Here is a 56,996-nt window from a genome sequence, read left to right as displayed (position 1 = left end):
GGCGGTGTTGTAGCGGATGTCCTCCGGGGAGATGCTCGCGGCCTTGGACAATGCGAAGGCGGCGGCGACGTCGTCGTCGCGGGCGAGATAGGCGCAGGCGAGGTCGATGTGATATTCGCTGCGGCAGCCGACCGGATACTGCTCGGGTATGTCGAGAGCGGCGGCCAATCGGATCGCTCTTTCCGGATCGTGTTGTGTGAGTGCGATGCGCACTCGCGCGATGCCGAGTTCGATCGGGCCGAAGGCGATCCCGAACTTCTGATGATCGATACCGTTGTCCACCAGATGTTGTGCGATGGCGAGCAATCGCAAGGCCTCGGAGATATCTCGCGCCGAGGCCGCCGAGCGGGCGCCGAGCAGATGAAGCGCACCCCATAGCGTGGCGCGCTCGATATCGGCGGGGGGTTTCTCGCCGATCCGATGGGCCGCCGCGAGCGCGTAGTCGTGGCTCTCGCGCGTATAACACAGTGCGGCCAGCGATTGAGCGACATGCCATGCGCTGGCGGACATTCGGAGCGAGTCGCGCAGGGCGGCGGAGACGGCCATCGAACGGTCGGCGACCGTGGCGGCCAGATTGTGCTCTCCTCGTGCGGTCAGCAGTCGGCGAGCGAGATGATTGGCGTAGACGAGCAATTCACCGGATCGGCGATCCTGCAGATGGCCGTGGGCGGCGCGACACGCGGACAAGATGGGCGGAAGTTCGCGCGCCACGATCGAGAATCGGCGCCGGGACCTCGACCAGGCCTGATCGCAGCGCTTCAATGTCCAGTCCGCCTGTGTGACACCGTAATCCGCGGACGTCCACGGGTGTTCCATGATCGCGCGACGCATATCGTCCAGATCGTCGCCGCGCGTGTCGAGCCGCGAGTCGCCTGCGATCTGCCAGTCGATCAGATCGGTCGGATCCGCGATGGCGAGAACGTCGGCCAGCCGGGTGAGCACTTCGATACTGTCGAGCTTGCGGCGCCCCGATTCCACCAATCGCAACCATTCCGCGCTGCGGCCGACCAGATCGGCGACCACCTTACGCGACAGCCCACGCCTTCTCCGTCTCATCTCCAGCTGTTCGCCGACGGTGAGCCGGCCTGATCCCAACACATCCATGGTTGTATCCGTAAAGTCTGACTGCCCGGGCATACGCGCGCCGACGAACTGGGTTACCACAGAGTTGCTTTGAGCACCAAGCATGGCAGCCGCCGCGCACGGGCAGCGACGATTCGACATCTCGATTCGGTATCGGAGACCCGGTGCCCGGTGACGCCGCCAACCACAGTTGGCACCGTCGCCACTCGGAAACGTTGCATCACAACGGTTTGGCCGCGCCCGGATGCCCGCGCCCTACCGTATGCAACTGCGTAACACCACAGTTCGTGGAGGGAGCCCCGCTATGGCGTCGGCGACGACCGTTACGTCGAGCGACCAGCGTGGCTCCGCCGACACCCTGCTGGCCGATGCGCACCGGCTGGTCGAGCCGGTCCTGCGGGAGGCGGTCCAATCACTGTTGGAACCATCGGGTGCGCGTGCGCGCTGGGCGCACTGTCGACAGGAGCGGATATGGTGACGGTCGCGCGAATGGACACCATCGGGCGTGAATTGGGTCTCGCCTTTCGGGTCGTCAGTGGTAAACCGTTCGGCAGTGATCCGGCGCGCCTGATTGCGACCCGAATCCGATGAGCCCGGATTCCCTGGGCGCCCCGCGATTTCGCGGTGACGGCTCGGCGCATGCGAAGATCGTCCTGGCCGGTGAACATACCGTCGTGCACGGCACATCGGCCGTGGCCGCACCGATTCCGGGGCTGCGTGTCCATGCCCGGGCGCGATCGCTCGCATCCCCCGCCGCCTCGCCACCCGATCCGCCCGACACCGAGCCTACGGTCCTCACGACGCGGCTGCTGCTCGACGATCGGGCCCCGGGCCGCTGCGCGATGCCGAATATCGTTGCCGCGGTGCGCGCCACAGCGCTGTCGCAACACCCTCTCGATGCGCCGATCGAGGTCGAGGTGCGCAGCGCGATACCACCCGCGCGCGGATTGGGATTCAGCGCGGCGTGCGCCGCCGCGGTGGTCACCGCGGTCGCGAATCTGCGGTCCCGGGTGATGGATCCGGACGAGCTGTACGCGGCGGTGCAGACCGGGGAACAGATCGCACACGGTCGCGCCAGCGGAATCGACGCGCGGACCGTCTTGTCCGCCACGCCGATCCGATTCACCCGGGGAGCCGTGGAGCCGCTCCGCCTCGGTGCGGCGTTGCCCTTGGTGATCGCCGACTCGGGGACCCCGGCCGGAACGCGGGAGGCGGTGGACCGTGTACAGGCTGTGCTGTCCGCCGACGCGCGCCGCGCATGCCGACTGCTCGCCCAGGCGAACGAACTGATCGCGACGATCATCGACGACCTGGCCGACGGGCGGGTCGCCGGAGTCGGCGCGGCCTTCCTGCGCTGTCACCGGCTGTTGGCCGATCTCGGTGTCAGCACCCCGGCCCTGGATCGGCTCGTCGACGCGGCCATGGGTGCGGGAGCCCTGGGTGCGAAGCTGACCGGGGGAGGTCTGGGCGGATGCGTCATCGTGGTCGCGGACCCGGATCCCGAGGGGGTCAGGCGAATACGCGATCGGCTCCATGCCGCCGGAGCCGTATGGACCGTGGCCACCGTCGTCGGGAGCGAATCGTGACAGAACCCCACGCGGCGGTGCCCATGGCATGGATCGGGCCCATCCGCCTCAGCGGTAATACCGTCGACGAGGATGTCGAGGCGCCGCTGGCGACCTACGAGACACCCCTGTGGCCGTCGGTGCGACGCGGCGCGCGGATCACCATGGCCACCGAGCGCGGCATCGTCGCCACGCTCATCGACGATCGGATGACCCGATCGGTTCTGTTCGAGGCCGATGACGCGGCCACCGCCTATGCGGTGGCCGCACGCCTGAAACATCAACTCGCCCAACTACAATCGATCGTCTCGCGGTCCAGCGGATACGCCCGGCTACTCGATCTGCACTATCAGATCGCGGGAAATCTGCTGTTCCTCCGTTTCGAATTCACCACCGGCGACGCCGCGGGACACAATATGGCCACCCTCGCGGCGCAATCGCTCACCGACCATCTCCTCGCCACCGAGCCCGGCCTGCGCTACGAGTCGATCTCCGCGAACTACTGCACCGACAAGAAGGCCACCGCGGTCAACGGCATCCTGGGCCGCGGCAAGAATGTCATCACCGAACTGGTCGTGCCCCGGCTCCTGGTCGAGGAGCGCTTGCACACCACCGCCGCGCGGATCACCCGGCTCAACATTCGCAAGAACCTCATCGGAACCCTGCTCGCCGGTGGAATCCGTTCCGCCAACGCCCATTACGCCAACATGCTGCTCGCCTTCTATCTCGCCACCGGACAGGACGCCGCCAATATCGTCGAAGGTTCCCAGGGCATCACCCATACCGAGGATCGCGACGGCGATCTCTACTTCTCCTGCACGCTGCCCAATCTCATCGTCGGCACCATCGGAAACGGTAAGCATCACCCTTTCGTCGAGGACAACCTCACCCGCCTCGGCTGCCGCGAGCACCGCGCCCCCGGGGACAACGCCCGCCGCCTCGCGGTGATCGCCGCCGCGACCGTCGCCTGCGGTGAACTGTCACTGCTGGCGGCGCAGACCAATCCCGGTGAGCTCATGCGGGCGCACACCCGCATCGAACGATCCGGCACCAGCAGAGGAGTTGCGCCATGAGCGGCATCCCATCGGTCGGCATCCACGACATCGCCTTCGCCACCGCGCATTACGTGCTGGACCTCGACGACCTCGCCCGCCACCGCGGCGTCGATCCCGCCAAATACCATGTCGGACTGGGTCAGGACGCCATGAGCGTCCCGGCCGCGGATGAGGACATCGTCACCATGGCCGCCGCGGCGGCGGCGCCGATCCTGCGACGGCACGGTACCGACAACCTGCGCACCGTCCTGCTCGCCACGGAGACCGCCGTCGATCAGTCCAAGGCCGCCGCCCTGTATCTGCATCCGCTGCTCGACCTGCCCTCGACCACTCGTCTCGTCGAGCTCAAGCAGGCATGCTATTCCGGCACCGCCGCACTGCAATTCGCCGCCGGTCTGATCGCCCGCGATCCCGCCGAGCGGGTACTGATCATCACCAGCGATATCGCCCGATACGATCTCGACTCGCCCGGCGAACCCACGCAGGGCGCCGCGGCCGTGGCCATGCTCGTCACCGCGGATCCCGCGATCCTGCAACTGGATTCGGCGTCGGGCCTGTACTGCGAGGATGTCATGGACTTCTGGCGGCCCAACCATCGCAGCACGGCCATCGTCGACGGCGAGCTGTCGGTCCGCACCTATCTCACCGCTACCGGTCGCGCCTGGGCCGACTACCGGATGCGGGGCGGCCGGACCCTCGAGGAGTTCGCGGCATTCTGCTACCACCTGCCGTTCACCACGATGGCCCGCAAGGCCCACCGCAATCTGCTCGGCACCCTCGGCGCGGAATGGGAGCCCGAGCGAATCGAGCGGCTGCTGCGCGACAGCACCCGCTACAACAGGCTCATCGGCAACAGCTATACCGCCTCTTTGTATCTGGGTCTGCTCTCGCTGCTCGATCACGCGCCCGACCTCACCGACCGGGCCGTCGCCCTGTTCAGCTACGGATCCGGTTGTGTCAGCGAGTGTTTCAGCGGCATCGTCCGTCCCGGCTATCGCCAGCACCTGCGGACCGCCGAGAATCGGGACCGGATCGCCGCGCGCACGGCCATGACCTACGGCCGGTACCGCGCCCTGCACGCCGGGCACGACGCCCGATACGGCATCGACCACGTCCTCGACCCGGACACCGGCAGCCCCTACCGTCTGACGGAGATCACCGGCGACAAACGGATCTATCAGAAGGCCTGAACCGCTCCCGGATCTGACGGCCACGGTATGCGGCATCCGATACATTGGCGTATTGAATGTCCGCATACGCAGAGGAGTCCCGGGTGCATCCCTCGTACGGTACGTATCAGAACGAGATCTACCTCGATGGATTGCGCGGGGAGATCCCGAAGTATCCGATCACCTTCGCCGGCCTCGAGGCCGCCGCGGAGCGAGCCCTGCCGCCGTCGGTGTGGTCCTATGTCGCGGGCGGGGCGGGCGATGAGTTCACCCAGCGTGCCAACGTCGACGCCTTCGCCGGGTGGGGGTTGTTCCCGCGCATGCTCGTCGGCGCTGCCGAACGGGATCTGTCGGTGGAACTGTTCGGCACCCGGTGGCCCGCGCCGGTATTCCTCGCGCCGATCGGGGTGATCGGACTGTGCGCGCAGGACGGTCACGGCGATCTGGCCACCGCGCGGGCGGCCGGGCGGCTCGGTGTGCCGATGGTGGCCTCGACGCTGTCGGTCGATCCGCTCGAACAGGTCGGTACGGAACTGGGCGAAGGACTCGGATTCTTCCAGCTCTACACGCCCACCGACCGTGAGCTCGCCGAAAGCCTCGTTCATCGGGCGCAGGCCGCGGGCTATCGGGGCATCGTCGTCACCCTGGACACCTGGATCACCGGTTGGCGACCCCGCGATCTGGCGACCGGTAACTTCCCGCAGCTGCGCGGGCACGCCCTGGCCAACTACTTCAGCGATCCGGTGTTCCGGTCGAGATTGGCGCGCAGTCCGCAGGAGGATCCCGCGACCGCGGTACTCACCTGGGCGAGCCTGTTCGGTAACCCGTTGACCTGGGACGACCTCACCTGGCTGCGGTCGCTGACGACACTGCCGCTGATCCTCAAGGGCATCTGCCATTCCGAGGACGCGCGCCGCGCCCGCGACCATGGCGTCGACGGCCTGTACTGCTCCAATCACGGTGGCCGGCAAGCCAATGGCGGCCTGGCCGCCCTCGACGCACTGCCGGGCGTCGTCGAGGCCGCCGACGGATTGCCGGTGTTGTTCGATTCCGGTGTGCGCTCGGGCGCCGACGTGATCAAGGCCCTGGCGCTGGGCGCCAGTGCCGTCGGCGTCGGGCGGCCCTACGCGTACGGTCTCGCGGTCGGCGGCGAGGACGGGATCGTGCACGTGCTGCGCTCGATCCTGGCCGAGGCCGACCTCATCATGGCCGTCGACGGCTATCCGAGTCTCGCCGACCTGACCCCGAAGGCGTTGCACCGCAACGAGCGCCGGTGATCGGCTCGCCGATTACGGTGTGCTGGAACGGGTTTCGGTCCAGTCGACCATGAGGCGGCGCTCGGCGAACAACCATTCGCCGTTGCGTTTGACGAACTGGTCGAGGTAGCGGATGGCGGCGATCATCAGCGTGCGCCCTCCGGCATCGTCGAGGGACAGATGATGGGCCAGGCAATAGCTTTCGCCGGTCGCGCGATCGCCGTCGAGGGCGATGGTGGACTGCCCGTTGAAGTGGGTGGTGGCGGCGTAGGTGTTCAGATTGTCGAAGACCGGGACGAGCGCGTCGCGGCCGTGCAGATCCTGGGTCGGTTCCGCGGTGGTGGCGTCCATGTACACCAGGAAATGGGTGTCGGGGGTGAACAGCGAGAGCTGCCCCTTGGCGTCGCGGCGGTCGGCGCAGTGCGCGTAGGCGTCGACCAGTGCGCGGATGGCGACGCGGTCGGCGGCTTCCTGGGGCGAGATCGTCGTATGGGAGTTCATGGGTTGCCTTTCGTGCCTGGTGGAGCACTTCATGACAGATCTATCAAAGCACTCGGCAACCCCCGCCGCCGGAATACGCCGCCGGGCAAAACGAATCACGGGCGGCCCGGCGCGGTTTAAGCTGAACGCTGGGCCTGCAGGAGGGCGCGATGGCCGGTAACTCCGGATCTGGTCGGCCCGGCTTGATCGATCGTCGGGCGCTCGTCTCCACGCTGGATCGTGCCGCGGGGCGGAAGGTCACGATGATTTCGGCGCCCGCGGGCAGCGGCAAGACCTCGCTGCTGCGCGCGTGGTCGGCGGGTCCGGGCCGCACCCGCCGCATCGCATCGCTCACCGTGCCTCCCCGCCACCACGACACCCAGCTGTTCTGGCTCGGGCTGCTCGGCGCCGTCCGCGCCGCCGCGGGAACCGTCGATGAGACCGATACTCCCACCGCCACACCGAATTTCGACGGGCGGGCGATGGTGGACAGGATGCTCGCCGAACTCGCCGGGATCGACGGCCCCGTGGTATTCGTCATCGACGATCTGCACGAGCTCGAGGCGCCCGACGCCTTCGAACAGCTCACCGCGCTGCTGACGAACCTGCCGCCCCACGCCCATGCCGTGCTCGCCGCCCGCCGCGATCCGCCGCTACGCCTGCAGCAGCTGCGTCTGGCGGGGGAGTTGGCCGAGATACGCAGTGCCCATATGCGTTTCACCGAATCGGAGACCCGCGAATTCCTCGCCGCATCCGGCCTCTCGCTGCCCGCGGACGCGGCGGCGCTCCTGCACGAACGCACCGAGGGCTGGGCGGCCGGACTGCGGCTGGCCGCGCTGTCGCTGGCCGAACATCCCGATCCGGGGCGGTTCGTGGCCGAATTCTCCGGCACCGACCGGACCGTCGCGGAATATCTGATCGCCGAGATGCTCGAACGGCAGCCCGCCGACGTGCAGCGCCTACTGCTGCGCACCTCGGTGCTGGACCGGGTCAACGGTGAACTGGCGGATCTGCTGACCGAATCGCCCGGGTCGGAACGGATTCTGCTGGAACTCGAGGATGCGAACGCCTTCGTCGTCGCACTCGATCCGCAGCGCACCTGGTTCCGATACCACCACCTGTTCAGCGGACTGCTCCGCCTGGAGCTGCGCCGCACCCTGCCCGGACAGATTCCGATCCTGCACACCCGGGCCGCGCACTGGTTCGCGCGGCACGGACATATCGCCGAGGCCATCGGGCATCTGCAGGCCGCCGGTGCGTGGACCGAGGCGGCGCGGCTGCTGACCGATCACGCGCTGAGCCTGACCCTCGACGGTCAGGCGGGGACCATTCGCGCACTGCTGCGGTCGTTTCCGAACGGATGTGGCTCCGATGCCCCGGAGTTGGCGCTCGTCTACGCGATCGCCGACCTCGACCAGCTGCGGCTGGACCAGGCGGCCGCGCATCTGCGGATCGTGCGGGCCCATGCGGCGACGACGCCGCCGCAGCGCCGCCATCGGCTGGAGCTGGCGGTGACCGCGCTGGAGTTGCTGCTGGCCCGGCTGCACGGACATTTCGACGGCGTCTTCGAACAGGTGGGTTCGCTGCTCTCGGCGATCACCGGTCCGTCCACCGCCGATGTCGCGCTGGGCAACGATCTGCGGGCGGTCGCCCTGCTGAATCTCGGTGTGACCGAAGCCTGGTCGCTGCGCCTGCGCGACAGTGAACGGCATCTGCTGGAGGGTGCGGCGCTGGCCCAGGAGATCGGCCGCCCCTATCTGGAAGTCGCCTGCCGCGCTCAGCTCGGCTTCTCCTCGACCGGGGCGTCGTTCACGCTGGCCCGCGAACGATGCCGGGCCGCACTGGCTTCGGCCGCCCGGCACGGCTGGGACGACCAACCGGTCATCGCCCCGGCACTGGCGACGCTGGCGGGCGTGCAGGTCTGGACCGGCGAATTCGACGAGGGCCAGCGCTGGCTCGACCGCGCGCGGCGGGCCACCCAGGCCGGAAGCGAACCGGGAATCCGGCTGCTGCTGCATCTGACGGCCGGGATGCTCTCGGCCGCGCGTGGGCAGCAGCGCCGCGCGCTCGCGGAATTCCAAGCCGCCGGACAGGTGGAGGCGGGCATGTTCGGCGAACACGCGCTGGGTGCGCGGGTCGCGGGCTGCGTCGTGGCCACCCAGGCCCGGCTCGGCATGCCCGCCGCGGCGCGCTCGACGCTGGCCACGATCACCGAAAAGCGTTCGGCGACAGGCGAAATCCGCACCGCCGTCGCCGCGATCCACCTGGCCGACGACGATCCGGCCGCCGCGCGACGGGCGCTGCGCGACGTCCTCGACGGCACCGCCGAGGTCAACCACGACTTCACCCGTATCGAGGCCCACCTGCTCGACGCGCTCGCAGGCCGGGCACTCGGGGATGACCGCGCCGCCGTCGCCGCCCTCGAACGGGCGCTCGAACTCGCCGAACCGGAGCGACTGATCCTGCCGTTCGCCTTGACCGGCGCCGGGGAACTGCTGAAATCGCTGCCGCGCCAAGACACCGCACATGCCGCACTCATCGCCGATATCCTCGACGCCGTCCGCGGCGACACACCGTCCCGCGCCGCCGCCCGCCCCGCCGAAAGCCTCAGCCCCACCGAACTGCGACTGCTGCGCTACCTACCGACGAATCTCACCCGACCGGAGATCGCCCAGGAACTCTCGGTCTCGGTCAACACCGTCAACACCCACATCCGCAACATCTACGCCAAGCTGGGCGCCACCGATCGCTCCACGGCCGTGCAGCGCGGCCGCGAACTGCGTCTGCTCGGTGGTACCGGCATCACCACCCGCGGCCCTTCCGAACTGCGGATTCGTGGGTAGCGCCCGGCTGTTTCACGGATACAGCACGACGACGTCGGCGACGCAGGCCGGGCGCACGCCGCCGTCGATCTCGTAGGTGAGACCGAAGACCGCCTCTACCCCGGATGTCTTCTGCTGGGCGGCATTCAGGGTCACCACGGCCCGGATCTTCGATCCCACCGGCACCGGGGCGGGAAAGCGAACCTTGTTCAGGCCGTAGTTCAATGCCGCGGTGGCCTCGCGGATCTCGAGCACGTCCGCGATGATCACCGGGGCCAACGACAGCGTGAGATAGCCGTGCGCGATGGTGCCGCGGAACGGTCCGGCCGCGGCGCGGCGCGGATCGGTATGTATCCACTGATGATCGCCGGTGGCCTCGGCGAACAGGTCCACCTGCGGCTGGGTGATCTCGATCCAGGCGGTCGTGCCGAGCCGGCGCCCGGCCAGACCGATGAGATCGGCGGGAGTGTCGAGTGTGGTTGTCATGACGGGCCTTTCGATGCTCCGCTACTCCTGGAATTCGGGGAAATCCGGTCGCCGCACCGTGCGCCGCAGGATCTTGCCGGTCGGGCCCTTGGGCAGGTGATCGGCGAGCCAGATCCGGCGTGGGTACTTGTAGGCGGCGATGCGGTCCTTGACGAAGCGGCGCAGCTCGTCGAGATCGGCTGTGGCGCCGGGCTTCAGCACCACGGCTGCGCCGATCTCCTCGCCGAGCTGCGCGTGCGGCAGCCCGACGACGGCGGCCTCGGCGACCGAGGGATGTTGGTACAGCACCTCTTCGACCTCGCGCGGATAGACGTTGTAGCCGCCGCGGATGATCAGTTCCTTCTTGCGGTCGATGATGAAGTAGTAGCCGTCGGCGTCGCGGCGGGCGATATCGCCGGTGGCGAACCAGCCGTCGCGGATCGCGGCCTCGGTGGCCTCGGACTGATTCCAGTAGCCCTTCATGACATTCGGGCCCCGCACCTGGAACTCGCCGGGTTCGCCGTCGGGCGTCTGGTGCCCGTTCTCGTCCACCAGCCGCATCCGCACACCCTCGACCGGTGTGCCGATCGAACCCGGTTTACGGTGTGCCCCGGGGTGATTGAACGATACGACCGGTGAGGTCTCCGACAGGCCGTACCCTTCGAGGATCTCGGCGTCGAAGGCCTTCTCGAAATCGTGCAGCACCTGCACCGGCAGCGCCGATCCGCCGGAGACGCAGGTGCGCAGGGTGGCGGTGGCCTGCGGCGGGAACCGGTCGGCCACGCCCAGCAGTGCCGAATACATCGTCGGCACACCCTCGAACACGGTGACGCCGTCGCGGCGGATGATCTCGAGCGCGGCGGCGGGGTCGAAGCGGGGGAGCAGGGTCAGCGTCGCCCCCACGGCCACCGCGGCATTCATACCGCAGGTCATGCCGAACACGTGGAACAGCGGCAGGCAGCCGAGCACGACATCGGCGGGCGTCAGACGCAGCAGGGTGCGCGCGGTGATCTCCTGATTGCCGTTCAGGGAGCCGTGGGTCAGTTCCGCGCCCTTGGGCCGGCCGGTGGTGCCGGAGGTGTGCAGGATGACCGCGGTATCGGAGTCGGCGCGTTCGACCGGCGGCCCGAACGGCTCCGAATCCGCTGTCAGCGTGGCCAATTCGGCGTCGTCGACGATCCAGCACCGGGCCCCGGCCGTCGCGGCGGCCTGGGTGGCCGCCTCGGCGAAGGCGGGGGTGCCGAGCAGGGCGCGGGCGTCGGTATTGGTGAGATAGAACGCGGCCTCGCGGGCATGCATGAGCGGGTTCATCGGCACCACGATCGCGCCCAGTCGCAGTATCCCGTAGTAGGCGACCGGGACCGCGCTCGTATTCGGCAGCATCAACCCCACCCGATCGCCGGGCCCGATGCCCGCGGCGGCGAGGAAGGTGGCGAATCGTGCCGCGGCGGAATCCAATTCGGCATAGGTGAGGGTGCTGCGGTCGACGCGGGTGGCGATCCGGTCCGGCCGCCGCTGGGCGCTGATCGCGAGGTTGAGGGCGAGATTCGGCACTGGAGGCCCCTTTCGACAGTGCGTCACCGATCTGTCCATCCTTCGCCGGTCCAAGATCGGAGTCGATGTCGCGGTGGACAATCCGGCCGCCGCGACGGTGTCGCGGCGAACAGTCACAGCAGGCGCCGGTGTACCTCGAAGGCGAAGCAGAGTTCGGCGAGATCGCGTGGTCGTGACAGCGATCGGCCGGTGCGTTCCTCGATCCGGTGCAGCCGGTAGCGCACCGTATTGGGATGGCAGAACAGCAGTTCGCCCGCGGCGCGCAGCGACCCGTCGGTCTCGACCCAGATCCGGAACGTCTCGAACAGCAGCTCCCGTTCCTCATCGGCGAGTTCGGTGAACGAGTCGAGCAGCGGCGCAACGAGTTTGGTGGTGACTTCCGGGTCGCAGACCGCGGCGCTGCCGAGGATCGAGCCGTCGAACACCGTGACGCGGGCATCCGGATCCGCGTGCCCGCGCAGGGCGATGCGGGCGTAGCGCAGCGCGCGGGCGGTGTCGCCCAGATCGTCGAAGCGCGGGCTCACCCCGATCCGGGTGGTCGCGGTCCGCGACAGCAGGGCCAGCAGGGCGTCCCACTGCGCCCCGCCGCGGACGCTCGCCAGGCCGATGCTCAGCTCGGGTAGCTGCCACCAGACCGAGAAGATGTCCAGGCTGCGCAGTTTGGGCCCGATCCGTGGCAGCGCCTGCGCACCGAGGGCGGGCGCCTGCGCGGCGATCGCGGCATAGGGGCCGGTGGCGGGCAGGCCCAGGCAGTCGGCGGCCTCCCGCACACTCCACCGATCGAACAGCTTCCCGTGCAACAGGGCGTCGAGCAGTTCGATACGCGCGCCCGTCCGATCCGAGGACAGGTCCGCCGGAACGAGTGTGCGCATCTCGAGCAGATCCAGGCCGAGGGTCTCGATCTCGGCGAGCGCGCCGAACAGCGCCGACCGGTCCGGCAGCAGACCGGTGAGTACCGTATCGGGACCCTGCGGGCCCGCGACCATGCCCGGAAACGCCGCCAGGGCGAGGGGGCCCAGGTGGCCGCTCACCCGGAACATGATCAGGTGCGGGTCGTCGCCCATCGGGTCAGTGTGGTGGGCGATCCGGTGAGGTGGCATCACCGGAATCCGGTGAGCGTCCGGATTCTGTTGTGCGGCAACGGGACTTGACCACCGCGGTATCGCGTATTCACCGGAATCAGGTGACGACGTCTCACCTGACCCGCCGCGACCCTGACTGGAGTGCGACGGGGAGGGCACCGGAAAATCACCAGCGGCAGGGAGATGTGGGATATGGACAACGAGCAGATCATCCGCAACGCCTATCGGATCGCGGAGGTGAAGGATCTCGACGGCTGGCTCGCCGGATTCACCGAGGACGGCACCTTCACCGACGAATCCATCGGCGTCACCTATCGCGGTGCGGACCGGGCGTGGCCCGTCGAGAACTTCGGGCGCGCGTTTCCGGATATGCATCGCGAGCTGTACCGGGTCTATGTCCGCGGCGATATCGTGGTCGTCCAATTGGCGCTGCAGGGCACCCATCGCGGGCCGCTGAGCATGCCGACGGGCACCATCGAACCGACCGGCCGACGGATGGACGCGCCGTGCTGCGATGTTTTCGAACTGGAGAACGGTAAGATCAAGCGGTTCGACTGCTATCCGTCGGGCACGGTGATGCTCACCCAGCTCGGGCTGCTGGGCGATGTCGACGCCGCGACGGGCAGGTGAGCGATGGATATCGTGCTCACCGGCTCGACCGGATATGTCGGATCGCATGTGCTGGCGGCGCTGACCGGGGCGGGACACACCGTGACGGCGGTTGTCCGTAGCGAGGAGGCCGCCGCGAAGGTCAAGTCCGACAAGGTGAATGCCGTCATCGGCGCGGTCACCGACGAACCGTTTCTCGTCGAGCTGCTGCGCCGGGCCGACGGCGCGATCCACGCGGCCACGACCGGCGACCAGACGGCGGCCGCCTTCGACGCGGCCGTTGTGCGGGCCGCGGACCGGGCCTACCGTGATAGCGGAAAGCTCTATGTGCACACCGCCGGTCTGTGGGAGTGGGGTTCGAATCCGGTTGTCGTCGAGGACGATCCGTTCGACCCACCCGCGCTCGTCGCCTGGCGTCCCGCGGTCACCGAGGAGGCGCTGGCCATACCCGGCGCGCGGGTCTCGGTCATCTGCTCGGCGGTCGTCTACGGAGACGGTGGCGGACTCGCGAATCTGGTGGCGGGCGCCGCGCGCGACAGCGCGGGGCGGCTGACCACGATCGGCTCCGGTCGCCAGCACTGGGGCACGATCCACGCCGCGGATCTGGCCGCGCTGTATCTTCGTGTGCTCGAAACACCCACCGCGCATGGGCGTTTCATCGCCGCCAGCGGTGCCAGCCCGACGGTCCGCGAGATGTCCGAGGCCGCCGCGCGCGCGGCGGGCGCGCCCGGCGTGATCACCGAAACCGACGACGCGGTCCGCGACCGGCTCGGCCCGTACCTGGCCGAGGCCCTGCTGCTCGACCAGCAGGCGACCGCGGCGAAGGCCCGCACCGAACTCGGCTGGGCTCCCTCCGGACCCGGTCTGCTCGAAGAACTGGAATACGGCAGCTACACCCACCACCGGGAGTAAGCAATGAGCGAGGCATCCACCGTTCGGACAGTGACCTACGATCTGCTGCGCGACCTCGGGCTCACCACGGTCTTCGGAAATCCGGGGTCGACCGAGGAGCCCTTCCTGCAGGAGTTCCCCGACGATTTCACCTATATCCTTGCGCTGCAAGAGGCTTCGGTGATCGCGATGGCCGACGCCTTCGCTCAGGTCACCCGGCGCCCCGCACTGGTCAATGTGCATTCCTCGGCCGGTCTGGGCAATGCCCTGGGGAATCTGGTGGCGGCCTATCACGGGCATACGCCCCTGATCGTCACCTCCGGTCAGCAGCATCGGGAGCTGGTGATCGGCGAGCCCTACCTCAGTAACCGTGAGGCCACGACGTTTCCGCGGCCGTGGGTGAAATGGTCCTATGAGCCCGCCCGCGCCGAGGACGTCCCCGAGGCGTTCATGAAGGCCTATGCGATGGCGCTGCAGCCGCCGGCCGGACCGGTGTACCTGTCGGTTCCGCTCGACGATTGGCAGCGCCCGCTGACCGGTCCCGCCCGGATCCGAACGGTGAGCGATCATGTCGCGCCCGATCCGAAGCGGCTGCGGGAGTTCGCCGATCGTCTCTCCGCCAGCCGGCGCCCCGCGCTGATCTTCGGCCCGGAGGTGGACCGCAGCGGCGGATGGGACGGCGCGGTCGCGCTCGCCGAGAAGCTGCGCGCGGCCGTCTACGGGGCGCCGCTGGGGGACCGCGTCTCCTTCCCCGAGGACCACCCGTTGTTCGGAGGGCCGCTGGGCATGTCGATGAAGACCATCTCCGATCGGCTGACCGGACACGATCTGGTCGCCGTGATCGGCGCGGAGGTGTTCCGGTACTACCCCTACGTCGCGGGTCCGATCCTGCCCGAGGGGACCGAACTGATCCAGATCACCTCCGATCCCGACATCGCCGCGGGAGCGCGCGTCGGCGACAGCGTCCTGGGCGACCCCGCGGCGGCGATCGAGCTGCTGCTGGAGACGGTCGCGCAGGGTTCCGCCCGCACCGCCCCGCAGCCGATGGCACGCACCGAGACACTGCCCGAGGTGCCGAACAGCCCGCTCACTCCGCCGGAGGTCTACGCCACCCTGAGCAGGCTCCGGCCCGCCGACGCCGTCATCGTCAACGAATCGACCTCCACCATGGCGCAGCAGCTCGAATGGCTGCCCACCGTGCGGACCGGATCGTTCTTCGCCACGGCCAGCGGTGGTATCGGCTGGGGCACTCCGGCCGCGGTCGGGGTCGCCCTGGGTGACCGGCATCGGGGTGTGACCCGGTCGGTCGTCGGATTGATCGGCGACGGTTCCTTCCAGTATTCCGTGCAGGCCATTTGGACTGCGGCACAGCACAATCTGCCGATCACCTATGTGGTCATGCGCAACGAGGAGTACTCCATCCTCAAATCCTTCGCGCAGCTGGAGCGCACGCCGGGTGTGCCCGGCCTGGACCTGCCGGGGCTCGATATCGCCGCGGTGGCACGCGGATTCGGTTGCCGCGCCGTCGATGTGAAGACGACCGAGGATCTGGAGCGGGAGTTCCGCTCGGCGCTGACCGCCGGTGTACCCACCGTCATCGTCGTTCCCACGCAGCCACAGAAGGCCATGTTGTGAGCGCGAACGCGGTGCGGCGGATGCGGTGATCCCGCGGCGGTAGGTTGGAGGGATGATGGCGGCGCCGTGCGCCGCCATCATCGTCATCATCGAGAGGGAGGCAGCGCCGTGCGCGTGGTGATCTTGGGGCCCAACGGTTCCGGTAAGGGTACTCAGGCGAAACTGCTCACCGACGAACTCCGGGTACCGCACATCTCCACGGGCGAGCTGTTCCGTGCGGTCGTGCGGGCCGCCACCCCCGTGGGATTGGCGGCCAAGGCCAAGGTCCAGGCCGGTGAGCTGGTGCCCGATGAGCTCGTCCTGACGATCCTCGGCGACCGCCTCGACGAACCCGACGCGGCCCGGGGCTACATCCTCGACGGCTACCCGCGCACCCTCGACCAGGCCGTCGCCCTGGACCGGTTGCTCGCCGACTCCGGCCGCACACTGGACCGCGCGATCGAGCTGACCGTGCCCGACGAGGTGATCCTCGAACGCTGCCGGATCCGTTACGCCGAACAGCATCGCGCCGATGACGATCCCGAGGTGGTTCGCGGCCGATTGGCGCTGTACCGCAAGCATATTCCCGCGATCGTCGACCGCTACGCCAGCCGCGACGTACTGACCACGATCGACGGAACGGGTGAACCCGCCGCCGTATTCGACCGCGTCCTCGGCGCGCTGCCGAACTGATCCGGCGCGGTGCCGGACACGGTCGGCCGTTCGGGGGACGGCGGGCGGCGTGCGAGTGCACGCTTGGCACATGACACTGCACACCGCCCCGGTTCGACTGGGAGTCAACGTATTCACAGCGCCCGAGAAGGCGCTGGTCGGTGAACGTCCGAAACCCTTCGGCCCACCCCTGAGCTTCGACGCGGCAACCTCGACATTGATCTACGGCGAGTACGACGCGGTGCTCGTCGATGCGCTGCATACGGTGGCCGAGGCGACCGCGCTGGCCGATTGGGTGGCCCTGCATCACCGGAACCTGACCACCATCTACATCACCCACGCCCATCAGGATCACTTCTACGGCCTGCCCGTTCTGCTCGACCGGTTCCCGGACGCGCACGCGATCGCCACGCCCCGGACCGTCGAGCTGATCGAGCGGACCGATCCCGCGCTGACGCGGTTCATGGCGGGCTTGCTGCCCGGTCAGTCGGCCGCGAAAATCACCGTGCCCGAGCCGTATTCGAAGGACGCCTTCACCCTCGAGGGGTATGAGCTGCGGATCATCGAACAGGGCCGGACCGATGTCGAGCACAGCAGCTCACTGCACGTCCCCGCCATCGACCTCGTGGTCGCGGGCGATGTGCTCTACAACAAGTGCCACATGTACGTCGGCGACACCACCCCCGAGAGCCGCGAGAACTGGATCGCCGCCTTGGATCGGCTGGCGGCGCTGCGGCCGAAACTCGCCATCGCGGGTCATAAGAAGACCGGCGCGCCCGATACGCCGGAGACCATCGAGGAGTCGCAGCGGTATCTGCGCGACTTCGGCCGGCTGCGCGAGACCTCGCTGTCGGAGGAGGAACTGTTCGACGAGATGGGCAGGCTGTACCCGGACTGGGTCAGCCACCAATCCTGGCTGATGTTCGGTTTCTCCTGATCACACCGACGACTCGGTGCCACCCGCACCGCCGACGGCCTCTACACTTTCCGTCACGGCCCCACCGGCCTGACACTGATGTTCCACCACCTGTTCGGGCCGAATGCTCAAGGGCCCAAGCCGCTTGGCAGCAGTGGCCCACCGAGCTGCTCGGCTGACGGTCCCGAGAACTCCGTACCGGATATCCGAGGAGACCCGCATGCGCACCCTGATCAGCACCGCCTTCATCTCCCTCGACGGCGTCGTGGAGGGCCCGGGCGGCGAACCCGGCTACCACAATTCCGGATGGACGTTCAAGAACATCGAATTCCTGCCCGAGGCATTCGATATCAAGGGGCGCGAGCAGGAGGAATCCACCGCGATCCTGATGGGCCGGCTCAGCTATGCGGCCTTCAGTCCGGTGTGGCCGGATATGGCGGAGTTCGCGGGATACAAGACGATGCCGAAGTACGTCGTCTCCACCACCCTCACCGACGGCGATCTGGTCTCCAACTGGGGTGCGACCACGATTCTGCGCTCGCTCGACGACGTCGCCGCCCTGAAGCAGACCGACGGCGGCCCGATCATCATCCACGGCAGCGCCACACTGAATCGGAGCCTGTCCGACGCGGGCCTGATCGACCGCTACCACCTGCTCGTATTCCCGCTGCTGCTCGGCGCGGGCAAGCGCCTGTTCAGCACCACCGACAAGGACACCCAGCAGCTGAGGCTCGTCGAATCCGAGGCATACGCCAACGGCTTGCAGAAGAACGTCTTCGACGTCGTTCACTGACGGTTCAGTCACCGAGTCCTCGGGCGTGTTCCCAGGTGAGGGTGGTCGGGTCCGCGATCGGGTTGGTGGCGATGGTGAACGTTCCCCGTTGCGGTGCGACATCCGGGTCGTCGGGATTGGTCAGCTGCTGGAGGAACGTCCCGGCGGGGCGGTCGAATCGCAGCTCGTGGTGTACCGCTTTGCCGTTCCAGTCGGTCGAGGGCAAGGAGATGAAGTCGATCCCGTAGTGGTCGGCGTCGAAGTCGCCGCGGGTGATCACGTAGGCGCCGTAATGGTTTTCGCCGGGAGACAGGATCGCGTACAGCCCGTTGTCGTAGTACAGCAGCGTCGCGTCCGGGAACGGCTTGCGATCGTAGAGATCCTGATACCGCAGCCGCATCAGTGTCGTCGGCGCGCCGAAGCGGACGGTGACGGAGGGAGCCTGGGGTTCTAGGGGACTCATGGCGTCCATTGTGCCGCCCCGTCAGGGTTGCGTAATGAGCGGCCGGGTCGCGGTATAGGTTCCGTCAAACTGCGGATCGTGCTCTGGCCGAACGCATTCCGTTCATGTGATCGTCGTCGGGCGGTGATGTGAGGAGGGTGCGGGTGGTACAGCGTGTCGAGGTGCGGTCCGATGAGCTGCGTCGGGCCGCCGAGCTGATGGCGCAGATCGGTGCTGCGTTGGATTCCGCGCACACCGGCCTGGGCCGAATCCTGACCGCGGCCGGAACACCGTGGTCGGACGACGGTTACGGCAGCACGTTCTACGGCGGTGACGGCAAGAATCCCGGCTACGGCGCCGGCCGCGACAGTGTGCTGAAGGGGCTCGGTGATCTGGTCACCACCGTGAGCGGGTATTCGACCAATATGCGTACGGCCGCGGACGATCTCGACGGCGCCGATGACTACTCGGCCGCCACGCTGACGCGGCGATAAGCCGCGCGGTGTCGATCTACCTGCCGCCCGAACTGCAATGGCTCGGCTGGATCGCGGGCTCGGCCTGGCCGCAGGGCGACGAGGATCAGATGTGGGCGCTGGCCCAGGACTGGTTCACGACCGCCGCGACCGTGAAGGAACAGTTGCGGCCCTTGGACGCGGTGATCACCACGGCGAACGAGGCTTATACGCAGGGGTCCGGGAGCGCGGCGATCGATGCGGCACTGCGCAAGCTGGTCGAGGGCGACGGCTCGATCGCCCAGATGGCCGCGATGCTCGGCGATATGGGCGATGCCGCGCAATCCATGGGCACCGAGATCCAGTACATGAAGATCATGATCATCTGCACGCTGGCCGAGCTGGCGTTCGAGATCCTCCTCGCCTGGATCTTCCCGCCGACCGCGCCCGCGGCGGAGGCGGCCGCCGTGGCGACCGCGCGCGCGATTCTGCAAGCGGCGTACAAGTATTCGCTGGGCGCCATCGAGAAGGGCCTGGCGAAACTGATCGGCACGCGGCTGGCCAACTTCCTGGTGCGGCACATGATGGTGAGCACCGTGCTGGGCACCGGACAGGACCTGTTGATCCAGGGCATCCAGGTGGGCCAGGGTCATCGCAAGGGGATAGACGGGACCCAGCTCGCGGTGACGGCGGCCGGCGCCGCCGCGGCCGGGGCACTGGGCGCGAGCCCGCTCGGCAATGCCATGGAAACGGGATTGACCAAGCTGTTCACCAAGATCCACGTGCCCGAAACCGGCTGGAAGGGCTTCGCCGCGGAGTCCGGTAAAGGCCTGCTGTCGGGCGCGTGGTCGGGGATGGTCGGCGGCACCGCGGGCTGGCTCGCGGGCGCGGCGGCCTACTCCGCGGCCACCGGCACCAATCTGGCGTCGAATCTGCAGGGCAGCTGGGGTTTTCAGACCATGACCTCCGGGGTGGTCGGCGGTGGCGCGGCCGGATTCTCGAAGGGCGCGGCGAACTTCCACAGCGCCGGCGGTTTTCGGGGCGGATCCGACGCCTTCAGCAGAACCAGCACCACACACACCGATGGCAGCGCCGAGGTACCGTCCGACACCCGGCCGCGCAGCGAGGTCACCTCGGATAACGCGAGTGTGCACGATGTTCCGGCGAACGATCATGTGCAGGACCAGATTTCGACGCACGGCGACCCGCCCCCGCATCACCCCTTGTTCGACGAGCCGAACCCCTGGGCATCCCCGGTGGAGCCGATCCGGCCGAGGCCGGTGGTGGATGTGCCGGTCGAACCGAATCCGTGGGTGTCGCACGCGGAGCCGCCGGGGCAGAGTCGCCCGCAGGTGGACCTGCCGGTCGAGCCGAACCCGTGGGCAGCGCCGATCGAAGCGAGTGGGCCGCCCGTCCTGGTGAACAGGCCGGTGGTGGAGATTCCGGAAGAGCCGAATCCCTGGGCGTCGTCGGCCGATTTGAGAAGTCCGACGAACAGGCCGGTGGCGGACTTGCCGGTCGAGCCGAACCCCTGGGTATCCGAATGGGAACACGATGTGACGCCCTCGAATTCGAACGAGCCGCCTATCGACGACACGGCGACAACCGGTTCCGGCGAGACGCACGACTCGGGTTCGCACCACGCACCGGAACCGACGCCCTGGGGGACCGGCTGGGAACTGCCCGGCACCTCCCGCTTCTTCCCGGCCCCGGACGTCGACGACCAGTACACCGAGCCGGATGTGCCCGACATTCCGTTCTGGATAGCACCAGACGGCGGCAGCGGCCGGACCACCGAGTAGCGGGCCGCTCAGTCGTCGGTGTCGAGCAGGGCCAGTAGCCCGCGCAGGGTCTCGCGCTGATCGGGGGACAGGGCCGAGAACAGTTCCTCGGCCGCGGCGCGGCGGGCCTGTGCCATCTGGGTGAGCACCGCGCGGCCCGCCTCGGTCGGAATCACCAGCAGCGCACGGCGATTGGCCGGATCGGTGGTGCGGGTCACCAGTCCCGCGGCGGTCAGGGCGTCGACGACCGTGGTGGCCGAGCGGGGCACGATGCCGAGCCGCTCGGCCAGGGCCGACATATGCGGCGGCTCGGATTCGCGGCCGATGATCCGCAGGGCGCGCGCCTGGGCGGGGGTCAGGCCCAGCGGTGCCAGGCGAGTCACCTGATTGCGGCGGATCCGCTTGGCCGTGCGCAGGAACAGGTCGGGGAGATCGGTGTCGAGTGCGGCCGCCATGATCCTGAGCATAGCTCATTGTCACGGGAACAATTATGAGTCAAGCTCAGTTACAGCGGGTAGCTCACACCTCAGGAGGCGCCTGTGACCGAAAGTCCACAACCGCGCCGGATCCTCCGGCTCTTCCGGCCCTATCGCGGGCGACTGTCCCTGGTCGCCGCGCTGGTCGGCCTGTCCTCGATCGCCGCGCTGGCCTCGCCGTTCATGGTGCGTGCCATCTTCGACGACGCCCTGCCGCACGGCCGCACCGGACTGTTGACGCTGCTGGCCGCGGGCATGATCGCCGTGGTCGCGTTGAACAGCGTCTTCGGCGTGCTGCAGACCTATATCTCCACCGCCGTCGGCCAGGACGTCATGCACGATCTGCGGTCGGCGGTGTACGCGCGGCTGCAATCCATGCCGCTGTCCTTCTTCACCACTACTCGCACCGGCGAGGTGCAATCACGCATCGCCAACGATATCGGCGGCATGCAGTCCACCGTCACCTCGACCGCCACCTCGCTGGTCTCGAACCTCACCTCCGTCGTCGCGGCCGTCATCGCGATGTTCGCGCTGGATTGGCGGCTGACCCTGGTGTCGCTGATCATGCTGCCGCTGTTCGTCTGGATCAGCCGCCGCGTCGGCGACGAGCGCCGCCGGATCACCGTGCAGCGGCAACACAAGCTCGCGGGCATGTCGGCCATCGTCGAGGAATCGCTGTCGGTCAGCGGAATTCTGCTGGGCCGCACCATGGGTCGCGCACCGGCGCTGATCGACGAATTCGCCCGGGAGTCGCGCGGGCTGGTGGATCTGGAGATCCGCTCGAATATGGCCGGGCGCTGGCGTCAGTCCACGATCCAGATCGTCATGGCGGCCATGCCCGCGGTGATCTACTGGGTGGCGGGATTGACTGTCGCCGTGGGACATCCGCTGGTGACGATCGGCACGCTGGTGGCCTTCACCACCCTGCAGACGAGCCTGCTGCGTCCGGCGGTCATGCTGTTGTCCACCGGCGTGGATATGCAGAGTTCGATGGCGCTGTTCGGCCGGATCTTCGAATATCTGGATCTGCGACCGGATATCGAGGAACCCGACCACCCCGTGCCGCTGCCGGTCGCCGCGGTCGACGGTGCGGTGCGTTTCGATCACGTCGGATTCGCCTACGCACCGGGCGAGCGAGATGTCCTGCGCGACATCGATATCACCGTTCCCGCCGGGACCAGCCTGGCGATCGTCGGCGAAACCGGTTCGGGCAAGACGACACTCGGATACCTCGTGGCGCGGCTGTACGACACCACCTCGGGGCGGGTGACCATCGACGGAATCGACGTGCGTGACGTGTCGTTCGCCGATCTGTCCGCCGCCGTCGGCGTCGTTTCGCAGGAGACCTATCTGTTCCACTCCTCGGTCGCCGACAATCTGCGGTTCGCCAAACCCGATGCCACGGAAGAGGAATTGCATGCGGCCGCGCGGGCCGCGCGCATCCACGACCACATCATGAGCCTGCCCGCCGGTTACGACACCCTCGTCGGCGAGCGCGGCTACCGATTCTCCGGCGGCGAGAAGCAGCGCCTGGCGGTGGCGCGCGCCATTCTGCGCAATCCGCCGATCATGGTGCTGGACGAGGCGACCAGCGCCCTGGACACCCGCACCGAGCGTGAGGTACAGGACGCCCTGGACGCCCTCTCGGCCGGGCGCACCACCATCACCATCGCCCACCGGTTGTCCACGATCCGCGCCGCCGACCAGATCGTCGTCCTGGACTCCGGTCGCATCGTCGAGCGCGGCACCCATCGCGAACTGCTGGCGGCGGACGGCTACTACGCCGGACTGATCGCCCGCGACGAGGCCCCCGCCGAGATGGCCTCGTAACGGCTGTGCGGCAACCTAGCTCGGCACGCGGGTGAATCCGCCGAGATGTTCGGGGAAGACGGTGACCGGCACGCCCGCACCCGCCGCCTCCGCGAGCATCGCGAGGATCGCCTCGGTGGGCCGACCGTAGATCCGGATTCTCGTCGTCGCCTCCAGGGTCTCCCGGTAGGACAGGTCGGAGCGCTCGGCGAGCACCCGCATGTGATGTTCGAAGGAGTCGGTATCCGGGTGGATCTGGACGAACTCCACCTCGGTGCCGTCCTCGCTGCGGTATTCGTGGAAGCCGATCGTGCGCGGTTCGTTCTCGTCGACGAACCGCGCCCAGCCCGGGGCGCGATGCCGTTCGTCGGCGAGTTTGCCCGGGCGGACCTTGTTGGCGGCGATGAAGATGAACGGTTCGGACATACCCCGGACTATAACGGTCCACTGGACTCCTAACAAGAGTCCAGTGGACCGTTATAGTTGCATCGTGGAGTCCGAACCAGCGGCGACCTTCCAGCGCGCCCGCAGACCCGAGCAGCGCGAGCTGCGTCGACAGGCCATTCTCGATGCGGCACAACAACTTCTGAGCGAGCTTCCGGCGGCCGATATCAGCCTGCGGGAGATCGCGCGCAGGCTGGGCGGCTCGAAATCGGGGATCGTGCGGTACTACGAGACGCGCGAGGCGCTGTTCCTCGAAGTGTTGCAGCGCGCGATGCGGGAATGGCTGGACGACCTCGAGCACCGCCTGTCCGCGGCGGCCGATCCGCTCACCGCTCGCGCGGTCGCCGGGGTCTGGGCCACCTCACTGGCCGAGCGTCCGCTGCTGGCCGAGCTGTGGAGCATGCTCCCGGGGGTGCTCGAGCGCAACGTCTCGGCGGAGTCGATCCGTGAGTTCAAGCTCGCCAACCGCCGCACCCTGCTCCGGCTGGCCGAGATGATCGCGGCGCGTCTACCCGGGCTGAGTGCCTCGGCCGCCGAGGAGCTCGTCAACGCCTCGGTCCCGCTCCTCGTCGGACTCTGGCCCTTCGCCAATCCCACCCCCACGGTCCGCGCGGCCATCGCCGATCCCCGCCTGACGGCCTCACGGATCGACTTCGCCCAAACGTTCGGTCGCACACTGGAAATGCTCATCGCGGGTCTGCTCGAGCTCACCCGCGACTGATGCGGTCGGGTCCGGTGTGGACGATCGGCAGTGAGCGACAACGAACGGCACGTGGTGCGAGGTCGCACCACGTGCCGAATTGTGTTGGGGGACCGCGGGTCTCAGGCCACCGAGGAGGTCGCTCGGATGATGAGGTGTTCGACCAGGGTCATGAGGACCGTTTTGCAGGAGGCGCGGTCGCGGGCGTCGCAGAGGACGACCGGGGTGTGCGGGTCCAGGTCGAGGGCGTCGCGGACCTCGTCGGTGGTGTAGACCGGCGCGTTGTCGAAGCAGTTGACCGCGACCGCGAAGGACAGGCCGCGGCGTTCGAAGAAGTCGATGGCGGCGAAGGAGTTCTCGAGACGACGAGTGTCGGCGATCACCACCGCGCCGAGGGCGCCGCGGGCCAATTCGTCCCACAGGAACCAGAATCGGTCCTGTCCGGGGGTGCCGAACAGGTAGAGCACCAAGTTCTCATCGATGGTGATGCGGCCGAAATCCAGGGCCACCGTGGTGGTCGTCTTGCCCTCCACGCCGGACAGATCGTCGACGCCGGTGGACAGTTCGGTGATCAGCTCCTCGGTGCGCAACGGCGCGATCTCACTGATGGAGGAGACCATCGTGGTCTTGCCGACACCGAATCCGCCGGCAATGAGAATCTTCACCGAGGCGGCCAGGGTTGCCGCAGAAGTCGTTTCAGACACGGTTGTTCTACAGCTTTCGGATTCCGTCGAGCACAGCTCGCAACAGGGTCAGGTCGCCGGGGCCGTCGGTGCGCAACGGTGCCCGGAAGATCAGATGCCCCTCGCTGATCAGATCACCGACGAGGATCTTCGTCACGGCGAGGGGCAGTTTCAGGGTGGCGGACACCTCGGCCACCGATTGCGGGACCCGGCACAGGTGCACGATCTCCGCGTACTCCGGTTCCACGCGCCGCAATGTGGGGGCCGGATGCGAGGTCACCACGAGGGTGAGCATGTCCAGGTCGTGTCCCGCACCCATCGTGCGGCCACCCGTCACGGCGTACGGGCGAACCAGCGGGCCCGCCTGATCGTCGAACCAGGGTTGACCGAAACGAGTCATGACAATCGGTGCTCCACCTGTGTAGCCAGACCGTGCCGGGGATCGGTCGACAGGTAGCTGCCGACTCGCTGCACGGTCAGATTCATTTCATACGCAACCATACCGAGGTTCGCGTTTTCGTTCGCCTGCAACGCGATACACGCGTTGTCCCCGGCCGCGGTGACGAACAGGACCGCACGATCCAGCTCGATCACCGCCTGTCGCACGCCGCCGCCGTCGAAACGGCTACCGGCGCTGCGCGCCAACCCGTACAGCGTCGCCGACATGGCGCCGAAATGCTCGGCGTCCTCACGGCTCATCGTGGTGGATCGCCCCAGCAGCAGCCCGTCGGTCGAGTGCACCACGGCGTAGCGCACACCCGCCAGGCGGTCGACCAGATCGTCGAGCAGCCAGTTGAGATCACCTGCGTTGGAAGAGGTCACCTTCGCCTTCCTGTTCATCCGGTGTGGTGGCGTTATGGGACTCCGGTTGGGACCGGCGCCCTTGCCGGGTGCCATTCTCGATGGCGGACATCAGATCTCGCGCCTGTTCGGCCGAACGTGGGCGCTGCGCCGTGGATTCCGCCGCGGGCTGCTGATCCTGCGCCAATTCCGGGGCCAGGCTGGCCTGGCGGCGGCGCCGGGGCAGCGGCGGGCGGGCATCGTCGCCGGCGTAGGACGGACGCTCCTCGGTGGCGCGATGGCGCGGCTCTGGAGTACGGGGTTCGGGAGTGCGCGGCTCGGGGTTTCGCGGTTCGGGCCGATACTGTTCGGGACCGCGCGGTTCGGGTATGTAGCGCGGCGGCTCCGGCCGCGGCACGGGCCGCGGCGGTTCGGGTTCCGGATCCGGTTCCCGCGGCGGCAGTGTCGCCAAAGCCGTTGGCGCGGGCAGCGATTGGTAGACCGGGCCGGCCGGAATCTGACCGGTGGCCGGCGGCTCCGGACGCCGAGCCGGCGTGCGATCGGGCAGATGATCGGCCATCGGCGCATCGGTGGTGATGAGCGCGCTGGGGATCAGCACGATCGCGCGGACCCCGCCGTAATCGGATTCGGCCAGCCGCACCGTGATGCCGTGCCGCACGCCCAGCTGGGCGACGACGAACAGGCCCAGGCGCGAATCCGCCGACAGCGTCGCGACGCCGAAATCCGGTGGGTTGCGCAGCATTTCGTTGGCGCGCTCGAGGTCGGCGACCGGCATACCCATGCCCTGATCGCTGATCTCGACGACCACACCCTTGCCGACGATGTTGCCGGTGACCTCCACCCGCGACTGCGGCGGGGAGAAGGTGGTGGCGTTGTCGACCAGTTCGGCGAGCAGGTGGATGAGGTCGGCGACCACGATACCGACGACGAACACCTGCGGCATCCGGGCCGTGCGCACCCGCGCGTAGTCGAGGGTCTCGCCGACGGAGCTGCGGACCAGCTCCACCAACGGCACCGGCCGCCGCCACTGTCGGCCCGGCTGACCGCCACCGAGAATGATCAGATTCTCGGCGTTGCGGCGCTCGCGGGTAGCGAGGTGGTCGAGCTTGAAGAAGATCTCCAGCAGCGCCGGATCCTCCTGCCGCTGCTCGGCCTCGTCGAGGATCTCGAGCTGGCGGTGCACCACCATCTGGCTGCGGTGGGCGATGTTGAGGAAGACCGCGCGCACACCCTCGCGGGTGCGGGCCTCGGTGACCGCGGCCGCGATGGCGGCGGTCTGGGCCTGGTTGAACGCCTTGGCCACCGAACCGATCTCGTCGTGGCCGAAATCCAGGTGTGCCGCTTCGGTTTCCGGATCGATGTCCTCACCCTCGCCGAGGCGGCGCATGGTCTCGGGCAGTCGCTTCTCGGCGAGGGCCAGGGTCTCGGTGCGCAGCCGCTTGAGGCGGCCGATCAGCCGGTTGGCCAGCCACAGCGAGAGCACGAACGCCAGCACCGACAGTGCGAGCACGCCCGCGCCCGCCCACAGCGCGTTGCGCGCGGTGCGGTCGCCGTCGACGACGGCGACGTGGTTGGCGGTGTCGTTCTGGACCTGCCACACCTCGAGCAGTTGCCGGTTGACCTGATCGGCGGCGGCACGCCATTCGGCGGTGCCGATCGGGGGCGTCGGCGCTGCCGCCGGGGTGCCCACACCGGTGGTGCCCGTGGTCGTGGTGCCCGTCGTGGCGGGCTTGTTCGCCGCCGCCGCCGGCGGACGGATGATGAAGTCCTCCATCGTCGCCAGCTGCTGCCAGGCCGGGGAGTCGGTGACGGTCTTGATGCGCTGACCCTGATCGCCGCCGAGATCGCCTGCCAGCAGCGGCAATTCGGTGCGGTAGTAGCCGACCAGATTGCGGTACTCCGCCTGCAGCGGACCGGGCAGACCGGCCGGGCTGAGGGCCGCCGCGGTGAGCGCGGCGACACGAGAGTTGGCATCCATGGCGCGCAGTTCGCGCAGTGAATGGGCCAGCTCGTTGGCGACCTTGGCATCCGGTGCCGTCTTGGCGGTGATATCGGTGCCGAGCTCGACGCCGTTGAGGATCGCGGTGTACGCGCCGTAGGTGTCCGGAATCGGCAGTACGCCCGCGTCGACCGCGCCGCGCAACTGCGGCAGCTGCTTCTTCAGCGTATCGAAACCACCGAGGTCGGGGCCCATCTTGTCGGAGTCGGACTCCTGGATGGCACTCTCGATGCCCGCCATATCGCGCAGCGCGTTGTCCATGCGCTGCCGTGCGGCGCCCAGGGCCACCGGATCGGCTTCGCCGGACAGCGCCCACAACGACAGCAGCCGCTCCTGCTCCACCGACGCGATCAGCTCGCGGGTGTGTTTATTGGCGCCCTCCAGGATGGACGCCCAATGCTTGGCATGCTGTCCTTCCCGCACCAAGACGCCCGCCGCGCCCACACCGATCACGAGCAGTGCGAGGCTCGGGACAAGTGCGATCGCGAGAATGCGGGCCCTAATACCTAGCCTCGCTCTCAGCATCGGCACAAAATATCTGCTGAACGTACGGTTTGCCACTCGGTCCCATTGAGCGAGACTGGATTTGACACCGGACCAGCAATCATTCTTCGCTGAACTATCCGTCGGCGGGTTTGCTGGCCGAGGCCACTGCCGACGGTCGCGGGGATGCGCGGGGTCGGCGTAGTGATGCCGCCGGGCGCGGAGGCGGCGGGCCGTATCTCGTTACCGCGGCTCATGATTCGACGATATCGACCCGCGCCGCGAGGGCGATGTCGCCGATCGGAATCGCGCTCGGCGGGTTCGACGGAAGGAGCCATTCGGGCGGGGGCGAAGAGTTTGCTGGCGGCCTCGGCGGGCATCCGCACTGTGGTGTAGTCGGCACCCGCGAGGTATCTGCTATTTCTCGTAATTCGGGCCCCGGGCGATCCGGATTCGCTCTCGACAAGGACCACGCGGTGCGGAAGCGGATTCCCTCCCGCGCTCGGCGACGCACCGCCGATTGCCGTCCAGGATGATCGCCAGGTCAGCGGGAGTTCAGACCTCATCCGGCACGGCGGCGATGTTCATATACGCATTCCGTCCACCGGCGACCGACCCGCTCACAGTCGGGGGTCCAAATCGGTCGGCGCCCGGGGTAGATTGGTGTATCTCACGGTTACTCACAAGTAGGAGGCGACGATGCCGGTGCCGGAAGCCGCGGTGTTCGAGCGACTGCGGGGGTTCGCTGCGGTCCAGGACGGCCAGGAGCATGCGAGCCGCACGATCAACGAGGTCTTCACCGGGCGGGCCCTCGGTGAGGTGCCGGTCGGGACGGCCACGGATGTGACCGCCGCCTTCGCCAGAGCCCGTGCGGCGCAACCGGAGTGGGGCGCACGGTCGGCGCGGGAGCGCGCCGAGGTGTTCGAGCGCTATCGGGCGCTGATCGTGGACAACCGCGAATACCTCATGGACGTCATCCAAGCCGAGACCGGTAAGGCGCGGTGGGCGGCGCAGGAGGAGGTCATGGGACTGATCTTCGCCGCCCGCTACTTCGCCCGCGTCACCCCGCAGCTCCTGTCCCCGCACAAGGTGGCCGGCGCGTTCCCGATCCTCAACCGGGCCGCGGTGCGCAGCCAGCCCAAGGGTGTCGTCGGGGTGATCGCCCCGTGGAACTATCCGATGCTGTTGTCGATCGGTGATTCGATTCCGGCGCTGCTGGCGGGTAATGCCGTGGTGGTCAAGCCGGACAGCCAGACGCCGTATTCGTCGCTGGCCCATGTCGAGCTGCTGTGGCAGGCGGGGTTGCCGAAGGATCTGCTGCAGGTGGTGCCGGGTCCGGGCGGTGTCGTCGGCACGGCCATCGTGCAGGCCTGCGACTACATGATGTTCACCGGCTCCTCCGCGACCGGCCGCACCCTGGCCGAACAGTGCGGTCGTCGGCTGATCGGCTTCTCCGCCGAGCTCGGCGGCAAGAATCCGATGATCGTCACCCGCGGCGCGAATCTGGACAAGGCCGCCAAGGCCGCGGTGCGCGCGTGTTTCTCCAACGCCGGGCAGCTGTGCATCTCGATCGAGCGGCTGTATGTGGAGCGGGCCGTGGCCGATGCGTTCACCGAGAAGTTCGTCAAGGTGGTCAAAGCCGCGAAACTCGGTGTGGCCTACGACTATTCGGCCGATATCGGCAGCCTGATCTCCGAGGCGCAGCTCGAGACCGTCACCAAACATGTCGCCGATGCCACCTCCAAGGGCGCCAAGGTGCTCGCGGGCGGTAACGCGCGACCGGATATCGGCCCGCTGTTCTTCGAGCCGACCGTGCTGTCGGAGGTGACCGACGAGATGGAATGCGGCCGCGACGAGACCTTCGGCCCGCTGGTGTCCATCTATCCGGTCGCCGATGTCGAGGAGGCCATCACCCGCGCCAACGACACCGCATACGGGCTCAACGCCAGCGTCTGGGCCGGGAGCAAGGCCGAGGGCGAGCGCATCGCCGAACGCCTGCACGCCGGAACCGTCTGTGTCGACGAGGGTTACGCACCGGCCTGGGGCAGCACGGGCGCCCCGATGGGCGGCATGGGCATCTCCGGTGTCGGCCGCCGCCACGGTCCGGACGGTCTGCTGAAGTTCACCGAACCGCAGACCGTGGTCGTCACGCGCTTCCTGAATCTCGATGCGCCGTGGGGCATTCCGCAGGACAAGTGGCAGCCGCTCCTGATGGCGATCACCCGCGGCATGCGATTCCTGCCGGGGCGCTGAGCAGGGTCAGCGACCGAAGCGAGCGTTCACCCAGGCGAGCGTGTCGCCGAAGGAGGCGCCCAGCACGCCGCGGATCAGCAGGGGCAGGAACGAGGCGAGCGAACATCGGCGACTCTGGTCGTCCCGTGCGCCCAGGAGATCAGCGGCCATCCGCCTTGGGGCGCTGGACCTTCCGGGACGGCGAGTGTGCCCGAGACCGCCACCGGAGTGCCGTGCGTATCCACCGAGCGGTACAGCACGAGTCGATTGCGCGTACCGGGGATCCCGGGATCACCGGTCACCGGCCGCGTCCGGATCGCCGAACCGTGCGCGCCGGGAATCGAATCGGCTGGCGCGGAATAGAATTCGAGCCCATCCGGCGTATCGGCCGCCGCCCGCGCGAGCCCGGGAACGACCGCGACCGCCAGCACCGCCGCGATCCCCGCGACCGGCCCCCGCACCCATCCGATCCTCGTCCTCGACACCATGCGCGCACCTCCGACTCACCAGATACCGCCGATCTCCGACGGTACAAGAACACCGCCGCGCCCGTGTGGTGAGTCAGCGACCGTAGGTGGCGGTCAGGGCGCCCTGGGCGATCGCGTTCTGCTCGATGGTGATTCGCGCCCGATCGGGTGGGGTTTCCGGCGGCAGGGATACCCGGTGGGAGAGGGCGTAGACGGTGAATCGGTAGTGGTGGACGCCGGTGCCCGGGGGCGGGCAGGGGGCGTAGTAGGCGATGCGGTCGGTGCTGTTGCGCAGGACCGTGCCGCCGTCGGGGGCGCCACCCTCGGGGATGTCGGTGGTGGTGGCGGGTATATCGATGACGACCCAGTGGGTGAACAGTCCACCCGGGGCATCCGGATCGTCGACGATGAGCGCGAATCGGGCGGTCTCCGGGGGCGTGGTCCACGACAGCGGGAGCGTCTGACCCGCGTTCACGCAGGTGTATTCGTCGGCGAGCCGGGCGCCGTCGGCGACCGCGCTGCTGGTCACCCGGATCTGGTGTGTCGCAGGGGGTTCGGCCGCGCCGGAGGTTGTGGCGCGGGAGGGGGTGGAACCGGAATCGGCACACCCCGCCGCGGCGATGAGCATCACCACCGCGGCGGTGACCAGACGCACCCGAGGGACGGACATGGTTCGAGGCTAGCGGCCGCGGGAGTCCCGCGGAAACCGGCCTCAGCCCCCTGGATCCGCACCCGTGCGCGGCGGATGCGCGTCGAGTCGATCGACCTCGTCGTCGGTGAGCAGCCGCGAGCGGATCAGGAATCGCACACCCTCGGGCGCCTCGAGCGAAAAGCCGCTGCCGCGGCCGGGAACCACGTCCACCGTGAGATGGGTGTGCCGCCAGTATTCGAACTGATCCGCGCTCATCCAGAACGGCGTCTCGTCCGGCAGATCACCCAGCAGCACATCGGCCGCACCGACCCGGAATTCGCCGCGCGGATAACACATCGGCGAGCTGCCGTCGCAGCATCCGCCGGATTGATGGAACATCACCGGCCCGTGCCGTTCGACGATCTGGCCGAGCAGCCGGGCGGCGTCCTCGGTGATGCCTACCCGGCCACAAGCGGGCCGGGTCCCGTCTGTAGAGGAAGGCACGGGCCGGGTCCCGTCTGTAGAGGGAGACATCAGAACAATCCGAGCTTCTGCGGTGAGTAGCTGACCAACAGATTCTTGGTCTGCTGGTAGTGATCGAGCATCATGGCGTGATTCTCGCGGCCGATGCCGGACTTCTTGTAACCACCGAAGGCGGCATGCGCGGGATAGAGGTGAAAGCAATTGGTCCACACCCGACCGGCCTTGATCGCCCTGCCCATCCGATAGGCGGTGTTCATATCCCGGGTCCATACGCCCGCGCCGAGCCCGTAGAGGGTGTCGTTGGCGATCGTCAATGCCTCGTCCACGTTGTCGAACTTGGTCACCGACACCACCGGTCCGAAGATCTCCTCCTGGAAGATGCGCATATCGTTGCGCCCTTCGAAGATCGTGGGCTCGATGTAGTAGCCGTTGGGGAATTCGTCGACCTTGCGCATCGCACCGCCGGTGAGGATCTTCGCGCCCTCCTTACGACCGATATCGATATAGGACATGATCTTCTCGTACTGATCGTTGCTGGCCTGCGCGCCGATCATGGTGGCGGTATCGAGCGGATTTCCGCCGACGATGGCTCGAGTGCGCTCGATGCAGCGGGCCATGAAATCGTCGTAGATCGACGAATGGATCAGTGCGCGTGAGGGACACGTGCACACCTCGCCCTGATTCAGCGCGAACATCACGAAACCCTCCACCGCCTTGTCGAGGAATTCGTCGTCGGCGGCGGTCACATCGGACAGGAAGATGTTGGGGCTCTTACCGCCCAGTTCCAGCGTGACCGGGATGATGTTCTCGCTGGCGTACTGCATGATCAGCCGCCCGGTGGTGGTCTCGCCGGTGAAGGCGACCTTGGCCACCCGCGGGCTGGACGCCAGCGGTTTACCGGCCTCGACCCCGAACCCGTTGACCACGTTGACGACTCCGGCCGGGAGCAGATCGGCGATCAGTTCCATCACCAGCAGCAGCGAGGCCGGTGTCTGCTCGGCGGGTTTGATCACCACGCAGTTGCCCGCCGCCAGCGCGGGTGCGAGCTTCCAGGTCGCCATCAGGATCGGGAAGTTCCACGGAATGATCTGCCCGACCACGCCCAGCGGCTCGTGGAAGTGATAGGCGACGGTATCGGCATCGATCTGGGAGATGCCGCCCTCCTGCGCGCGGATCACACCGGCGAAGTAGCGGAAATGGTCCGCCGCCCACGGAATATCGGCCGCGAGGGCCTCACGCACCGGCTTGCCGTTCTCCCAGGTCTCGGCGACGGACAGACGCTCGAGATTGGCCTCGATCCGATCGGCGATCTTGTTGAGGAGATTGGCCCGCTCGGTGGCCGAGGTCGCGCCCCAGGCGTCGGCGGCCGCATGCGCGGCGTCGAGCGCGAGGTCGATATCGGCCGCGGTGGATCGGGCGACCTCGCAGAAGGTTTCGCCGTCGACGGGGGAGGGATTCTCGAAGTATCTGCCCTCGACGGGGGCCTTCCAGTCGCCGCCGATGAAGTTGTCGTAGCGCCGGGCGAATTCGACGATGCTGCCGTCGGTACCGGGTTTGGCGTAGATCATGGCTGACTCCCGTTCGAGGATCCGTGGTGACGGGCGTCACTATGGACCGATCGGGTTGGCGGCGGGTTGGCGGCTCAGCGCAGGGCGCTGTGCAGCCGCGCGGCCACCAGGGCGCGGCGCGGATCATCGGGCGCGAGCAGGCGTAACGCGCGCTCGTGGACCTCGGTGTCAGCGGGGCAGCGGGCCCCGAATTCGACCAGCTGCGTGGGGTTCGCGCGGCTCAGGACGGCGGTGCGCAGGCCGACCATCAGATACTCCCGCCATTCGACGATGCCCGGGGTATCCGAATCCGGCAGCAGCGGGCCGCGATACAGCCGCAGCGCGGTCGCGACGTCCCCGGCCGCGATCGCCGCGAGCAGTTCCACCGCATCGCAGGAGATCGGCCGGGTCAGCAGATAGTGGCGGCTGGTGATATCGCCGCCGGTGGCGCGGCGCAGGTGGGATACATCGGCCTTGAGGGTGGCCGCCGAGACCGGGCGGTCGCCGTAGACCGCGGCCTGTAACCGCTGCGGGGTGTAGCCGTCGGGTTCCAGCGCGAGCAGGGTGAGGATCTCGATCTGCCTGGGCCGCAGGCGAATCGGGACGCCGCGGCGGATGAGGGTTGCCGCGCCGAGACAGTCCAGACGCAGTTCGGTCGCGCCGCCGCAGGGTTCGGCGGGCAGCCGCGATTCGATCGCCGAGACCAGCGCCCGCACGGTGGACATCGCCAGCGGATGCGAGCGGTCCCAGGTGGTCGACAGGTCCAGCACGCCCAGCTGCCGCCCGTCGGGGGCGTGGATGGGCGCGCAATAGCACACCCAGCCGTGCAGGGCGGCGACCAGATGTTCGGCCGAGAACACCATGCTCGGTTCGCCGGTGCGCAGGGCCAGCGATAACGCGTTGGTGCCCATATGCGTTTCGTCCCAGCGACCGCCGGGCGCGAAGTTGACCGCCTCCGCGCGCCGGCGCATCACCCGGCCGCCACACGACCACAGGATGGTGCCCCGCTCATCGGTGACCGCGGCGACGAATCCGGAATCATCGGTGATGGACCGCAATTCGTCGGCCAGTTCGGTGATCGGACCGCGCAGCGGCGAATGTGCCCAGCGCGCACCGATTTCGGCGTCGTCGGCGGGTGCGGCGACGCAGCCCGGATCGACGGTCGGCAGCGAGCGCTGCCACGATTGCACGACCTCGGTGCGCAACAGGGTGTCGCCGGGCAGGGCGGCATGCGTGGCCGCCCAACGGGCCCATTCCTGTTCCAGCGCGGCCCGCCGCTGGGACAGGGTGCGAATCTGCGGCATCGCAATCAACCTAGTAGTCCGGGAAGTCCCTGCGCTTCTCCATCATTGCCTACCCGCCGGTCGCGCGGGGCCGATTCCCGCGGGCTGGGCGCGGGCCACTGGCGCGGTCGAGGAGATACCTCCTTCAGCGGCGGCGCAGCGCCGGGTCGAGCAGGGCGGGCGGGGTGTCGGACTTCTCGTCTGGGGCGAGGTCGGTGCCGGGCGCGACGATGGCGTCGATCGCATCGAGCACATCGGCGGTGAGCACGGTGTCCGCCGCGGCGAGCTGAGAGTTCAGGTGATCGAGTGTGCGGGGACCGATGATCGCGCTGGTGACGCCCGGATGCGCGGTGACGAATCCGAGTGCGAGCTGGATCATCGTCAGCCCGGCCTGCTCGGCGACCTTGGCCAGCCGCTCGACCGCGTCGAGCCGGGCCCGGTTGGCCGCGATCGTGGTATCGAAGCGCGCCGGCATGAGTTTCGAACGGCTGGTGGTGATTTCGCGGCCTTCGCGCACCGCGCCCGACAGCCAGCCCGAGGCCAGCGGGCTCCAGGCGAGCACGCCGAGCCCGTACTGCTCGGTCACGGGCAGGACGTGAGTTTCGATGCCGCGCTGCAGGATCGAATAGCTGGGCTGTTCGGTGACGTACCGGCTCAGGTGTTGTTCGCGGGCGGCCCACTGGGCCGCCACGATGCGGTACGCCGGGAAGGTCGAGGAGCCGAAGTAGCGGATCTTGCCGGCGCGCTGCAGATCGGTCAGCGCCGAGAGCGTCTCCTCGTCGCTGGTGGTCGGGTCCCACCGATGGATCTGATAGAGATCGACATGGTCGACATCGAGGCGACGCAGGCTGTTGTCGAGTTCGGTGATCAGCCAGCGGCGCGAACTGCCCTGATGATTGCGTTCCTCGCCCATCGGCAGGGTCGCCTTGGTGGCCAGCACGATATCGTCGCGGCGCCCGGCGATGGCCTTGCCGACGATCTCCTCGGATTCACCGTTGCTGTATCGGTCGGCGGTATCGATCAGATTGATGCCCGCCTCCAGGGCGGCATCGACGATGGCGGTGGCCTCGTCCTGGGTGGTGTGGCCGAGGGCGCCGAAGTTCATCGCGCCGAGTACGAGGGAGCTGACCTGAACTCCGGTGCGGCCCAAGGTGCGGTAATGCATGAGGTGTATCTCTCCAGTGCGGCGGTGCGTGAATTGCCCTGTGCGGCTTGGTTGTCGGGCGTCCGCTCCGGAGCACAGTCAAACGGAACGTCGCTCCGATAACGATACGGAGCGACGTTCCGTTTGGCAAGGGCTCTCCGCTACGGCCTACTTGTTGAAGAAGATCCCCGCGATATCGGCGTTCTTGATCGGAGTGTCGGCATTGCGCTGGGTGCCGCACAGGAAATCGACCGCGACCATGGTCGCGTCGACGGTGGTGCCCGCGGGTTCGTGCTGATCGTTGGTCTGCTGTTTGACGAACTTGGTGACCGTCATCCGCTTAGTGTCCTGGTCCTGCTTGACGTATTCGCTGCACGGGGTGTCGCCGCCCTTGTTCAGCGCGCGCTGGACATCGGTGCAGCCGGCGAGAAGCGTTGCGGCGACGGCCAATCCGGCAGCGGTCGCGGCGGGCCAGCGGGTGGGCGTCATCGAAGCGTCTCCTCGTGGATCCGGATGCCGGGCCGATCCCGGCAGTCCGTGCCGCCAGCCTAGAGGGTCGGCGCGGGTGGACACCTCCAGGGAAACCCTGACATAGCCAGTCTGCATGATTGTGATGTGCATCACAATTGCGCCCGCATTTCCCGGGGTCGCTCTGGCACAGTGATCGACATGTCTGATGCCCCTGCCGATCCGATCCGCGTCCGCGGCGCTCGTGAGCACAACCTGCGCAACGTCTCCCTCGATATTCCGAAGAACAAGATCACCGTGTTCACGGGTGTATCCGGTTCGGGCAAATCCTCGATCGTGTTCGACACCATCGCGGTGGAATCGCAACGGCAGCTGTATGCGACGCTGCCACCGTTCGTGGTGAACTTCCTGCCGCGCTACGAACGCCCGCATGCCGAGGCCATCGATAATCTCGCCGCGGCGGTCATCATCGATCAGCAACCGGTCGGCGGCGGCCCGCGGTCCACGGTCGGCACCATGACCGATATCTATTCGATGATCCGAGCGCTGTTCGCCCGCTTCGGATCCGATTCCACCGGATTGGTCTACGACTATTCGTTCAACACCCCGCAGGGCATGTGCGCCGAATGCGACGGGCTCGGCGTGACATTGCGGGTGGCCGAGGATCGAATCCTGGACCGCTCGAAATCGCTGGGCGAGGGCGCGATTCTGCTGCCCGGTCATACCGTCGGCAGCTTCGACTGGCAGCTGTATGCCAATTCAGGGCGTTTCGATATCGAGAAGAAACTCGCGGAATACAGCCCCGAGGAATGGCGGGAATTGCTGCACGGCAGCGGCGGAACCGTGGAGGTGACCTTCGCCAAGGGCACCGTCAAGGCGAATTACGAAGGGCTGGTGGACAAGTTCACCCGCACCCGGGTCAAACGCGATACCAGTGGCCTGTCGGAGAAGACCCGCGAACAGGTACAGCGCTTCCTCACCGAGGGCGTCTGCCCGGCCTGCGCGGGCGCCCGGCTCAAACCCGAGGCCTTGGCGACCCGCATCGGCGGCCGCAATATCGCCGAATGGACGCGGCTGCAGATCACCGATCTGATCGCGGTCGTCGCCGAGATCGACGATCCGGCCGCGCGCGGGCTGGCCGAGGCCACCCGCACGGCCCTGGCCCGGGTCGCCGATATCGGACTGGGCTATCTGAGCCTGGACCGTGCGACCTCGACACTGTCCGGCGGTGAGGGCCAGCGGCTGAAGATGATCACGCATCTGGGTTCGACGCTGGTCGGAATGACCTACATCTTCGACGAACCCAGCGTCGGACTGCATCCCCGCGATGTCGGGCGGCTCAATACGATGCTGACGGCGCTGCGGGACAAGGGGAATACCGTGCTGGTCGTCGAGCACGACCCCGATGTCATCCAGATCGCCGACCATATCGTCGATGTCGGACCGCGCGCGGGCACGCACGGCGGCGAGATCGTGTTCACCGGAACCTTCGACGAGCTGTGCCGCGCCGACACACCCACCGGTCACGGGCTGCGCCGGCCATTCCGGGTGAAGGACCGCTTTCGTAGCGGCACGGGTGAATTGGTGATCTCCGGCGCGAGCGCGCACAACCTGAAGAATGTCACGGTCGCGATTCCCACCGGCGTGCTGACCGCCGTCACGGGCGTGGCCGGATCCGGTAAATCCAGCCTGATCCGCGACGAATTCGTGCCGCGCCATCCCGAGGCGATCTTCGTCGACCAATCCGCGATCGCCGCCTCCTCACGCTCGACCCCGGCCACCTACCTCGGCCTGATGGACACCATTCGCAAGCTGTTCGCCAAGGCGAGCGGACAGCCCGCCGGGCTGTTCAGCTTCAATTCCGCGGGCGCGTGCCCGGCCTGCGAGGGCCGCGGGGTGATCATCACCGAGATCGCCTATATGGATCCGGTGACCACGCACTGCGAATCGTGTGAGGGACGCCGCTTCTCCGAACAGGTGCTGGCACATCGGTTGCGCGGCAAGTCGATCGCCGACGTGCTCGAGCTGCCCGCCGAACAGGCCGTGGAGTTCTTCGCGGAGCGGGCGCTGCATGCCAAGCTGCGGACCATGATCGAGGTCGGCCTGCCGTATCTGACGCTGGGCCAGGCCATGAGCACCCTGTCCGGCGGCGAGCGCCAGCGCATCAAACTCGCCACCCAGCTGCAGCGCACCGGTTCGGTGTATGTCCTGGACGAGCCCACCACCGGCCTGCACATGTCCGATGTGGACACCCTGCTGGCCCTTTTGGACGCACTGGTCGATCGCGGCAATACGGTCATCGTCATCGAACACAACCTCGATGTGGTCGCCCACGCCGATTGGGTGATCGACCTCGGGCCCGACGGCGGTAAGAACGGTGGTGAGATCGTCTGCACCGGTACGCCCGCCGCACTGCTCACCCACCCCACCTCCCTCACAGGTCTGTATCTGCGAAAGTACAAGGCGGCCGGATAGGGTCGGGCCCATGAGTGCGGCGGAAGCGATCTCGTCGGTGACCGATCGATTGACCCAGGTCTCGGCGCAGCCGCCGATGTGGGTGGTGCTCGCGACGGCGGGTGTGGCGCTGGTGGCCGTGGCGTACACCCCGCTGTGGCGGATCCTGCGGACCGTGGTGACGATCGCGCACGAGACCGGACATGCGGTGGTGGCGGTGCTGACCGGGCGCACGCTGCGCAGTATCCGATTGCATTCGGACACCTCGGGGGTGACGGTCTCGCGCGGAAAGCCCTACGGGCTGGGCATGATTCTGACCACCATGGCCGGATATCCGGCACCCTCGGCGCTGGGTCTGGGCTGTGCGGCGCTGCTGGCCGCGGGCCGGCTGACCGTGATGCTGTGGGTCGTGGTGGTGGCGCTGGTGGCCCTGCTGGTGATGGTGCGCAACCTGTTCGGATTGCTGGCGGTGGTGTGCTCCGGCGCGGTGGTGTTCGGGGTGTCGTGGTTCGGCACGGCCGTGCAGCAGAGCGTCTTCGGCTATGCGGTGGCCTGGTTCCTGCTGTTCGGTGGGTTGCGCACGATCGCGGAATTGCAGCGCGTGCATATGCGCGGCGACGGCTCCGACGCCGATCAGCTGGCCTATCTCACCCGTGTGCCGGGTCTGTTCTGGGTGCTGCTGTTCGGTGCGGGGGCGCTGGCCGCCCTGGTGTTCGGCGGGCGGCTACTGGTCGGGTTCTGGCCTGCGCTGGGCAGCGCCTGAGGGCGCTCAGGCGCGCTGCATACCGCTGGCGCAGGCCCGCCATTCTCGGGCCTCGCTCGGATTGCCCCGGCGCTCGAGCACTTCGGCGAGCCCGGCCATCGCGCGCACATCGCCGCTGTCGGCCGCGGCGCGCCACCAGTGTTCGGCCTCGTACAGTTCGCCGCGGCGATAGCGGACCACGCCGAGGTCGTAGGCGGCGCCCGCATGTCCGAAATCGGCGGCCTGGGTCCACAGCACGCAGGCCTGTTCCAGATCCCCGCGCCCGTGCATCGCGACCCCGAGGTCGTAGAGCGCACCGCGATAACGGCTTTCGTCGGTGGGGGAGGCGGTGACCTCGACCTGGACCACCAGTTCGGCGAAGTCGGCCGGCCCGATGCCGGTGCTGCAGTGCAGCATCGGCGCGTGCCCGGGCGTGCTGTCGATGAGCATGCCGTAGTTACCGGTCCAGGATTCGGTGGCGCCGGCGGTGTCCATCCACACCGGGGTCAGGGTGACCGACGCGTCCGGTCCGGCCGCCTGCACCTCCAGCTCGATGCCCGGGGCCATGGCGTCGGTCCACACATCGACCCCGTGCAGCCGCCGCCCGCCGAGGGCGACATGCCCGCCCAGCACCGACAGCCCGATTCCCAAGCCCAGCAAGCCCTCCGGCGGCGCGGCCGAACACAGGCGCAGCGAGATCATGGTCGGATCCGGTCCCAGCGGCGCACAGTACATCGGATAGACCGCGTCACCGCGCCAGTCGACCGGTTCGGCGCTGACATAGCGCTCGGCCAGCGGCACGAGCGTCTCGTCCTGCACGCCGTACGGGGACGTGCCGGTCATCGTGCCCGCCTTTCGCCGCGGCTGTCGGGAAGGATTCGGCCATACGGTAGTACTCGCGGCGCGGAAAAACCGCTGAACGAACGGGTATTTGCCAGGAAATACGGACGGTGAACCCGCACACCGGAATTCGGTCGACCGATTTGCACCCGATGCCGGATTGCCGCGGCCGCCGGTGTGGCAATCCGTGCAAGGAGGGTGCAAGGGGCACGCAATCGGCCCCCGGCACAGTCGAGTCATGACCGAGACATTCGATGTGGTGGTGGCCGGGGCCGGACCGGTGGGACTGATGCTCGCCTGCGAGCTGCGGCTGGCGGGGGTGGACGTGCTGGTGGTCGAGCGGCTGCGCGAACCCGATCAGACGCTCAAGGCCGGGGGCATCAATGTGTCCGCCGCGGAAGCCTTCTACCGGCGCGGGCTGCTGCCCGAGGTCGAGCGCCATTCGTCTCTGCGGGTGGCGCAGGTCGCCGATTCCCTGAAGGCCGCGGTCGATCCCGCCGGGCTGGGTAAGAAGAAGGGACCGGTCGGACATTTCGCCGGGATCTTCGTGGACGGCGAGCTGATCGAGCGGGGTCCCGACTCCGCCGATCGGGGTCCGGTCGACCACGCCATCTTCATCACCCAGCAGGACATCGAGTCGATCCTGGCGGCCCGCGCGGCGGAACTGGATGTCCGGGTGCGGCGCGGGACCGAGCTCACCGGATTCACCGACGACAGCGACTGCGTCACGATCTGGCTGGGCGACACCGTGATCCGCGCCGGCTGGCTGGTCGGCTGTGACGGCGGCCGCAGCATCGTGCGCAAGCTCGCCGGATTCGAGTTCCCGGGCGTGGAACCGCTGATCACCGGGCATCAGGCCGTGGTGGAGATGTCCGGCGCGGAGAACCTGCCGGGCGGCTGGCACACCACCGACATCGGCATCTACGCCCACGGCCCGACGCCGGGCCGGATCCTGACCGTCGAACTCGACGGCCCGCCCGCCGATCGCGACGCCCCGATCACCGCCGCCGAACTGCAGGCGAGCCTGCGCAACGTCTCGGGCGTTCCGGTCGAGATCACCGCGGTGCGTTCGGCGACCCGCTTCACCGACAACACCCGCCAGGCCACCGACTACCGCCGGGGTCGCGTGCTGCTCGCGGGTGATTCGGCCCACGTGCACTCACCCTTCGGCGGACAGGGTCTCAACCTCGGCATCGGCGATGCGATGAATCTGGGCTGGAAGCTGGCCGCGGTCGTCGCGGGCCGGGCCCCGGCCGGACTGCTGGATTCCTATACCGCCGAACGGCATCCGATCGGTGCGTGGGTGCTGGAATGGACCCGGGCCCAGGTGGCGATCATGCGGACCGATGCGCACAGCCGCGCGATGCGCCGGGTGACCGAACAGCTGCTGGCCACCCGTGACGGCGCGAACATGGTCCACCAGAAGCTCGGCGGGATGCTGCATCGCTACGACCTCGGCGACGGTCACCCGCTGACCGGCGCGTCCGCCCCGGATATCGAGCTGTCCGACGGCACCCGGCTCGGCGAACATCTCGTCGACGGCCGGGCGGTGCTGGTGGATCTGGCCGATTCGGCCGCGCTGCGCGAATGCGCCGAGCCCTGGTCGGACCGGGTCCGCACGCTCACCGCGAAATCCTTTCAGCCGCGCGATCTCTCGGCATTGCTGCTCCGCCCCGACGCCATCGTGGCCTGGGCGGCGGATACGGGGGAGACCGCCGGACTCGGGGACGCGCTGCGCCGCTGGTTCGGTGACCCGGCCTGACCGATATCCGAGTGGCCGGACCGACGCGGGGTCGGTCCGGCCATTGGCGTCTATTCGCCGCGTCCGGCCATGAAGCGCGGCGTATCGTCCGCTCGATGATCCGCCCGCGGGTCCGCCCGCCCGAGGAATTCGGGCATATCGGCCGATATAAATCGGATTACTTTTCTCGATTTGCAAAACCGGAGTAATTCTCTCCGCTCTCCGCGGGCCGGGTTTGCAACAAGGTGCACAGGTTCGACCTGGGTGGTTGGTGGAACAACACCATTGTGAGTTGTACCGTCAACCGGTGTGGTCGGACCTTTTGTGTACCCTGAGTCATATCCTTGACTAGCGAGTCTCGGAAAAGTGTCGTTCACGCGCTATTTACATACTCGACAGATACTTCTACTCGGAAGTACTGTGATGGTGAACACGCTTTTCACTCGCTCGTACCCTGTCGTACAGTGAACCTGTCGCCACCGGACTCTCGAGGTCGCCCCCGACCGACCCCTCGAAACAGCAGGTGGCGGACCGCCGGTCAGCGCTGACTCGCAATCCCCGACAAAAACTTTCAGCGCATATTCTTGCGTGCTCGCTTCATCGCACGCGCAGGCATTGCAAGGTCCAATGAGGGAACAATGGAATACACGATCCTTTCGCATTTCGATATCCGGCCCGGAACCCTCACGCTGTGGAGCGCGGTCCGCGCACCCGGCACCGAATGGAAAGCGGACGAACGCCCGCTGACGTGCGTCCACGAGAACTACCATCGCAATTTCGACGCCACCGATCCGCGCCCCGGCCGCGGCCGCTGGATCGGCACGATCTTCGAGATGGACGCCCCCTTCGACGCCCGTTCCGTGCGTGATCTGGTGTGGGCGTGGCATGCCCGCCACGAGGGACTGCGCACCACCGTCGCACCCACCGAATCCGGCATCGGCCGCCTGACCTGCGCGGCGCTGGACGTGGACATCGTGCACGAGCGGGTGTCCGAGGTCAGTGCCTCGGCCGAACTCAACGACTACCTGCGCGACACGCTGGAAGAGCGGCTCTCGCCGCTGGTCTGGCCGCACGTGGTGATCGCCACGGTCGAACACCGCGATACCCACAACTTCACCGTGCTGGTCGGCGCCGACCATTCGGTGATGGACGCCTACAGCCAGGTGCTCATCGTCACCGAACTGCGTGCCCTGTATCGCGCGCTGCTCGACGGCACCAGCTTGCCGCATTCCGACACCTTCGCCAGCCCGGCCGATTACGCGCTGGTGGAACGCCAGGCCGCGGCCGCACTGACCACGGAGTGCGCGCCCACCGAGGTGTGGCGCAACTTCTTGTCGGCCTCCGAGGGCCGGTTCCCCCGGTTCGCGCCGCCGATCGCGGCGGTCGAGGACACCGCGGGCCAGCCGCAGACCAGTGTGTCGCGGTGGCTGCTCACCGACGCCGAGATCGGGGCCACCGAGGAGGCCGCCTCGGCACTGGGCCACCGGCCCACCACCGCGGTCTTCGCGGCGCTGGCCCTGGCGTCGTGCCGACTGTCGGGCACCGCGGAATTCCGCACGATCATGCCGGTGGCCACCCGCCCGCACAAGTGCTGGGCCGAGTCGATGGGCTGGTTCGTCAACATCGTCCCGCTGGCGATCCCGGTCCCCGGCGGCGCGAACTACCGCGACGCGCTCGTCGCCACCGACGGCGCGCTGCGCGCGGCCAAGCCGGCCACGCTGGCCCCCGCCGACCGCATCTTCGAACTGCTCGAGGTGCGGGACCGGCCGCGGTTCGCGGTGTCGTATGTCGATATCCGTCGCCTGCCCGACAACGAGATCATCGCGGGTCTGCGCGGGCGCGCGCTGCGGGCGGACTCCTATTCCACCGATGAGGTGTACTTCTGGGTCGTGCGCGCGGCCGAGGGGCTCAACATCTCGGCGCGGTTCCCGGCCGGCTATTCCGCCGCCGTGCTGCAGCGCTTCATCGATGAATTCACCGCCATCCTGCGGGAATTCGGCGAGGCCGCCACGGCCGAGCTCGCGCCCGCGCTGATGGTGGTGGCCAGCCAAGGGGCGGCCTGATGCGTACCGGGGGATCGGACGAGACGCTGCGGGTGAGCGCACGGCCGATCGTGGTGCGGCCCACTGCCGCGGCCCGGATCGCGGCGGTCGGCGCGGTGGCCTCCCCGGTGCCGCCCGGATTTCTGCAGTTGGATCATCTGCGCGCCGCCGTCGGCGATCCCGAACACGCGCCATATCTCGGTGTGGTGACCCATGTTTCGGGCCCGCTGGACCTCACCGCGGTGGTGGACGCGGTCACCGAATTCGTGCGCGCCCACGACGGTCTGCGCACCTGGTTCGAGCCCGCCGAGGACGGATTCGTGCGGCATGTGGTCGATCCGGCCACGGTCGAATTCGAGGCGACCGCGCTCGACGGCGACGCCGAGGGTGATGGGTGGACGGATGTGCTGCGGCACTACTTCGAACGCGCCGCCTCGCCGTTCGATTGGCCGCCCGCGGCCTTCGCGGCCGTACCGGGCACCGACGGATTCGCGCTGGTGTTCATCGCCGATCATGCGCTCAGCGACGGCATGTCGCAGGCGCTCGCGGCGCTGGAACTGTCCGAGCGGTATCAGGCGGCGGTCTCCGATCGCCCGCCGCGCTGGCCCGCGCCCGGCGGATCCAATGTCGACTACGCCGCCTGCGAATACGACCGCGCCACGGACGCACTCGCCGACGAGCTGTATCCGCACTGGGATCGGGCGCTGGCCGAGACGGACTATCGGATACCGGTGTCGGTGCTGGACCTGGGCACCGAACCGGGACGGCGGTATCCCCGCCGCATCCGCAGCCGTATCCTGCTCGACGGCGAGCTCGCCCGCGGTTTCGATGCGGTGCTGGAGAATTCGGGCACATCGCTGTCGGCGGCGTTGTTCACCGCGCTCGCGCTCACCGATTACGAGCTGACCGGACGCGACCGGTACTGGACCCTCAACGTGGTCGGCACCCGCTTCGGGGAGCGCTTCGCCACCGGACAGGGCTGGTACTGCAACTTCGTCCCGGTCTCCTTCGCCGTGGCGGGCACACCGGATTTCACCGGTGTGCTGCCCGCGGCCAAGGCGGCGCTGGACCGGGGCCGGCTGATGTCGCGACTGCCCGCGCAGGGCGCGATCGCGCGGGTGCTGCGGTCCGGCCGCGGCGCCGAATTGATCACGCGGGAACCGAGTTTCGTCACCCTGCTGGATCTGCGGCGCGCCTCCGCGCAGCAGGCGCCGGGCGCGGACACCCGGATTTTCACCGCCGACGGCACCACCTCCACGCTGTCGATCTGGTTGGGGCGCAACGATACCGAGTACTTCGTGAGCATCGGCGCTCCGGATGTGCCGGTGGCCTGGGAACGGCTGAGCGGCTATGCCGAGCGGCTGCGCGCCACCCTGGTCGAGATCGCCACGACCGGCAACTATCGACCCGGCCGCGCGCTGACGCGCGGAGTGGGCGTATGAGGGCCCTGCTGGCCTTCGGGGGTAGTCGCGGTGACGCGCAACCGGGCGTGCTGCTCGCCCGCGAGCTGACCCGCCGCGGCCACGAGGTGACACTGGCGGTATCACCGAATCTCGTGGATTTCGCCACCGAATACGGTGTTCCCGCAAGGCCGTTCGGTCTGGACACCGACACATTGCTGCGCGCTCAGCTGCAACGCCGCGGCCGGGGCGGGCCGCGCGCCCGGTTGCGGGCGCTGCGCGAACTCAACCGCCAGGGCTTCGGCGAGGCGGCGCGGGATCTGCTGCCGCTGGCCGATGGTGCCGATGTGGTGATCGGCGCCATGGCCAATGAGGAGGTCGCCGAGGGCGTGGCCGCCGCCGTGCGCGCACCGTTCGCGGCGATGCACTACTTCCCGATCCGGCCCAGCCGCTCGGTGCCGATCGTGCCCGCCCCGTTCGGCACGCGCCTGCCCGGATCGCTCAACCGGGCGGGCTGGCGGGCAGTCGCCCGCGCCCGCACCTGGGCGCTGGCCCCCGACGTCGCCGAATTACGCAGGACGACACTGGGACTCGGATGTCCGGCCCGGATCGCCATCCAGGCCTACGATGAGCGGCTGTTCGGCGGGCTCGATACCGAATGGGGCGTGGACCACCCGTTCGTCGGCTTCCTGGTTCCGCCCGCGGTGACCGACCGGATCGACGCGCGGCTGTCGGATTGGCTGGCCGCCGGGGGACCGCCGGTCTATGCCGGATTCGGCTCCATGCCCGTCGGCGACGGCGCGGCCACGATCGAGTTGTTGCGTGCGGCCTGCCGCCGCCTGGGCCGTCGACTGCTGTTCGTGACCGGCTCGAACGCGGTCGAGACCGGATTCACCGCTGAGCTCGCGATCGTGCGGTCGGTCGATCACTCGACCGTACTGCCGCGCTGCGCGGTGGCCATCCACCACGGCGGCGCGGGCACCACCGCCGCGGCGCTGCGGGCCGGGGTGCCGCAGGTGGTGTGCTCGTTCCTGGCCGACCAGCCGTATTGGGGACAGCGGCTTCAACAGCTGGAAGTCGGTGCGGCGCTGCCGTTTTCGCGACTGACGGCGGCACGGCTGGAGCGGGCGCTGCTGCGCGCCGACAGCGAGATCGTCGCCCGGCGCGCCGCCGGCTTCGCCGCCGAATTCCGCCACGACGGCGTGGCCCGCACCGCCGATATCGTCGCGATGCTCGGCGCGGGCCTGCGCCCGGCGGTGCCGTTCACCGTGGACAGGAGGTTCTCGTGACCACCGAAACAGCCATCGAGGCACGGGGTTTGGGGAGGTCCTTCGGCTCCTTCACCGCCGTCGACGAGATCGATCTGCACGTCCCGAGCGGGACGGTGTTCGCGCTGCTGGGTCCCAACGGCGCGGGCAAGACCACGACCGTGCGCCTGCTGTCCACCCTGCTGCGTCCCACCCGCGGCAGCGCCCTGATCTTCGGCCACGACGTGGCGCGCGACGCGACGGCCGTGCGCTCGATGATCGGACTGACCGGGCAGTACGCCTCGGTCGATGAGAATCTGTCCGCGGAGGAGAATCTGCGCATCTTCGGCCAGCTGCTGGGTCTGTCGCGCCGCGCCGCCTTCCGCCGCGCCGAGGAACTGCTCGACCAGTTCGAACTGACCGCGGCCGCCCGGCGCCCGGCCGGCACCCTGTCCGGCGGCATGCGCCGGCGACTCGACCTGGCGGCGACGCTGATCACGTTGCCGCCCTTGATCTTTCTCGACGAGCCGACCACCGGACTGGACCCGCACACCCGCCGCCAGATGTGGGATACGGTCCGCACATTGGTCGCGGGCGGGGTCACGATCCTGCTGACCACCCAGTATCTGGAGGAGGCCGATGTACTGGCCGACCGGATCGCGGTGATCGATCGCGGCGTCATCGTCGCCGAGGGCACCGCTGATGAATTGAAATCCTCGGTGGGCGAGGAGGTTCTGCGCCTCGAGCTCGCCGATCCCGCGCGACTGCTCGCCGCGATGACGATCGCCGAACGGGTCACCGGCGCCACCGCACGGGTCGCGCCCGAGGGCGGCACGCTGTCGGTGCCGCTGACCGATATCGACGGGGCCACCAAGGTTCTCGAGGAACTGCGCCGCGCCGGGGTGCGGCTGCGCAGATTCGGGGTGGACCGGCCCGACCTCTACGAGGTGTTCCTCGCCCTGACCGGCGGCATCGATCACGAGGGGGTGGCGTGATGGCGACGGTGACCCTGGATCCGCCACGGGCACAACGCATCGATCGCCGCCCGCGGATCACCCGCATCGGACCGGCCACGGCCGCACGGCAATCGATGATCATGGCGCTGCGTGGACTGCTGACCTTCAAACGCAGCCCGCAGCTGCTCTACGACGCCGCACTGCTGCCGATCGTAGGACCGGTGTTGTTCGGCAACATCTTCGGCACCGCCATCGCGGGCAGCGTGCACGCCTATCTGCCCACCCTCATCCCCGGTGTGCTGGTGCAGATCGTGCTGACCGCCTCGGTCGCCACGGGTGTGCAACTGTGCGAGGACATTCGCTCGGGTGTGCAGGATCGGTTCGCGGCCATGCCGATGGCGCGCCTCGCGCCGATCGTCGGCGCGCTGACCGCCGCGGTCACCCGCTACGCCATTGCCGCGACGACGGTCGTAGTCGTCGGCTTCGCGATGGGATACCGGCCCGCGCATCCGCTCGGACTGATCGGCGGGGCGGTGCTGGTGGTGTGCGTGACCGCGGCGTTGAGCTGGATCTTCGCCGCGGTCGGGGTCTCGCTGTCGAAACCCTCCGCGGTACAGGGCATGTCGGCGCTGATCGTGATGCTGTTCACCTTCGCCTCCAATGCCCTGGTGCCCGCCGCGGCCATGCCGGCCTGGCTGCGGCACGTCTCCGATATCAACCCGGTCTCGCATCTGGTGTCGGCGGTGCGCACCCTCGCCGACGACGGCCGCTTCGGATCCGATGCCGCGTGGTCGGTGCTGGGCGCGCTGGTGGTCGCGCTGGTATTCGCGCCGATCACGACGCGGGCGCTGCGATCCCGCTGAATTGCTTGGAAAGGTACGTGGCGCAATGGCTGTCAATCGACTCACCGCTGACGACGATCTGTTCTGGAAGGTGCACCGGCTGTTCGGCTCGGTGCTGGTGAACCAGCTGGCCTGGCGTTTCGACCAGCCGCTGGATCGGGCCGTGCTGGAGGCGTTCCACGCGCAGCTGGCACAGGGATTCCTGGCCCGGCGCGTGGTGCCGACCCGGATGCCGTTCGCGCGGCCGTACTGGGCGGCGGCGACGGCGTCGATTCCGCTGGACTGGCAGGACGATCCGGTGCCCGCCGAGGCCATCGTGGATTGGCTGTCGGCGCAGACCGATGCCGGATTCGATCCGGCGGTCGGGCGGCTGTGGCGGCTGTCGGCCGCGCCGAGCGCCGGCGGCACGCTGCTGTCGCTGGTCACCTCGCACGTCGGGGCCGACGGTGGCGCGGTCATCTTCGCCGTCCAGGACGCGCTGGCGCGCATCGCCCAGGGCGCGCCCGCCGCCCGCGCCGACGGCAGCGGGCGACTGGTCGGCGAGGTGCCGGTGCGCGGGCGCTGGCGGACGGATCTGGCAGATGCCGCCGGACAGTTGCGGGCGATCGCGGTCGGGATCGGCAAGGCCTATCGGGCCCGCGATATCGCCGAACCGGCCCGCCAGGACCGCCCGCAGGAGCCGCGCCTGGATCTGCCGGAGCAGTTTCAGCCCACCGAAATGGTGGTGAACGTGCCTCTGGCGCAATGGAATTCGGTAGCCGCCGCATATTCGGGCACCGCCAACGGGCTGATGCTGGGCACCGCGGTCGGCGTGCTGGGGCGCTGCGGGCGCATCGACGACGGACACGAGGTGCGGGTCGATATTCCGCGTTCGCTGCGCGGGCCCGACGATCCGCGCGGCAACGCCACCACCGGCGTGCCGATCAGCGTGCCCTATCGCAAGGGTGAACTCGCCGACCTCGGCCACATCCGGGCCGCGACGAAGAAGGCCATCTCCTCCTACGGCGATCCCGCGACCACCCCGGCGGTGCAGCATCTGCAGCCGGTGCAGATGGTGATCCCGGATTTCGTGGCGCGCCGATTCGTGCGGACCTCCAAGGCGCCGATCTGCCTGTGCACCAACCTCGGTGAGACCGCGCAGTCGGTGGCGACGCTGGACGGCGTCGCGGCGGCCGCGGTGCTGATGCGGCCGGTGATCCGGGCCGCGGACACCGAATTCTTCCGCACCACCGAGGTGGGGCTGAACATGTCGTGGTCCAGCGACGGCGAGACCGTCACGCTCGCGGTGACCGCCGCCGATCCCGACCGCTTCCCGACCCGCGAGGCGCTGCGCGGCTACGTGGAGGAGGAGTTCGCGGTGTGGGGTCTTACGCCGAGCTTCTGGTAGTCAGCACGTCGCGGGCGACGCGGGCCGATCCGCGAACCGGTCGGCCAGCCAGGGCTTCCAGCCGTCCCCGCCCGCGGTGAAACCGCCGTGGTCGCCCGGAAGGACGGTGTCGCGCACCGGAATTCCGAGGCGGCACATCTCGGCCACCGCGGCGTTCGACCAGGCCGTATTCACCAGGACGTCGTGGTCGGCGCGCAGGACGAGCGTCGGGACGGCGGTCGCGCGGCGAGGGAGATTCGTGGCGGAGATGTAATCGGTGAAGGTCGCGCGGGCGCTGTCGTCGACGAAGCGGACCTGATCCGGGGTCGCCGTCGTGCCCACGTTGACGTCGGCCTGGGTCAGCTGGCCCGTGCAGTTGTCGGCCAGGCGCGGTGCGGCGGCGAGCAGATTGCCGTGCAGGACACGGTCGTCGGTGTACTCGGGGTGGTGGTAACGCAGGCCCGCCAGGATGTACGGCAGCACCAGGTACTGGTCGCGGCTGAGGGCGCCCGCGTCGATCTGCGTCCCCACGTCCAGCCGCAGGGCGGGGTTGACTAGGACGGTGCCGACGATATTCAGTTCGGGCGCATAGTCTTTCGCGGTCTCCGACGCCCACTCCGCGGCCCGGCCGCCCTGCGAGATGCCGTACAGCACCGTCCGATCGCCCAGCGGCAGCCCGGCCCGGTACGCCGCGCGGACCGCGTCGAGCACATCGTGGCCCAGCGCCGGACCATCCAGATACGGCGAGGTCCCCGGCCCGTCGAGGCCCTGATAGTTCGTCATCACCACCGCGGTGTGCTCGGCCAGCAACTGCGCCACGGCGTCGGCGCTCTGGAACAGGTCGGGGGAGTCGGTCGGGGCACACTGCCGCGCCACGCCGGAGGTGCCATGTGCGAAAGCCACTACCGGCCAGCCCTTTTCGGGCGCCGGGCCGGTGGGCAGGAAGACCGCGCCGGACACCTCGATCGGCGAATCGTCGGGTGCGGTGGACAGGTAGCGCAGATAGGTCGCCTGCCCGGCCGCGGACAGCGTCGGATCGGTCAGGGCCAGCGGCCGCTGCGCGAGCAGGTCGCCGGGCCTGCGCGGCGGCGTCGGCTCGGCGGAGGATCCGCATCCGGCCGCGAGCGCGGCGATCAGCGCGATCCCGATCAGATTCCCTCGCAGCCGCATACCGACTCCTTTCGCCACCGACCGGTCCGATTCTTCCATCCGGCACTGCGTCCTGTCGCCGTACTCGCCCACGCCGACCGCCTCGGCACGAATCCCGCTCGGTATCTCGGCTTCGCGGGACCGGAGTGGCCCGGCGAGTTCGGAGATGGTCGCGAGGTTCACCGAGGCGGTCGTGGTGCTCGGCGATCAGCGCAGGGCCGGGATCACCTCGCGTTCGAACAACTCGATGCCGGAGGTGTCGTAGGCGGCCTCGGGGAAGTTGGTGATCGCGTAGCCGAGGCCGAGATCGCGCAGGCGCGTGAGCCTTTCGACGATCTGCGCGGGCGTGCCGACGCCCTGGGAGGCGCGGAACATATCGTCGACGAACGACTTCGCCGGATCGACCCCGGCGACGGCGGTCAGACGGTCCTGCAGCGCGGCCAGCCGATCCTCGACCTCGGCCTCGGTGGCGGCGATGACCACGTTGAAGTTGGCGCTGCGGACGATCGCGTCGAAATCGGTGCCGAGTTCGACGCAATGCTCGCGCAGAATGTCGGACTTGCGCACGAACTCATCCGGTTGGCCGGTGAAGTTCGTGTATCGCGCGTACTGCGCCGCGATCCGCAGCGTCTTGCGCTCGCCGCCGCCGGCGACCCAGATCGGAATGCCGCCCTCCTGCAACGGAAGTGGGCGCACGATCGCACCGTCGAGCTGATAGTACTTCCCGTCGAGCGTGGCCTCACCGGTGGTCCAGGCCTGACGGAAGATCTGCACGCCCTCGTCGAGGCGCCCCAAACGCTCACCGGCCGAAGGGAATCCGTACCCGTAGGCCCGCCACTCGTGTTCGTACCAGCCCGCGCCGATGCCCATCTCCACCCGACCGCCGGAGATGATGTCGGTCGTGGCCGCCACCTTCGCGAGATAGGCCGGATTGCGGTAGGCCATCGCGGTACACATCTGCCCCAGCCGCACCCGCGAGGTGGTCGCCGCGAATGCCGCCATCAGCGTCCACGCCTCGTGGGTGGCCTCCTCGGTGGGCACCGGAACGGTGTGGAAGTGGTCGTAGACCCACAGCGACTCCCACGCGTCGTTCGCGTCGGCCCGCTGCGCCAGATCACGCATCACCGCCCACTGCGCCGACGGGTCGATGCCGACCAGGTCGAGCCGCCACCCCTGCGGGATGAATATGCCGAAGCGCACTTCGTCTCCTTCTACGTCATTCGAGTCGGACCGCGGTCGATTTCACCACGGCACCGGAACCCACTGTCGCGGCCGATCGGCCGGTCGGCAACCGTTCCGACCACCAAGATCGCCCGCGTCGCCCGCCGATGAGCCCGGCAAATCACCCGCATACCGGGCGCCCCATCCGGGTCCCGTGCTCGCGACCTCGGTTTTTCTTGCGGCGTGTCGAACCGCAACCCGCGCTTCGGCGATGTTCAATCGGTGCCGTTGAGGTTCCAGCGAACGAGTGAAAGGTTGTAGACATGGCACTTCCCACCATGACCGCCGAGCAACGCTCAGCAGCGCTGGCCAAGGCGGCCGCGGTCCGCAAGGCCCGGTCGGAACTGATCGAGCAGGTCCGCAAGGGCAAGGTCTCGATGGCCGAAGTGCTCAAGCGCGCCGATAAGGAAGACCTGGTCAAGAAGACCAAGGTCGCGGCCGTCATCAAGGCGCTCCCGGGCATCGGGCCGGTCAAGGCCGCCAAGCTCATGGACGAGGCCGACATCCCCGTCGACCGCCGCATCGGCGGCCTGGGCTCCCGTCAGCGGGCCGCCCTGCTCGAGGCCCTGAAGAACTGACGCTGTTTGCTGGCGGCGCTCAGCAAACACGCCCGCAGACCACCACGTACCCCCGTGATTTGGCCCTCGCGGACGGATCCGATAACCTTGCTGAGCACCACCGGTCCGGGTGGCGGAATGGCAGACGCGCTAGCTTGAGGTGCTAGTGCCCGATAAGGGCGTGGGGGTTCAAGTCCCCCTCCGGACACAGACACTACGCACACGGGGGCAGCTTCAGCTGTCACCGTGTGATTTCTGTGGTTGTAGGTCAGTTTCAGTCCGAGTTCTCGGTAGATCTCCAGCTTGTCGGCTGGGTCAGCGCGTTTCAGTACTGTCAGCAGTCCGCCCAGGGATCCAACGAGTTCCTGGATCTCGTTGCGGGTCATGCGGGTGTGGACTGCGGACTGTGTTTCGAGCGCGGCGATCTGGCTGATGGCTGATTCGCGCTGTTGTTGTACCTCTCGGGTCCAACCGGCAACGAGGGCTGGGTCTGCGCCGGCTTCCAATGCTGCTCGGTGACGGGCGAGTTTGCGGTCGTATTCGGCGAGCGAGCGTCGTGCGGAGTCGAGTGCGGGGGCGTTGTCGTGTTGTGCGGCTTGGAGAGTCGAGAGTGTGTGGTCGATTCTGTCGGGGTGGAATACGTCGGCTAGCCAGACGTCGATGGGGCCGATGAGGCGGTCTTCTCGTACGTAGACTGTCACGGGGTGGTCGATGTCGTTGGCGGTGGCGTACTCGGAGGGGTATCGGCAATGGTAGTGCGGGGTGCCGTGGTTCCAGTTGCCTTGCATTCGGCGTCCGCACGTTTCGTGGAAGACAAGACTTTTGAACGCGTAGCTATGCTGTCGACGGGTGGTTGTGCGTCCGGTGGATTTCGGCCCTTGCGAGGATAGACGTTGCTGGGTCTGCTCGAAGGTGTGTCTGGTGACGAGTGGTTCGTGGGCCCGGTGATCGGAAAACAGCCAGTCGCCCTTGGGGTTCCACCTCAGTCTGGTCTGGTGTCCGAGTGCGACGTTGTCGACATCGATGAGTGACTCTTGTTTTCGCTGGCGGTTCCACACTTGATATCCGGTGTAGCGGGGGTTTCCGAGGATTGCGCGTACCGCGCTTTTGGACCAGGCGACGCCGCTGCGGTGCGGGTTACGTGCTCGGTCGTGGGCTGAAGGGCACGCGATACCGGCTTGTGTGAGTCGTTGTGCGATCGCGTAAATCCCGACGCCGGTCAGGTATTCGGTGAAGATCCGTTTCACGATCGGTGCGGTGGTGGGGTCGGGTTCGAGTGCGTGTAGACGCTTACCGTCGGCGGCTTTGCCTGGGTGGGGGTGGGGTCCGGCGTCGGTGAGTCGGTATCCGTAGGGTGGGCGGCCGCCGAGGTAGCGGCCCTCGACTTGGGCTTGGGCGGCCATCGCGGCGCGGACGCGGATCCTGATTCGATTGCGTTCGCCCTTCGACATTCCACCGAACACGGACATGATCAGGTCGTGCGCTTCGGATTCGGGATCGATCGGGCCGCCGACTTCTGGGACCCAAAGTTGCACGCCGTAGTGTACGAAGACTGGGAAGGTCAGCCCGAATTGGTTGCCGTAGAAGGCGCGTTGCGGTTCGCCGATGACGACAGCGTCGAAACCTCGGCTGGGTTCTTTCAGATGTTCGAGCAGTTGCGAGGCCTGTGGTCTGCGCTTCCAGGGGATAGAGCGTGACTGGCCTGCGTCGAAGAACTCGGTCACGATCTCGCCGTGGGCGGCTATCAGGGACCGCGCGCGTGCGAGCTGCCAATTTCGCGATGATTCGGGGTCTTGCTGATCCTCGGTCGAGACCCGTCCGGCGAATGCGAATCTGATCATGCAGCCTCCTGCTCGTTGTTATGGTCGTTGGCCTGGGTATCGGCGACGTGGCGGATCAGCCGCATCAGCGCGGCTGCCGCCGGTGGTGTCAGTCTCGGTGGCTTACCAGGCGGGATCACTGTGAGATGGTCGTCGATTGAACGGTTGGTTGCGTGCTGTTGTTGGTCGGCATGTTCCCAGTACATGTCATCGGATAGCGAGTCGGCAACATTCGGTATCGACGTGGAATTCCGCTCTCCCGGAGCGGATTCGAGGTCTCCTGTTCGGTTGGGATTCGCTGTCGTGTCGTTCATCGGCCCTCCACAGATCGTGTCAGCGACCGCCCGGTGGCAGGGCGGCAATGTGCCTTCACCTATAGACACCGGAATCTGACCCCCGAATTCGATGCCAGCCCGAGATTTTTGTGACCGAATCTCGATACCTATCACTGTCCTCGACAGCCCGGCATCGCTCCTGCCTGTCCGATCGGCATTGTCGCCCTGCCGACGGAGCGGTCGCAGGTTCGTGCCTCCGGCCGGGCGCATCGAACATGGGAACAGCGATGAACTGCGGTTATCACGCGGTCAGCTGGTTATCGAAGTCGGGTTTCAATTGTGACAGCTGGTGGACCTAATGCGAAGTTATTCGAACCAGGGCACCCTTACTGCCGCGCTGGAGGCGCTCTGGCAAAGAACTGCGGCTGACGTAGGAAAGGTGGAGGGAGGGGCGCGGTGTCGACGCCGCGTGCGGTGCGGGGGCGTCTAACGGAGGAGCATCGGGCAGCGATTGTTGCCCACTATGAGGCGGGTAGCACCGTCAATCAGCTTGTTGTTGAACATCGGTTGGGTTGGGGAACGGTTCTTGGCATCCTTCGCGCCGGGGGAGCGGCCGTGCGCTCGCCGCGTCGATTGTCCGAGGAGGAGACCGACGAGGCGGTGGCCGGGTATCAGGGCGGGGAGTCTCTTGCCCGGGTTGGAGCGCGTTTCGGTGTTGTGGCGGACACGATAAGTGCTGTCTTAGCGCGGCGGGGGATTCCTCGACGGGACCCTCAAGGCAAGCCGAGGTAGCCCTCCGCGTGTCTTCTCGATGGTCGGAGCCCAGGCCAGTGCGCTGAGCTATCCGCCGAGCAGGAATCCGCAGGCGCAGGCGGTGATTTCGACTGCGGTCGACATTGGTCGCGGTTGCGATGTAGCACTGCGGGTTCGGTGCTGGTGAGCAGATGATGAGGCATGGTCATTCGCGCGTTCCCTACGGCCGCGCGAACCGGCCCGGATCGGAGCCGGTCCCTTACCCGTGGCGGTTCAGCACGGCAGCAGCGTTGGTGATCTCGCAGTCCAGTTTGTGCCACTGCTCCAGTAACCGTCGCCTCCGGATGGGGAGATCAGTATTACTGCCAGGACCTTGACCGGGGTGTGCGGCGGCCAGGGTCACCGTGCCGCGCCGACGCCCGCCAACTTGTGGGACGGCCTGAGCCTGTATGTCAATGACTGGCGGCGTACCGTTGCGGGCGGAAAGACCAACTCGGGGGTCTCCATTTGGTGGAAAACCAACAGCCAGCGCACTCGACGAGAACTCGGTTCAACCATGGAGCTCGCGACCGTCGCCGCGATCACGACGGGAATCACGGTGGTATCGGCAGCCGCGGCCAAGGTCGCGATCTGCATCTACGCCCTCAAAGGTGTACCTCTGCGCGACCGTTCAGAAGTCATTCGCGCCCTGGCCCGCCTGCTCTGCGGTGACGATCGGTCGCAGCGCCGGCGCACGCGCAGAGCCCGTGACTCGGATCCCGCGCGGGGCCGCAGCGATGCGCGGAATCAGGGACGTCCTGCGATTATCCGAACCGCCCGATCGGGAAGGTAAGGCCCGCTGACCCCGTCACCTGGCGAGCGGTGGTTCGGCGCCGGGAAGGTCGTCCGCCATGCGGTTGGAGGTTGTGGCAATCGGCTGGCGATCCATGGGGAGGGTCCTGTGTGGCCGCATCTTCGGCGGTGGTTGCGGTCGGTGTGGTCCCGAGGCTGCGGCCTCTCCGCAACCCCTATCGCATCGGGAAGAGCTTCTCGATACAGATGTACGAGAGTTATTGCGAGTCAACCAATTTCGCAGTCTTCACGGCGAGGTGTCGATCTGTTGGATTGCATCTTCGCTGTGATGCTGAAAGCCCAGCGTGACGGCCTATCGGTCGTGCTGCACCTCCGCTGTATCGAGGACGAAGTAATGGCATCGAGATCAGCTCGTGGACTGATGCGACCTTGCCGGCGGCGAGTCCCTGGGTGGCGGGTGCCCCTAGGC

Annotated in this window: 51 protein-coding genes, 1 tRNA gene and 1 pseudogene (1 of these 53 running past the window's edge); 29 read left to right on the top strand and 24 right to left on the bottom strand. The window is 68.0% G+C overall.

What is annotated here, in order from left to right; all coding sequences use genetic code 11:
• Nucleotides 1-1,104: the 5' portion of a helix-turn-helix domain-containing protein gene (locus ACIA76_RS00265; protein WP_397146694.1), read on the bottom strand. Its footprint begins 93 nt before the window's first position; only the first 1,104 of its 1,197 coding nucleotides appear in the window; the start codon lies at nt 1,102-1,104; its stop codon lies beyond the left edge, outside the window.
• 283 nt (nt 1,105-1,387) lie between these two features.
• Here ACIA76_RS00265 and ACIA76_RS00260 point away from each other — a divergent pair, with 283 nt between their 5' ends.
• The 5 genes from ACIA76_RS00260 (at nt 1,388) to ACIA76_RS00240 (ending at nt 6,149) form a co-directional block, all read left to right on the top strand.
• Nucleotides 1,388-1,561, top strand: coding sequence for a hypothetical protein (locus tag ACIA76_RS00260; protein WP_397146692.1), 174 nt, complete (start codon nt 1,388-1,390; stop codon nt 1,559-1,561).
• Nucleotides 1,562-1,670: 109 nt separating this feature from the next.
• Entirely contained in the window at nt 1,671-2,669 is a 999-nt protein-coding gene (gene mvk, locus ACIA76_RS00255; RefSeq protein ID WP_397146690.1) for a mevalonate kinase, read from the top strand.
• 23 nt (nt 2,670-2,692) lie between these two features.
• Entirely contained in the window at nt 2,693-3,721 is a 1,029-nt protein-coding gene (locus tag ACIA76_RS00250) for a hydroxymethylglutaryl-CoA reductase (RefSeq protein ID WP_397147903.1), read from the top strand.
• Nucleotides 3,718-4,893: a hydroxymethylglutaryl-CoA synthase gene (locus tag ACIA76_RS00245; protein WP_397146688.1), complete on the top strand. Its 1,176-nt coding sequence runs from the start codon at nt 3,718-3,720 to the stop codon at nt 4,891-4,893. Before ACIA76_RS00250 ends, ACIA76_RS00245 begins: the two co-directional genes overlap by 4 nt.
• A 56-nt stretch (nt 4,894-4,949) precedes the next feature.
• Complete coding sequence (locus ACIA76_RS00240; protein WP_397146686.1) at nt 4,950-6,149, top strand: lactate 2-monooxygenase; 1,200 nt, start codon at nt 4,950-4,952, stop codon at nt 6,147-6,149.
• Between the two features lie 12 nt (nt 6,150-6,161).
• On the opposite strand, the gene ACIA76_RS00235 is transcribed toward ACIA76_RS00240, so the two are convergent.
• Nucleotides 6,162-6,629 (bottom strand): nuclear transport factor 2 family protein, encoded by a 468-nt coding sequence (locus ACIA76_RS00235; protein ID WP_397146684.1) that lies wholly within the window; start codon nt 6,627-6,629, stop codon nt 6,162-6,164.
• Between the two features lie 149 nt (nt 6,630-6,778).
• Between ACIA76_RS00235 and ACIA76_RS00230 the strand changes: the two genes are divergently transcribed.
• Entirely contained in the window at nt 6,779-9,451 is a 2,673-nt protein-coding gene (locus ACIA76_RS00230; protein ID WP_397146682.1) for a LuxR C-terminal-related transcriptional regulator, read from the top strand.
• 12 nt (nt 9,452-9,463) lie between these two features.
• On the opposite strand, the gene ACIA76_RS00225 is transcribed toward ACIA76_RS00230, so the two are convergent.
• The 3 genes from ACIA76_RS00225 to ACIA76_RS00215 form a co-directional block, all read right to left on the bottom strand.
• Nucleotides 9,464-9,916 carry a MaoC family dehydratase gene (locus tag ACIA76_RS00225; protein ID WP_397146680.1) on the bottom strand — a complete coding sequence of 151 codons (453 nt, stop codon included), beginning with the start codon at nt 9,914-9,916 and terminating at the stop codon, nt 9,464-9,466.
• 21 nt (nt 9,917-9,937) lie between these two features.
• Nucleotides 9,938-11,449, bottom strand: a complete 1,512-nt coding sequence (locus tag ACIA76_RS00220) for a long-chain fatty acid--CoA ligase (RefSeq protein ID WP_397146678.1) — start codon at nt 11,447-11,449, stop codon at nt 9,938-9,940.
• Between the two features lie 113 nt (nt 11,450-11,562).
• On the bottom strand, nt 11,563-12,513 hold the full coding sequence (locus ACIA76_RS00215) for a PucR family transcriptional regulator (protein WP_397146676.1): 951 nt from the start codon (nt 12,511-12,513) through the stop codon (nt 11,563-11,565).
• Between the two features lie 210 nt (nt 12,514-12,723).
• Between ACIA76_RS00215 and ACIA76_RS00210 the strand changes: the two genes are divergently transcribed.
• From ACIA76_RS00210 to ACIA76_RS00185, 6 genes are all read left to right on the top strand, one after another.
• Nucleotides 12,724-13,161 carry a nuclear transport factor 2 family protein gene (locus ACIA76_RS00210; RefSeq protein ID WP_397146674.1) on the top strand — a complete coding sequence of 146 codons (438 nt, stop codon included), beginning with the start codon at nt 12,724-12,726 and terminating at the stop codon, nt 13,159-13,161.
• Between the two features lie 3 nt (nt 13,162-13,164).
• Entirely contained in the window at nt 13,165-14,052 is an 888-nt protein-coding gene (locus tag ACIA76_RS00205; RefSeq protein WP_397146672.1) for an NAD-dependent epimerase/dehydratase family protein, read from the top strand.
• Nucleotides 14,053-14,055: 3 nt separating this feature from the next.
• Nucleotides 14,056-15,666, top strand: coding sequence for a benzoylformate decarboxylase (mdlC, locus tag ACIA76_RS00200; protein WP_397146670.1), 1,611 nt, complete (start codon nt 14,056-14,058; stop codon nt 15,664-15,666).
• Between the two features lie 108 nt (nt 15,667-15,774).
• On the top strand, nt 15,775-16,338 hold the full coding sequence (locus ACIA76_RS00195; RefSeq protein ID WP_397146668.1) for an adenylate kinase: 564 nt from the start codon (nt 15,775-15,777) through the stop codon (nt 16,336-16,338).
• A 70-nt stretch (nt 16,339-16,408) separates the two neighbouring features.
• On the top strand, nt 16,409-17,254 hold the full coding sequence (locus ACIA76_RS00190) for an MBL fold metallo-hydrolase (protein ID WP_397146666.1): 846 nt from the start codon (nt 16,409-16,411) through the stop codon (nt 17,252-17,254).
• Between the two features lie 199 nt (nt 17,255-17,453).
• Entirely contained in the window at nt 17,454-18,026 is a 573-nt protein-coding gene (locus tag ACIA76_RS00185; protein WP_397146664.1) for a dihydrofolate reductase family protein, read from the top strand.
• Between the two features lie 4 nt (nt 18,027-18,030).
• Here the strand turns inward: ACIA76_RS00185 and ACIA76_RS00180 are convergent, their stop codons facing one another.
• Nucleotides 18,031-18,468 carry a hypothetical protein gene (locus ACIA76_RS00180; protein ID WP_397146662.1) on the bottom strand — a complete coding sequence of 146 codons (438 nt, stop codon included), beginning with the start codon at nt 18,466-18,468 and terminating at the stop codon, nt 18,031-18,033.
• A 143-nt stretch (nt 18,469-18,611) separates the two neighbouring features.
• Between ACIA76_RS00180 and ACIA76_RS00175 the strand changes: the two genes are divergently transcribed.
• Together ACIA76_RS00175 and ACIA76_RS00170 are read left to right on the top strand one after the other, a co-directional pair.
• Nucleotides 18,612-18,941, top strand: coding sequence for a hypothetical protein (locus ACIA76_RS00175; RefSeq protein WP_397146660.1), 330 nt, complete (start codon nt 18,612-18,614; stop codon nt 18,939-18,941).
• 8 nt (nt 18,942-18,949) lie between these two features.
• Nucleotides 18,950-20,701 carry a hypothetical protein gene (locus tag ACIA76_RS00170; protein ID WP_397146658.1) on the top strand — a complete coding sequence of 584 codons (1,752 nt, stop codon included), beginning with the start codon at nt 18,950-18,952 and terminating at the stop codon, nt 20,699-20,701.
• Nucleotides 20,702-20,709: 8 nt separating this feature from the next.
• On the opposite strand, the gene ACIA76_RS00165 is transcribed toward ACIA76_RS00170, so the two are convergent.
• On the bottom strand, nt 20,710-21,135 hold the full coding sequence (locus ACIA76_RS00165) for a MarR family winged helix-turn-helix transcriptional regulator (protein WP_397146656.1): 426 nt from the start codon (nt 21,133-21,135) through the stop codon (nt 20,710-20,712).
• An 84-nt stretch (nt 21,136-21,219) separates the two neighbouring features.
• On the opposite strand from ACIA76_RS00165, the gene ACIA76_RS00160 reads away from it, so the two are divergent.
• Entirely contained in the window at nt 21,220-22,986 is a 1,767-nt protein-coding gene (locus tag ACIA76_RS00160; RefSeq protein ID WP_397146654.1) for an ABC transporter ATP-binding protein, read from the top strand.
• Between the two features lie 15 nt (nt 22,987-23,001).
• Here the strand turns inward: ACIA76_RS00160 and ACIA76_RS00155 are convergent, their stop codons facing one another.
• Nucleotides 23,002-23,391: a hypothetical protein gene (locus ACIA76_RS00155; protein ID WP_397146652.1), complete on the bottom strand. Its 390-nt coding sequence runs from the start codon at nt 23,389-23,391 to the stop codon at nt 23,002-23,004.
• A 64-nt stretch (nt 23,392-23,455) separates the two neighbouring features.
• On the opposite strand from ACIA76_RS00155, the gene ACIA76_RS00150 reads away from it, so the two are divergent.
• Nucleotides 23,456-24,130 carry a TetR family transcriptional regulator gene (locus ACIA76_RS00150; RefSeq protein WP_397146650.1) on the top strand — a complete coding sequence of 225 codons (675 nt, stop codon included), beginning with the start codon at nt 23,456-23,458 and terminating at the stop codon, nt 24,128-24,130.
• Between the two features lie 101 nt (nt 24,131-24,231).
• Here ACIA76_RS00150 and ACIA76_RS00145 read toward each other — a convergent pair whose 3' ends face one another.
• The 4 genes from ACIA76_RS00145 to ACIA76_RS00130 are packed head-to-tail and all read right to left on the bottom strand — an operon-like array spanning nt 24,232 to nt 28,117.
• Nucleotides 24,232-24,813, bottom strand: coding sequence for a GTP-binding protein (locus ACIA76_RS00145; protein WP_397146648.1), 582 nt, complete (start codon nt 24,811-24,813; stop codon nt 24,232-24,234).
• Nucleotides 24,814-24,820: 7 nt separating this feature from the next.
• Nucleotides 24,821-25,192 carry a DUF742 domain-containing protein gene (locus ACIA76_RS00140; RefSeq protein ID WP_397146646.1) on the bottom strand — a complete coding sequence of 124 codons (372 nt, stop codon included), beginning with the start codon at nt 25,190-25,192 and terminating at the stop codon, nt 24,821-24,823.
• A complete protein-coding gene (locus ACIA76_RS00135; RefSeq protein WP_397146644.1) occupies nt 25,189-25,614 on the bottom strand; it encodes a roadblock/LC7 domain-containing protein in 426 nt (141 codons plus the stop codon). Before ACIA76_RS00135 ends, ACIA76_RS00140 begins: the two co-directional genes overlap by 4 nt.
• Nucleotides 25,592-28,117, bottom strand: coding sequence for a nitrate- and nitrite sensing domain-containing protein (locus ACIA76_RS00130; protein WP_397146642.1), 2,526 nt, complete (start codon nt 28,115-28,117; stop codon nt 25,592-25,594). The genes ACIA76_RS00135 and ACIA76_RS00130 overlap by 23 nt, the downstream gene beginning before the upstream one ends.
• 657 nt (nt 28,118-28,774) lie before the next feature.
• Between ACIA76_RS00130 and ACIA76_RS00125 the strand changes: the two genes are divergently transcribed.
• The gene (locus ACIA76_RS00125) at nt 28,775-30,328 is read left to right on the top strand and encodes a succinic semialdehyde dehydrogenase (protein WP_397146640.1); all 1,554 of its coding nucleotides are present in this window, start codon (nt 28,775-28,777) and stop codon (nt 30,326-30,328) included.
• Nucleotides 30,329-30,402: 74 nt separating this feature from the next.
• Here the strand turns inward: ACIA76_RS00125 and ACIA76_RS00120 are convergent, their stop codons facing one another.
• The 7 genes from ACIA76_RS00120 to ACIA76_RS00090 form a co-directional block, all read right to left on the bottom strand.
• Nucleotides 30,403-30,795 carry a hypothetical protein gene (locus ACIA76_RS00120; RefSeq protein WP_397146638.1) on the bottom strand — a complete coding sequence of 131 codons (393 nt, stop codon included), beginning with the start codon at nt 30,793-30,795 and terminating at the stop codon, nt 30,403-30,405.
• Nucleotides 30,796-30,868: 73 nt separating this feature from the next.
• The gene (locus tag ACIA76_RS00115) at nt 30,869-31,444 is read right to left on the bottom strand and encodes a YbhB/YbcL family Raf kinase inhibitor-like protein (protein WP_397146636.1); all 576 of its coding nucleotides are present in this window, start codon (nt 31,442-31,444) and stop codon (nt 30,869-30,871) included.
• Nucleotides 31,445-31,486: 42 nt separating this feature from the next.
• Nucleotides 31,487-31,939 carry a DUF779 domain-containing protein gene (locus tag ACIA76_RS00110; RefSeq protein WP_397146634.1) on the bottom strand — a complete coding sequence of 151 codons (453 nt, stop codon included), beginning with the start codon at nt 31,937-31,939 and terminating at the stop codon, nt 31,487-31,489.
• Nucleotides 31,939-33,456 carry an aldehyde dehydrogenase family protein gene (locus tag ACIA76_RS00105; protein ID WP_397146632.1) on the bottom strand — a complete coding sequence of 506 codons (1,518 nt, stop codon included), beginning with the start codon at nt 33,454-33,456 and terminating at the stop codon, nt 31,939-31,941. Before ACIA76_RS00105 ends, ACIA76_RS00110 begins: the two co-directional genes overlap by 1 nt.
• 74 nt (nt 33,457-33,530) lie before the next feature.
• Nucleotides 33,531-34,739 carry a transcriptional regulator gene (locus ACIA76_RS00100; RefSeq protein ID WP_397146630.1) on the bottom strand — a complete coding sequence of 403 codons (1,209 nt, stop codon included), beginning with the start codon at nt 34,737-34,739 and terminating at the stop codon, nt 33,531-33,533.
• Nucleotides 34,740-34,863: 124 nt separating this feature from the next.
• Complete coding sequence (locus tag ACIA76_RS00095) at nt 34,864-35,883, bottom strand: aldo/keto reductase (RefSeq protein WP_397146628.1); 1,020 nt, start codon at nt 35,881-35,883, stop codon at nt 34,864-34,866.
• Nucleotides 35,884-36,030: 147 nt separating this feature from the next.
• On the bottom strand, nt 36,031-36,351 hold the full coding sequence (locus ACIA76_RS00090) for a hypothetical protein (RefSeq protein ID WP_397146626.1): 321 nt from the start codon (nt 36,349-36,351) through the stop codon (nt 36,031-36,033).
• A gap of 180 nt (nt 36,352-36,531) precedes the next feature.
• On the opposite strand from ACIA76_RS00090, the gene ACIA76_RS00085 reads away from it, so the two are divergent.
• Nucleotides 36,532-38,805: an ATP-binding cassette domain-containing protein gene (locus tag ACIA76_RS00085; RefSeq protein WP_397146624.1), complete on the top strand. Its 2,274-nt coding sequence runs from the start codon at nt 36,532-36,534 to the stop codon at nt 38,803-38,805.
• Between the two features lie 10 nt (nt 38,806-38,815).
• Nucleotides 38,816-39,547, top strand: coding sequence for a M50 family metallopeptidase (locus tag ACIA76_RS00080; RefSeq protein ID WP_397146622.1), 732 nt, complete (start codon nt 38,816-38,818; stop codon nt 39,545-39,547).
• Between the two features lie 6 nt (nt 39,548-39,553).
• On the opposite strand, the gene ACIA76_RS00075 is transcribed toward ACIA76_RS00080, so the two are convergent.
• The gene (locus ACIA76_RS00075; RefSeq protein WP_397146620.1) at nt 39,554-40,369 is read right to left on the bottom strand and encodes a tetratricopeptide repeat protein; all 816 of its coding nucleotides are present in this window, start codon (nt 40,367-40,369) and stop codon (nt 39,554-39,556) included.
• A 235-nt stretch (nt 40,370-40,604) separates the two neighbouring features.
• Between ACIA76_RS00075 and ACIA76_RS00070 the strand changes: the two genes are divergently transcribed.
• From ACIA76_RS00070 to ACIA76_RS00040, 7 genes are all read left to right on the top strand, one after another.
• Nucleotides 40,605-42,128 carry an FAD-dependent monooxygenase gene (locus tag ACIA76_RS00070; protein WP_397146618.1) on the top strand — a complete coding sequence of 508 codons (1,524 nt, stop codon included), beginning with the start codon at nt 40,605-40,607 and terminating at the stop codon, nt 42,126-42,128.
• A gap of 617 nt (nt 42,129-42,745) precedes the next feature.
• Entirely contained in the window at nt 42,746-44,170 is a 1,425-nt protein-coding gene (locus tag ACIA76_RS00065; protein ID WP_397146616.1) for a condensation domain-containing protein, read from the top strand.
• Nucleotides 44,170-45,591: a condensation domain-containing protein gene (locus ACIA76_RS00060; protein WP_397146614.1), complete on the top strand. Its 1,422-nt coding sequence runs from the start codon at nt 44,170-44,172 to the stop codon at nt 45,589-45,591. The genes ACIA76_RS00065 and ACIA76_RS00060 overlap by 1 nt, the downstream gene beginning before the upstream one ends.
• Nucleotides 45,588-46,838 (top strand): glycosyltransferase, encoded by a 1,251-nt coding sequence (locus ACIA76_RS00055; RefSeq protein ID WP_397146612.1) that lies wholly within the window; start codon nt 45,588-45,590, stop codon nt 46,836-46,838. The genes ACIA76_RS00060 and ACIA76_RS00055 overlap by 4 nt, the downstream gene beginning before the upstream one ends.
• Nucleotides 46,835-47,791, top strand: coding sequence for an ATP-binding cassette domain-containing protein (locus ACIA76_RS00050; protein ID WP_397146610.1), 957 nt, complete (start codon nt 46,835-46,837; stop codon nt 47,789-47,791). The genes ACIA76_RS00055 and ACIA76_RS00050 overlap by 4 nt, the downstream gene beginning before the upstream one ends.
• Nucleotides 47,791-48,615 carry an ABC transporter permease gene (locus tag ACIA76_RS00045; RefSeq protein ID WP_397146608.1) on the top strand — a complete coding sequence of 275 codons (825 nt, stop codon included), beginning with the start codon at nt 47,791-47,793 and terminating at the stop codon, nt 48,613-48,615. Before ACIA76_RS00050 ends, ACIA76_RS00045 begins: the two co-directional genes overlap by 1 nt.
• Before the next feature lie 25 nt (nt 48,616-48,640).
• Entirely contained in the window at nt 48,641-49,981 is a 1,341-nt protein-coding gene (locus tag ACIA76_RS00040) for a hypothetical protein (protein ID WP_397146606.1), read from the top strand.
• Here ACIA76_RS00040 and ACIA76_RS00035 read toward each other — a convergent pair whose 3' ends face one another.
• Together ACIA76_RS00035 and ACIA76_RS00030 are read right to left on the bottom strand one after the other, a co-directional pair.
• Entirely contained in the window at nt 49,982-51,130 is a 1,149-nt protein-coding gene (locus tag ACIA76_RS00035; RefSeq protein WP_397146604.1) for a lipase family protein, read from the bottom strand. It lies immediately after the preceding gene.
• A gap of 186 nt (nt 51,131-51,316) precedes the next feature.
• Nucleotides 51,317-52,309, bottom strand: a complete 993-nt coding sequence (locus ACIA76_RS00030) for an LLM class F420-dependent oxidoreductase (protein ID WP_397146602.1) — start codon at nt 52,307-52,309, stop codon at nt 51,317-51,319.
• 284 nt (nt 52,310-52,593) lie between these two features.
• Between ACIA76_RS00030 and mihF the strand changes: the two genes are divergently transcribed.
• Nucleotides 52,594-52,908, top strand: coding sequence for an integration host factor, actinobacterial type (gene mihF, locus ACIA76_RS00025; RefSeq protein ID WP_397146600.1), 315 nt, complete (start codon nt 52,594-52,596; stop codon nt 52,906-52,908).
• Nucleotides 52,909-53,011: 103 nt separating this feature from the next.
• A tRNA-Leu gene (locus ACIA76_RS00020) sits at nt 53,012-53,095 on the top strand.
• Nucleotides 53,096-53,828: 733 nt separating this feature from the next.
• On the opposite strand, the pseudogene ACIA76_RS00015 reads toward ACIA76_RS00020, so the two are convergent.
• Together ACIA76_RS00015 and ACIA76_RS00010 are read right to left on the bottom strand one after the other, a co-directional pair.
• Nucleotides 53,829-54,728, bottom strand: a pseudogene (locus ACIA76_RS00015) (recombinase family protein); the annotation flags it as partial.
• Complete coding sequence (locus tag ACIA76_RS00010) at nt 54,725-55,021, bottom strand: hypothetical protein (RefSeq protein WP_397146598.1); 297 nt, start codon at nt 55,019-55,021, stop codon at nt 54,725-54,727. The pseudogene ACIA76_RS00015 and the gene ACIA76_RS00010, both read right to left, overlap by 4 nt.
• A gap of 1,087 nt (nt 55,022-56,108) precedes the next feature.
• On the opposite strand from ACIA76_RS00010, the gene ACIA76_RS00005 reads away from it, so the two are divergent.
• Nucleotides 56,109-56,567, top strand: a complete 459-nt coding sequence (locus ACIA76_RS00005; protein WP_397146596.1) for a hypothetical protein — start codon at nt 56,109-56,111, stop codon at nt 56,565-56,567.
• The last annotated feature ends 429 nt before the right edge of the window (nt 56,568-56,996 follow it).

The sequence above is a fragment of the Nocardia sp. NPDC051570 genome (genome assembly GCF_044454005.1).
In the GTDB taxonomy this organism is placed as follows: domain Bacteria; phylum Actinomycetota; class Actinomycetes; order Mycobacteriales; family Mycobacteriaceae; genus Nocardia.
Note: the sequence above shows the minus strand (reverse complement) of the source record. Positions and strands in the feature narration are given on the sequence as shown.

Excerpts from the sequence above, each read along its gene's own strand:
- ACIA76_RS00260 (WP_397146692.1), top strand. The coding sequence starts at position 1,388 with ATGGCGTCGGCGACGACCGTTACGTCGAGCGACCAGCGTGGCTCCGCC.
- mvk (WP_397146690.1), top strand. The coding sequence starts at position 1,671 with ATGAGCCCGGATTCCCTGGGCGCCCCGCGATTTCGCGGTGACGGCTCG.
- ACIA76_RS00250 (WP_397147903.1), top strand. The coding sequence starts at position 2,693 with ATGGCATGGATCGGGCCCATCCGCCTCAGCGGTAATACCGTCGACGAG.
- ACIA76_RS00245 (WP_397146688.1), top strand. The coding sequence starts at position 3,718 with ATGAGCGGCATCCCATCGGTCGGCATCCACGACATCGCCTTCGCCACC.
- ACIA76_RS00240 (WP_397146686.1), top strand. The coding sequence starts at position 4,950 with ATGTCCGCATACGCAGAGGAGTCCCGGGTGCATCCCTCGTACGGTACG.
- ACIA76_RS00235 (WP_397146684.1), bottom strand. The coding sequence starts at position 6,629 with ATGAACTCCCATACGACGATCTCGCCCCAGGAAGCCGCCGACCGCGTC.
- ACIA76_RS00230 (WP_397146682.1), top strand. The coding sequence starts at position 6,779 with ATGGCCGGTAACTCCGGATCTGGTCGGCCCGGCTTGATCGATCGTCGG.
- ACIA76_RS00225 (WP_397146680.1), bottom strand. The coding sequence starts at position 9,916 with ATGACAACCACACTCGACACTCCCGCCGATCTCATCGGTCTGGCCGGG.
- ACIA76_RS00215 (WP_397146676.1), bottom strand. The coding sequence starts at position 12,513 with ATGGGCGACGACCCGCACCTGATCATGTTCCGGGTGAGCGGCCACCTG.
- ACIA76_RS00210 (WP_397146674.1), top strand. The coding sequence starts at position 12,724 with ATGGACAACGAGCAGATCATCCGCAACGCCTATCGGATCGCGGAGGTG.
- ACIA76_RS00205 (WP_397146672.1), top strand. The coding sequence starts at position 13,165 with ATGGATATCGTGCTCACCGGCTCGACCGGATATGTCGGATCGCATGTG.
- mdlC (WP_397146670.1), top strand. The coding sequence starts at position 14,056 with ATGAGCGAGGCATCCACCGTTCGGACAGTGACCTACGATCTGCTGCGC.
- ACIA76_RS00190 (WP_397146666.1), top strand. The coding sequence starts at position 16,409 with ATGACACTGCACACCGCCCCGGTTCGACTGGGAGTCAACGTATTCACA.
- ACIA76_RS00185 (WP_397146664.1), top strand. The coding sequence starts at position 17,454 with ATGCGCACCCTGATCAGCACCGCCTTCATCTCCCTCGACGGCGTCGTG.
- ACIA76_RS00180 (WP_397146662.1), bottom strand. The coding sequence starts at position 18,468 with ATGAGTCCCCTAGAACCCCAGGCTCCCTCCGTCACCGTCCGCTTCGGC.
- ACIA76_RS00165 (WP_397146656.1), bottom strand. The coding sequence starts at position 21,135 with ATGGCGGCCGCACTCGACACCGATCTCCCCGACCTGTTCCTGCGCACG.
- ACIA76_RS00155 (WP_397146652.1), bottom strand. The coding sequence starts at position 23,391 with ATGTCCGAACCGTTCATCTTCATCGCCGCCAACAAGGTCCGCCCGGGC.
- ACIA76_RS00140 (WP_397146646.1), bottom strand. The coding sequence starts at position 25,192 with ATGACTCGTTTCGGTCAACCCTGGTTCGACGATCAGGCGGGCCCGCTG.
- ACIA76_RS00130 (WP_397146642.1), bottom strand. The coding sequence starts at position 28,117 with ATGCTGAGAGCGAGGCTAGGTATTAGGGCCCGCATTCTCGCGATCGCA.
- ACIA76_RS00125 (WP_397146640.1), top strand. The coding sequence starts at position 28,775 with ATGCCGGTGCCGGAAGCCGCGGTGTTCGAGCGACTGCGGGGGTTCGCT.
- ACIA76_RS00120 (WP_397146638.1), bottom strand. The coding sequence starts at position 30,795 with ATGGTGTCGAGGACGAGGATCGGATGGGTGCGGGGGCCGGTCGCGGGG.
- ACIA76_RS00115 (WP_397146636.1), bottom strand. The coding sequence starts at position 31,444 with ATGTCCGTCCCTCGGGTGCGTCTGGTCACCGCCGCGGTGGTGATGCTC.
- ACIA76_RS00110 (WP_397146634.1), bottom strand. The coding sequence starts at position 31,939 with ATGTCTCCCTCTACAGACGGGACCCGGCCCGTGCCTTCCTCTACAGAC.
- ACIA76_RS00105 (WP_397146632.1), bottom strand. The coding sequence starts at position 33,456 with ATGATCTACGCCAAACCCGGTACCGACGGCAGCATCGTCGAATTCGCC.
- ACIA76_RS00100 (WP_397146630.1), bottom strand. The coding sequence starts at position 34,739 with ATGCCGCAGATTCGCACCCTGTCCCAGCGGCGGGCCGCGCTGGAACAG.
- ACIA76_RS00095 (WP_397146628.1), bottom strand. The coding sequence starts at position 35,883 with ATGCATTACCGCACCTTGGGCCGCACCGGAGTTCAGGTCAGCTCCCTC.
- ACIA76_RS00090 (WP_397146626.1), bottom strand. The coding sequence starts at position 36,351 with ATGACGCCCACCCGCTGGCCCGCCGCGACCGCTGCCGGATTGGCCGTC.
- ACIA76_RS00085 (WP_397146624.1), top strand. The coding sequence starts at position 36,532 with ATGTCTGATGCCCCTGCCGATCCGATCCGCGTCCGCGGCGCTCGTGAG.
- ACIA76_RS00080 (WP_397146622.1), top strand. The coding sequence starts at position 38,816 with ATGAGTGCGGCGGAAGCGATCTCGTCGGTGACCGATCGATTGACCCAG.
- ACIA76_RS00075 (WP_397146620.1), bottom strand. The coding sequence starts at position 40,369 with ATGACCGGCACGTCCCCGTACGGCGTGCAGGACGAGACGCTCGTGCCG.
- ACIA76_RS00070 (WP_397146618.1), top strand. The coding sequence starts at position 40,605 with ATGACCGAGACATTCGATGTGGTGGTGGCCGGGGCCGGACCGGTGGGA.
- ACIA76_RS00065 (WP_397146616.1), top strand. The coding sequence starts at position 42,746 with ATGGAATACACGATCCTTTCGCATTTCGATATCCGGCCCGGAACCCTC.
- ACIA76_RS00060 (WP_397146614.1), top strand. The coding sequence starts at position 44,170 with ATGCGTACCGGGGGATCGGACGAGACGCTGCGGGTGAGCGCACGGCCG.
- ACIA76_RS00055 (WP_397146612.1), top strand. The coding sequence starts at position 45,588 with ATGAGGGCCCTGCTGGCCTTCGGGGGTAGTCGCGGTGACGCGCAACCG.
- ACIA76_RS00045 (WP_397146608.1), top strand. The coding sequence starts at position 47,791 with ATGGCGACGGTGACCCTGGATCCGCCACGGGCACAACGCATCGATCGC.
- ACIA76_RS00040 (WP_397146606.1), top strand. The coding sequence starts at position 48,641 with ATGGCTGTCAATCGACTCACCGCTGACGACGATCTGTTCTGGAAGGTG.
- ACIA76_RS00035 (WP_397146604.1), bottom strand. The coding sequence starts at position 51,130 with ATGCGGCTGCGAGGGAATCTGATCGGGATCGCGCTGATCGCCGCGCTC.
- mihF (WP_397146600.1), top strand. The coding sequence starts at position 52,594 with ATGGCACTTCCCACCATGACCGCCGAGCAACGCTCAGCAGCGCTGGCC.
- ACIA76_RS00010 (WP_397146598.1), bottom strand. The coding sequence starts at position 55,021 with ATGAACGACACGACAGCGAATCCCAACCGAACAGGAGACCTCGAATCC.